52 protein-coding genes and 1 tRNA gene (1 of these 53 only partly in view) are annotated in these 55,583 nt (G+C 68.7%); 19 read left to right on the forward strand and 34 right to left on the reverse strand.

Annotated features, from left to right (window positions below; all coding sequences use genetic code 11):
* The first annotated feature begins 101 nt into the window (after positions 1–101).
* A complete protein-coding gene (locus tag ACLQ2O_RS36215) occupies positions 102–605 on the forward strand; it encodes a glycosyltransferase (protein WP_425841304.1) in 504 nt (167 codons plus the stop codon).
* A gap of 332 nt (positions 606–937) precedes the next feature.
* Here the strand turns inward: ACLQ2O_RS36215 and ACLQ2O_RS36220 are convergent, their stop codons facing one another.
* Positions 938–2,584 (reverse strand): ATP-binding cassette domain-containing protein, encoded by a 1,647-nt coding sequence (locus ACLQ2O_RS36220; protein WP_425841307.1) that lies wholly within the window; start codon positions 2,582–2,584, stop codon positions 938–940.
* A 968-nt stretch (positions 2,585–3,552) separates the two neighbouring features.
* On the opposite strand from ACLQ2O_RS36220, the gene ACLQ2O_RS36225 reads away from it, so the two are divergent.
* The gene (locus ACLQ2O_RS36225) at positions 3,553–3,870 is read left to right on the forward strand and encodes a WYL domain-containing protein (protein ID WP_425841828.1); all 318 of its coding nucleotides are present in this window, start codon (positions 3,553–3,555) and stop codon (positions 3,868–3,870) included.
* On the opposite strand, the gene ACLQ2O_RS36230 is transcribed toward ACLQ2O_RS36225, so the two are convergent.
* Positions 3,867–4,166 carry a helix-turn-helix domain-containing protein gene (locus ACLQ2O_RS36230; protein WP_425841310.1) on the reverse strand — a complete coding sequence of 100 codons (300 nt, stop codon included), beginning with the start codon at positions 4,164–4,166 and terminating at the stop codon, positions 3,867–3,869. The genes ACLQ2O_RS36225 and ACLQ2O_RS36230 overlap by 4 nt on opposite strands.
* A 66-nt stretch (positions 4,167–4,232) precedes the next feature.
* Here ACLQ2O_RS36230 and map point away from each other — a divergent pair, with 66 nt between their 5' ends.
* Positions 4,233–5,003, forward strand: a complete 771-nt coding sequence (map, locus tag ACLQ2O_RS36235) for a type I methionyl aminopeptidase (protein WP_425841313.1) — start codon at positions 4,233–4,235, stop codon at positions 5,001–5,003.
* Here the strand turns inward: map and ACLQ2O_RS36240 are convergent, their stop codons facing one another.
* The 3 genes from ACLQ2O_RS36240 to ACLQ2O_RS36250 are packed head-to-tail and all read right to left on the reverse strand — an operon-like array spanning position 5,004 to position 6,438.
* Positions 5,004–5,630, reverse strand: coding sequence for a dihydrofolate reductase family protein (locus ACLQ2O_RS36240; RefSeq protein ID WP_425841316.1), 627 nt, complete (start codon positions 5,628–5,630; stop codon positions 5,004–5,006). It lies immediately after the preceding gene.
* Positions 5,627–6,103 (reverse strand): SRPBCC domain-containing protein, encoded by a 477-nt coding sequence (locus ACLQ2O_RS36245; RefSeq protein ID WP_425841319.1) that lies wholly within the window; start codon positions 6,101–6,103, stop codon positions 5,627–5,629. The genes ACLQ2O_RS36240 and ACLQ2O_RS36245 overlap by 4 nt, the downstream gene beginning before the upstream one ends.
* Positions 6,100–6,438, reverse strand: coding sequence for an ArsR/SmtB family transcription factor (locus ACLQ2O_RS36250; protein ID WP_425841322.1), 339 nt, complete (start codon positions 6,436–6,438; stop codon positions 6,100–6,102). The genes ACLQ2O_RS36245 and ACLQ2O_RS36250 overlap by 4 nt, the downstream gene beginning before the upstream one ends.
* 200 nt (positions 6,439–6,638) lie before the next feature.
* Here ACLQ2O_RS36250 and ACLQ2O_RS36255 point away from each other — a divergent pair, with 200 nt between their 5' ends.
* Positions 6,639–7,616 carry a GlxA family transcriptional regulator gene (locus ACLQ2O_RS36255; protein WP_425841325.1) on the forward strand — a complete coding sequence of 326 codons (978 nt, stop codon included), beginning with the start codon at positions 6,639–6,641 and terminating at the stop codon, positions 7,614–7,616.
* Positions 7,617–7,694: 78 nt separating this feature from the next.
* Here the strand turns inward: ACLQ2O_RS36255 and ACLQ2O_RS36260 are convergent, their stop codons facing one another.
* From ACLQ2O_RS36260 to ACLQ2O_RS36280, 5 genes are all read right to left on the reverse strand, one after another.
* The gene (locus ACLQ2O_RS36260) at positions 7,695–7,922 is read right to left on the reverse strand and encodes a hypothetical protein (protein WP_425841328.1); all 228 of its coding nucleotides are present in this window, start codon (positions 7,920–7,922) and stop codon (positions 7,695–7,697) included.
* A 161-nt stretch (positions 7,923–8,083) separates the two neighbouring features.
* Positions 8,084–9,766 (reverse strand): energy-dependent translational throttle protein EttA, encoded by a 1,683-nt coding sequence (ettA, locus tag ACLQ2O_RS36265; protein ID WP_425841330.1) that lies wholly within the window; start codon positions 9,764–9,766, stop codon positions 8,084–8,086.
* A 52-nt stretch (positions 9,767–9,818) separates the two neighbouring features.
* Positions 9,819–10,496, reverse strand: a complete 678-nt coding sequence (locus ACLQ2O_RS36270) for a hypothetical protein (protein ID WP_425841332.1) — start codon at positions 10,494–10,496, stop codon at positions 9,819–9,821.
* A gap of 439 nt (positions 10,497–10,935) precedes the next feature.
* Positions 10,936–11,706, reverse strand: coding sequence for a DinB family protein (locus tag ACLQ2O_RS36275; RefSeq protein WP_425841335.1), 771 nt, complete (start codon positions 11,704–11,706; stop codon positions 10,936–10,938).
* Positions 11,707–11,746: 40 nt separating this feature from the next.
* The gene (locus tag ACLQ2O_RS36280) at positions 11,747–12,190 is read right to left on the reverse strand and encodes a single-stranded DNA-binding protein (RefSeq protein ID WP_425841338.1); all 444 of its coding nucleotides are present in this window, start codon (positions 12,188–12,190) and stop codon (positions 11,747–11,749) included.
* A gap of 173 nt (positions 12,191–12,363) precedes the next feature.
* On the opposite strand from ACLQ2O_RS36280, the gene ACLQ2O_RS36285 reads away from it, so the two are divergent.
* On the forward strand, positions 12,364–12,984 hold the full coding sequence (locus tag ACLQ2O_RS36285) for an SRPBCC family protein (RefSeq protein ID WP_425841341.1): 621 nt from the start codon (positions 12,364–12,366) through the stop codon (positions 12,982–12,984).
* A gap of 115 nt (positions 12,985–13,099) precedes the next feature.
* Here ACLQ2O_RS36285 and ACLQ2O_RS36290 read toward each other — a convergent pair whose 3' ends face one another.
* From ACLQ2O_RS36290 to ACLQ2O_RS36300, 3 genes are all read right to left on the reverse strand, one after another.
* Positions 13,100–14,779: a GTPase gene (locus tag ACLQ2O_RS36290; protein ID WP_425841344.1), complete on the reverse strand. Its 1,680-nt coding sequence runs from the start codon at positions 14,777–14,779 to the stop codon at positions 13,100–13,102.
* Entirely contained in the window at positions 14,776–17,559 is a 2,784-nt protein-coding gene (locus ACLQ2O_RS36295; RefSeq protein ID WP_425841347.1) for a dynamin family protein, read from the reverse strand. Before ACLQ2O_RS36295 ends, ACLQ2O_RS36290 begins: the two co-directional genes overlap by 4 nt.
* A 174-nt stretch (positions 17,560–17,733) precedes the next feature.
* Positions 17,734–19,383, reverse strand: a complete 1,650-nt coding sequence (locus ACLQ2O_RS36300) for a PrsW family intramembrane metalloprotease (protein WP_425841349.1) — start codon at positions 19,381–19,383, stop codon at positions 17,734–17,736.
* 191 nt (positions 19,384–19,574) lie between these two features.
* Here ACLQ2O_RS36300 and ACLQ2O_RS36305 point away from each other — a divergent pair.
* Together ACLQ2O_RS36305 and ACLQ2O_RS36310 are read left to right on the forward strand one after the other, a co-directional pair.
* A tRNA-Arg gene (locus tag ACLQ2O_RS36305) sits at positions 19,575–19,651 on the forward strand.
* A gap of 67 nt (positions 19,652–19,718) precedes the next feature.
* Positions 19,719–19,946 (forward strand): hypothetical protein, encoded by a 228-nt coding sequence (locus ACLQ2O_RS36310; protein ID WP_184793264.1) that lies wholly within the window; start codon positions 19,719–19,721, stop codon positions 19,944–19,946.
* Between the two features lie 109 nt (positions 19,947–20,055).
* Here the strand turns inward: ACLQ2O_RS36310 and ACLQ2O_RS36315 are convergent, their stop codons facing one another.
* The 3 genes from ACLQ2O_RS36315 to ACLQ2O_RS36325 are packed head-to-tail and all read right to left on the reverse strand — an operon-like array spanning position 20,056 to position 22,633.
* Positions 20,056–20,613: a dihydrofolate reductase family protein gene (locus tag ACLQ2O_RS36315; RefSeq protein ID WP_425841352.1), complete on the reverse strand. Its 558-nt coding sequence runs from the start codon at positions 20,611–20,613 to the stop codon at positions 20,056–20,058.
* Between the two features lie 55 nt (positions 20,614–20,668).
* The gene (locus tag ACLQ2O_RS36320; RefSeq protein ID WP_425841355.1) at positions 20,669–22,051 is read right to left on the reverse strand and encodes a hypothetical protein; all 1,383 of its coding nucleotides are present in this window, start codon (positions 22,049–22,051) and stop codon (positions 20,669–20,671) included.
* 60 nt (positions 22,052–22,111) lie between these two features.
* A complete protein-coding gene (locus ACLQ2O_RS36325) occupies positions 22,112–22,633 on the reverse strand; it encodes a hypothetical protein (RefSeq protein ID WP_425841358.1) in 522 nt (173 codons plus the stop codon).
* A gap of 296 nt (positions 22,634–22,929) precedes the next feature.
* Here ACLQ2O_RS36325 and ACLQ2O_RS36330 point away from each other — a divergent pair, with 296 nt between their 5' ends.
* The 4 genes from ACLQ2O_RS36330 to ACLQ2O_RS36345 all read left to right on the forward strand — a co-directional run bounded on the left by ACLQ2O_RS36330 (position 22,930) and on the right by ACLQ2O_RS36345 (position 26,495).
* A complete protein-coding gene (locus ACLQ2O_RS36330; protein WP_425841360.1) occupies positions 22,930–23,883 on the forward strand; it encodes a LysR family transcriptional regulator in 954 nt (317 codons plus the stop codon).
* A gap of 103 nt (positions 23,884–23,986) precedes the next feature.
* On the forward strand, positions 23,987–25,147 hold the full coding sequence (locus ACLQ2O_RS36335; RefSeq protein ID WP_425841363.1) for an NAD-dependent formate dehydrogenase: 1,161 nt from the start codon (positions 23,987–23,989) through the stop codon (positions 25,145–25,147).
* Positions 25,148–25,332: 185 nt separating this feature from the next.
* Complete coding sequence (locus ACLQ2O_RS36340; RefSeq protein WP_425841366.1) at positions 25,333–25,497, forward strand: hypothetical protein; 165 nt, start codon at positions 25,333–25,335, stop codon at positions 25,495–25,497.
* A 239-nt stretch (positions 25,498–25,736) separates the two neighbouring features.
* Positions 25,737–26,495 carry a GntR family transcriptional regulator gene (locus ACLQ2O_RS36345; protein WP_425841369.1) on the forward strand — a complete coding sequence of 253 codons (759 nt, stop codon included), beginning with the start codon at positions 25,737–25,739 and terminating at the stop codon, positions 26,493–26,495.
* Between the two features lie 59 nt (positions 26,496–26,554).
* Here ACLQ2O_RS36345 and ACLQ2O_RS36350 read toward each other — a convergent pair whose 3' ends face one another.
* From ACLQ2O_RS36350 to ACLQ2O_RS36375, 6 genes are all read right to left on the reverse strand, one after another.
* Complete coding sequence (locus ACLQ2O_RS36350; protein WP_425841372.1) at positions 26,555–27,535, reverse strand: TerC family protein; 981 nt, start codon at positions 27,533–27,535, stop codon at positions 26,555–26,557.
* Between the two features lie 132 nt (positions 27,536–27,667).
* On the reverse strand, positions 27,668–28,216 hold the full coding sequence (locus ACLQ2O_RS36355) for a hypothetical protein (protein ID WP_425841374.1): 549 nt from the start codon (positions 28,214–28,216) through the stop codon (positions 27,668–27,670).
* Between the two features lies 1 nt (position 28,217).
* Positions 28,218–29,717 (reverse strand): Nramp family divalent metal transporter, encoded by a 1,500-nt coding sequence (locus ACLQ2O_RS36360; RefSeq protein WP_425841377.1) that lies wholly within the window; start codon positions 29,715–29,717, stop codon positions 28,218–28,220.
* 117 nt (positions 29,718–29,834) lie between these two features.
* Positions 29,835–31,979, reverse strand: a complete 2,145-nt coding sequence (locus ACLQ2O_RS36365; protein ID WP_425841380.1) for an acetate--CoA ligase family protein — start codon at positions 31,977–31,979, stop codon at positions 29,835–29,837.
* A 34-nt stretch (positions 31,980–32,013) separates the two neighbouring features.
* Complete coding sequence (frc, locus tag ACLQ2O_RS36370; protein ID WP_425841383.1) at positions 32,014–33,240, reverse strand: formyl-CoA transferase; 1,227 nt, start codon at positions 33,238–33,240, stop codon at positions 32,014–32,016.
* Positions 33,241–33,301: 61 nt separating this feature from the next.
* Complete coding sequence (locus ACLQ2O_RS36375) at positions 33,302–35,038, reverse strand: thiamine pyrophosphate-binding protein (RefSeq protein WP_425841386.1); 1,737 nt, start codon at positions 35,036–35,038, stop codon at positions 33,302–33,304.
* A gap of 237 nt (positions 35,039–35,275) precedes the next feature.
* Here ACLQ2O_RS36375 and ACLQ2O_RS36380 point away from each other — a divergent pair, with 237 nt between their 5' ends.
* On the forward strand, positions 35,276–35,560 hold the full coding sequence (locus ACLQ2O_RS36380; RefSeq protein WP_425841389.1) for a hypothetical protein: 285 nt from the start codon (positions 35,276–35,278) through the stop codon (positions 35,558–35,560).
* Between the two features lie 47 nt (positions 35,561–35,607).
* Here ACLQ2O_RS36380 and ACLQ2O_RS36385 read toward each other — a convergent pair whose 3' ends face one another.
* The gene (locus ACLQ2O_RS36385) at positions 35,608–36,102 is read right to left on the reverse strand and encodes a hypothetical protein (RefSeq protein ID WP_425841392.1); all 495 of its coding nucleotides are present in this window, start codon (positions 36,100–36,102) and stop codon (positions 35,608–35,610) included.
* Positions 36,103–36,248: 146 nt separating this feature from the next.
* Positions 36,249–37,640, reverse strand: a complete 1,392-nt coding sequence (locus ACLQ2O_RS36390) for an OFA family MFS transporter (RefSeq protein WP_425841395.1) — start codon at positions 37,638–37,640, stop codon at positions 36,249–36,251.
* A gap of 154 nt (positions 37,641–37,794) precedes the next feature.
* Between ACLQ2O_RS36390 and sucC the strand changes: the two genes are divergently transcribed.
* From sucC to ACLQ2O_RS36405, 3 genes are read left to right on the forward strand one after another with little or no spacing between them, the layout of a single operon-like run.
* Positions 37,795–38,949, forward strand: coding sequence for an ADP-forming succinate--CoA ligase subunit beta (sucC, locus tag ACLQ2O_RS36395; protein WP_425841398.1), 1,155 nt, complete (start codon positions 37,795–37,797; stop codon positions 38,947–38,949).
* A gap of 15 nt (positions 38,950–38,964) precedes the next feature.
* A complete protein-coding gene (gene sucD / locus ACLQ2O_RS36400; protein ID WP_425841401.1) occupies positions 38,965–39,858 on the forward strand; it encodes a succinate--CoA ligase subunit alpha in 894 nt (297 codons plus the stop codon).
* 11 nt (positions 39,859–39,869) lie between these two features.
* Entirely contained in the window at positions 39,870–40,754 is an 885-nt protein-coding gene (locus tag ACLQ2O_RS36405; protein ID WP_425841404.1) for a 2-hydroxy-3-oxopropionate reductase, read from the forward strand.
* Between the two features lie 51 nt (positions 40,755–40,805).
* On the opposite strand, the gene ACLQ2O_RS36410 is transcribed toward ACLQ2O_RS36405, so the two are convergent.
* The 8 genes from ACLQ2O_RS36410 to ACLQ2O_RS36445 form a co-directional block, all read right to left on the reverse strand.
* Entirely contained in the window at positions 40,806–41,516 is a 711-nt protein-coding gene (locus ACLQ2O_RS36410; RefSeq protein ID WP_425841406.1) for a cation diffusion facilitator family transporter, read from the reverse strand.
* Positions 41,513–41,872: an ArsR/SmtB family transcription factor gene (locus ACLQ2O_RS36415; protein ID WP_425841409.1), complete on the reverse strand. Its 360-nt coding sequence runs from the start codon at positions 41,870–41,872 to the stop codon at positions 41,513–41,515. Before ACLQ2O_RS36415 ends, ACLQ2O_RS36410 begins: the two co-directional genes overlap by 4 nt.
* A gap of 30 nt (positions 41,873–41,902) precedes the next feature.
* Positions 41,903–42,727, reverse strand: coding sequence for a class I SAM-dependent methyltransferase (locus tag ACLQ2O_RS36420; protein ID WP_425841412.1), 825 nt, complete (start codon positions 42,725–42,727; stop codon positions 41,903–41,905).
* Between the two features lie 212 nt (positions 42,728–42,939).
* Positions 42,940–43,998, reverse strand: a complete 1,059-nt coding sequence (locus ACLQ2O_RS36425) for a 2-dehydropantoate 2-reductase (RefSeq protein WP_425841414.1) — start codon at positions 43,996–43,998, stop codon at positions 42,940–42,942.
* Positions 43,999–44,013: 15 nt separating this feature from the next.
* The gene (gene gcl / locus ACLQ2O_RS36430; RefSeq protein WP_425841417.1) at positions 44,014–45,789 is read right to left on the reverse strand and encodes a glyoxylate carboligase; all 1,776 of its coding nucleotides are present in this window, start codon (positions 45,787–45,789) and stop codon (positions 44,014–44,016) included.
* Positions 45,790–45,805: 16 nt separating this feature from the next.
* Positions 45,806–46,624: a hydroxypyruvate isomerase family protein gene (locus ACLQ2O_RS36435; RefSeq protein ID WP_425841419.1), complete on the reverse strand. Its 819-nt coding sequence runs from the start codon at positions 46,622–46,624 to the stop codon at positions 45,806–45,808.
* A 243-nt stretch (positions 46,625–46,867) separates the two neighbouring features.
* Entirely contained in the window at positions 46,868–50,125 is a 3,258-nt protein-coding gene (locus ACLQ2O_RS36440; protein ID WP_425841422.1) for a glycoside hydrolase family 97 catalytic domain-containing protein, read from the reverse strand.
* 77 nt (positions 50,126–50,202) lie between these two features.
* A complete protein-coding gene (locus ACLQ2O_RS36445) occupies positions 50,203–50,640 on the reverse strand; it encodes a MarR family winged helix-turn-helix transcriptional regulator (RefSeq protein ID WP_425841425.1) in 438 nt (145 codons plus the stop codon).
* A gap of 47 nt (positions 50,641–50,687) precedes the next feature.
* Here ACLQ2O_RS36445 and ACLQ2O_RS36450 point away from each other — a divergent pair, with 47 nt between their 5' ends.
* Positions 50,688–52,130, forward strand: a complete 1,443-nt coding sequence (locus ACLQ2O_RS36450) for an MFS transporter (protein ID WP_425841428.1) — start codon at positions 50,688–50,690, stop codon at positions 52,128–52,130.
* Between the two features lie 52 nt (positions 52,131–52,182).
* On the opposite strand, the gene ACLQ2O_RS36455 is transcribed toward ACLQ2O_RS36450, so the two are convergent.
* Positions 52,183–53,139 (reverse strand): GlxA family transcriptional regulator, encoded by a 957-nt coding sequence (locus tag ACLQ2O_RS36455; protein ID WP_425841431.1) that lies wholly within the window; start codon positions 53,137–53,139, stop codon positions 52,183–52,185.
* Positions 53,140–53,263: 124 nt separating this feature from the next.
* Between ACLQ2O_RS36455 and ACLQ2O_RS36460 the strand changes: the two genes are divergently transcribed.
* The gene (locus ACLQ2O_RS36460; protein ID WP_425841434.1) at positions 53,264–54,061 is read left to right on the forward strand and encodes an alpha/beta hydrolase; all 798 of its coding nucleotides are present in this window, start codon (positions 53,264–53,266) and stop codon (positions 54,059–54,061) included.
* A 269-nt stretch (positions 54,062–54,330) separates the two neighbouring features.
* The gene (locus ACLQ2O_RS36465) at positions 54,331–54,534 is read left to right on the forward strand and encodes a cold-shock protein (RefSeq protein WP_012919747.1); all 204 of its coding nucleotides are present in this window, start codon (positions 54,331–54,333) and stop codon (positions 54,532–54,534) included.
* A gap of 54 nt (positions 54,535–54,588) precedes the next feature.
* On the opposite strand, the gene ACLQ2O_RS36470 is transcribed toward ACLQ2O_RS36465, so the two are convergent.
* Positions 54,589–55,059, reverse strand: coding sequence for a GNAT family N-acetyltransferase (locus ACLQ2O_RS36470; protein WP_425841439.1), 471 nt, complete (start codon positions 55,057–55,059; stop codon positions 54,589–54,591).
* 59 nt (positions 55,060–55,118) lie between these two features.
* Between ACLQ2O_RS36470 and ACLQ2O_RS36475 the strand changes: the two genes are divergently transcribed.
* Positions 55,119–55,583: the 5' portion of a class I SAM-dependent methyltransferase gene (locus ACLQ2O_RS36475; protein WP_425841442.1), read on the forward strand. Its footprint extends 525 nt past the window's final position; the window shows 465 of its 990 coding nt (coding positions 1–465); its start codon is at positions 55,119–55,121; the stop codon falls past the right edge of the window.

Genomic DNA, 55,583 nt, shown 5'->3' on the forward strand with positions numbered 1-55,583 from the left:
GTCTTGCGCGGAGTTCTTTCCACTAGCCGCCGTACTGCGCCGAGTCTTCACCGCTGGCGGCCTCGGCGCGGAGTCCTGAGCCCCCGCCAGATAGCGGTATTGTGCACTATCCAGCGTGCACTCAGGGCGGACTTGCGACCTTTCTTCAGTCAGCGGACGTAGCAATCACGTTGACAACGAACCGGGACGAGAACTACGGCTTCTCTCAGATTGAAGCCAGCCTCGCTGGCCTGCCCGTCATCGCCACATCATGGGGAGGGAGTCGCGATATTGTAGTGGATGGTGTAACTGGATTCCTTATCGATGTGTTTACGGCCGGCTGGGGCCTCCATATTGATGAGCCAACTCTCAAAGATCCCATCCGACTCTTGGCCGCGGACAGCGACCTCCGTCGGTATGGGTGCAAACGCTCGAACCCGGGCCATAAACATGCTCGATTTTTCGACTGGCGTCGAGATATTGGAGGACCACTGTCGACAGGCATTGAGTACCACTCTGGGCGCCAATCTAGGTGCGCAACTGTCGGCATTTGGTCAGCTAGTCGACCGACGGGTCCCTCGCTGGCGACAGGGCACAAGGAGCACTGTTGCTGCTGCGATCGGTGAGGCCACATTTAGCTTTAAGCCTCAAGACGCGGACCTGCTGCGTGACTTCGCGATTGCGTACGGGGCACTCGATCGGTCCGCGCCGAAAAGCTGGACACCCGATTGCCGAGTCGTCGCCGAACGCATCTATCTTGACGACGAAGGTTCAGCTGTTCGCTTGGAAGACGCCGTGTGGGCACGTTGGATCTCGGTAGAGTCAGCTGAACTTGACCTTCTTCGAGTTCTTGCAGACCAGCCCGATAGATCACTCAGCCTTGACGTGATCGCTGCGATGGGCGCCGGCGACGTCGTGCGGTCTCTTATCTCACGCGGATTGGCGTACGTCACGGAACCTAGCTCGACGTGTTGGTTGCCATCTGGCTCCGAAAGAGCGCATTGAATCTGCCGCCCGCTGCGACCAGTTCGTCGAAGGTTCCCGACTCCACTATCGATCCCTTGTCGAACACATAGACCCGATCCATAGCTTGGAGTGTCCAGGCTCGATGGGAGACGACGATCGTGATCCGGTCCGCCCGAGTTTGATGAAGCCGCGCGAACACTTCATACTCCGCCTCTGCATCGATCGCTGATGTCGGCTCGTCAAGAATCCAGACGGGGGCGTTACGCGCATAGATCCTCGCTAGGGCCATCCGCTGCCACTGGCCACCGGAGATCCCAACTCCACCCTCCCACTGATCACCGAGCTGCGTATCGAGCCCGCTAGTCATGGACGCGACGACATCCGCCACCTGAGCCTTTTTCAGAGCGTCCGTAATATCGTCGTCAGACAGTGACCGTGCGGGCTGTCCCAACCCCACTGCGTCGCGTACTTGCAGCTCGAAGCGACCGAACTCCTGCGATAGCGCGCCGAACACGGCGAGGCGTTCAGCCTCGTCTAATTGAGCGGCATCCTGTCCATCGATGAATACGCCTCCCGAATCCAGATCGAGCGCTCCAATTAGGCAGTTCACTGCCGTCGTTTTTCCTGCACCATTGGGTCCCACCAGTGCTACCATCTCGCCGCGCCGCGCACTGAAGGATACGCCGTCGAGTGCTGGTGGCGATGTTTCATTGTATGAGAACCTGAGATCTACTACCTCAACCTTTTGGACGGTGGGCGCCTCCCTTTGTGGCGCCGGCGCGGGAGCATCTTTGAGCAACTGAAGATGTCGGCCGACCCTAGGCGACGCTTCGGCAATTGATCCGAGCGAGAATCCTGCAGAGCGGATTGCCCCAGCCCCGGCCAATGCAGCGACAACTCCTGCTGCTGCTCCTGCTGTTACTTGCTGCGTCACGAGGACAAGGAGCGCTGCGGCGATCAGAGCGCCAGTGACAACCCCGGCGAGGATTTGAGCCTTTAGTAAGGGTCGTAGGAGACGGCGCTCGAAATCGGCCACTCTGTGGTATTGGGCCGCCGTCCATGCGGCAACTCGTTGGCCTGCACCTAAGCTATTAAGTTCAGTTGCGCTACGCTGATGAGTAAGCAGTGTCTCCAGATAGCCAGCGCGTCTTGAAAGGGCTGCCAATGGCGCGTCCATCCGATCTTGGACCCGATTCAAATAGCTGGAGGCCATGTAGACAGGTAGGGCTGCCAGCAGGACAAGCAGGCCGGACAAGAGATTGAAAGTAAAGACGGCAACACAGACACCAATCGCGCCTATGATTCCCTGCAGTGCCAGCAGGAGATTCAAGAACAGGTAGCCAGTGTGCATTGGGATCGCATCTTTCACAGACTGCACCCGGTCGACGGTCTCAGGCTGGCGCAGCATCGATGGGGGCATCCCGGCAACTGCGTGCACCAAATCGCCGTGGAGGTTAGCTCGGGCTCGGCTGACGATTTGATAGCCAAGCGCACGGACAGCCTGCGACAGCGGTTCCGTCGCACCGACACATATTGCTACACTTATCATCCACGTTGTCAGGGCGCTGGAATCTCCGGTCGACACAGAGTCGACCAGACGAGCGATGAGGACCACCTGCAGACCCGGCAGCAGGCTCACTACCACAAGGAGCCCTAAGCTGCATATGGTCAACGCTACCGAACTTCGCCATGCGGTCCGAAATCCGAACAATGACGAGGTGAAGACATTCTGCGACGACGGCGTTGATTTCGTCCTCTGGGGCATGTGCCTGAGCGTACGGAGTGTGCCCATCAAACTCTCGTCAGCGAGCGGCTACGTCGACGACCGATCAAGCGCCCATCCGATTGGGCCACTCAGCCGGTCAAGAAGCTGTTACCCACCAGCCGGACATTGGTGAGCGGGACGCTCACCGGGTCACCAAGCCAATCCAGCGTGCGGTACGGGAGCTGGTTGACGCGGGGAAGTTTCTTCCCGAGGGCGAGGTGTTCCCGTTCGTGCGGGTGTACGACGGGGCACCGCGCGCTCAGGCTTCGGGAGGAAGCCGGCCGCCCCTTAATCGGATGCGTGCAGCAATCGAGTCCCTGCCGTGCACTGCGCTGGTGAATTGGGGTGGAGTCGAGACGCGTGGGAGGGCCGGAGTTGGTCGCCTTGATGCAGGTCGGTGAGGTTGCGGCGGTGACCGCTCATGAGCGCCAGGGCTCTGCTGACTGGCGCCCGTGTCGCCGGTCGAGTGGGGACGGCTGGAGCAATTGGTACCGCCGGTGTCAGAGCGGTGGCGCATCCCGTGCTTCCTGCTGTCTTGGTTGGGGTAGAGATCAGGCTCGTAAGTCTTGTGCTGGTTGCTGGTCGGCTCGGATGAGCAGGCGGAGCGGATCTTCTGGAAACAGGTCTGTCTGTAGTCGAGTTCAGCCGCATTCTGTGATGACTGATCTAGGTCGAGCAGGCTACTGGCTCCGAGCACAGGAACTCGCAACCGATCTCATCGACCAAGCCAGCCTCACTCGTCTACGACTGCTCGCTGAACCGGACGAGGGCCGCTAATCCCATGAACGGCATGTAAGCAGCGTACTCAATCTGGCCCCTGACAAGAGGCCGTTGTCGCGCCCATCCCGGACGACGTCGACCTGGACCGCGCCTGGCAGGAACGCAGTACGCGGTTCCGCACCGGCGGCGAGCAGGTCGCCGTACTGGCGCGTGTGAACCCGGTACGCCGCAAGGACCTGGTCGGCACCGCGCTCGCCGTACTGTCCGAGCAAGCCGAGGAGGACAGCTGGCTGCGTATAGAGGCAACGTTCCAGGACGAGCGGCACGCCGTGTGGGCGCTGTGGCAGCTCGCGACCAAGGCGGAGGTCCTGGAGCCGCAGTGGCTACGCACCGCCCTGCACGACCGGGCCGCCGCGCTCCTCACTCGCTACGCGCCTTAAGACGCCAGCCACTCCCGTGCGTTGCGGCCGGGACTGACCGGCTCGCCGCTCTCCGGCTGGTTGATCTCGGCCCAGACCACATCGAGCGACAGACCCAGTACGTCGGCGATCGCGGCGATCGTCGGGAAGGCCGGCGTTGCGACGCGGCCCGACTCGATCTTGCGCAGGGTCTCCGGTGAGACCCGCGCGTCGAGCGCGACCTCGAGCATCGAGCGCTCGCCCCGGGCCAGCCGCAGCAGGGCGCCGAGGCGCTGCCCGCGTTCGACCTCCGCGGGGGTGAGCGGCAACCTGACCATGAACCGATTCTAGTACCGGGATAATATGGCCGGGATAGTTATTGGAAGCACCCTGAAAGGCGCCGCATGATCGAGATCCTCAGCCCGACCGAACTGCCCCGCGCGCGGGAGACCGGCGCCCTGGTCGCGGAGATCCTGCAGACCATGAAGAGCCGCGCCACGGTCGGCACCAACCTGCTCGACATCGACGAGTGGACCAAGGCGATGATCCTCGAGGCCGGCGCGGAGTCCTGCTACGTCGACTACGCGCCGTCGTTCGGGCGCGGACCGTTCGGCCACTACATCTGTACGGGCGTCAACGACGCCGTCCTCCACGGCCTGCCGCACGACTACACGCTGGCCGACGGCGACCTGCTCAGCCTCGACCTCGCGGTCCTGAAGGGCGGCGTCGCCGCCGACTCCGCCATCAGCTTCGTCGTGGGCGAGTCGAAGCCCGCGGAGAGCGTCGCGCTGATCGACGCGACCGAGCGCGCCCTGGCAGCAGGCATCGCCGCCGCCGGCCCGGGCGCCCGCATCGGCGACCTCTCGCACGCGATCGGCAGGGTCCTCGGCGACGCCGGCTACGAGATCAACACCGAGTTCGGCGGCCACGGCATCGGCTCGACCATGCACCAGGACCCGCACATCTCGAACACCGGCCGCCCCGGCCGCGGTTACAAGCTGCGCCCCGGCCTCCTGCTCGCCCTCGAGCCCTGGATCATGGCCGACACCGCCGAACTCGTCACCGACGAGGACGGCTGGACCCTCCGCAGCGCCACCGGCTGCCGAACCGCGCACAGCGAACACACCATCGCCATCACCGACAACGGAGCGGAAATCCTCACCCTGCCGCGCTAGCTAGACGAAGGCACCAACACCTTCGTACTCACCCACCTCAGCCGTGCCCGTCGCGTCGTACTCGAGCAGCAGCAGGCCCGTCCCGGTCACCTCGTGCTTGGTCAGCTGAAGACCGACGGGCAGGCCAGGGTGATCCAGCAGCCGACGCCCAGATCCAACGACCGTCGGCGCAACCGCCAGGCGAAGCGTGTCCACCAGCCCAGCAGCCAGCAACGCGTTGCCCAGCCGGGCGCTGCCGTGGATCTGCAGCTCCCGGCCGGGCTCGGTCTTGAGCTTGGCCACGGACTCGACAGGATCGCCTTCGAGGATCGTCGTCGGGTCCCACGCGGCCTCGGGGAGCGTGCTGGTGACGACGTACTTCGGCAGCGCGTTCATTCGCACGGTGTACGGGTCGTCGGGGTCGGTGATCTGCGGCCAGTCGCGTGCGAAGGCCTCGTACGTCCGTCGCCCGAACAGCAGCCCGTCCGCGAGCTCGAGCCATTCCGACGTACGCCGTACGAACGTCTCGTCCAGGAACGGCACCAGCCACCCGCCCTGCGTGAACCCGTCACTCGGGTCCTCGCTCGGAGACCCAGGCCCCTGACTGACGCCGTCGAGCGTCACGAACTCGGTCAGGACCAGCTTCATCCCGCCGCCTCGCTCTCGGCGACCCCGGCGAGCTGCGCGGTGACCGAACCCCACCCGTCCGCGAACCCCAGCTCCTCGTGCAGCTTGCGCGACGCCGGATCCCCATGCCGTACGACGATCCGGTACGCCGTCCCGTCCGGGTGATCGGCCAGCGTGATCTCGGCCGTCATCGAGAGCGGCTCGGGACTCGTCGGGCGCCACGAGCTGTCGATCGTGTTCGTGAACACGATCCGCTCCAGCTCCTCGGCGACGATGAAGCTCGCGTCGAGGTGCGGCCCGAACGTCGCGCCGTCCTCGCTGATCCGGGTCACCAGGGCACCACCGGGCCGCACCTCGAGCCGGTCGACCTTGCACACGGCCGGAGCCGGCACCCACCACCGCTCGAAGCGGGACGGCTCGGTCCACGCACTCCAGACCACCGCCCGTGGCGCGCGGATCACCCGTTCCACCACCAGATCGAGCTCGGGATTCATTGCTCCTCCTCCATCAGATCGGCGACCAGGCTCTCCAGCCGGTCGGTGCGCTCTTCCCAGACCGCCCGTTGTTCCGCGAGCCAGTCGTCGACCAGCGCGAGTCGTTCGCGGTTCAGCACACAGGTCCGAACCCGCCCGGTCTTGACCGTCCGGATCAGGCCGTTCGACTCCAGCGTCCGGACGTGCTTCATGAACGACGGCAGCGTCATCGGAAACTCGCCGGCCAACTCCCCCACGCTGGTCGGGCCGCGCCCGAGCCGCCGGATCACGCTGCGCCGGGTCGGATCGGCGAGCGCGACGAACACTCCGTCCACCGCCTCCGAATACTGTGCCATGCGGCTAAGTATTGCTCATGCTTAGCTTCGAAGCAAACTATTTGAGCAGCTGGTCGACGAGCCAGCCGAACAGGACCAGCAGCACGAGCGCGACCACGGAGACGAGGACCTGGGCGAGGAGGATCAGCACGGACTCATCGTCGCGACGGCCGAGCACGCTCGACAGTGGCAAGAATGCCTGTGATCGATAGATTGTGGTCATGCACCGCATCGCCGTCGTTGCCGCTCACCAGGTGAAGAGCCTCGAACTCGCGATTCCCGGCCAGGTGTTCGGCACCGCGCACTCACGGGACAAGCCGGCCGGGGCGGTGTTCGGCAAGCCGCTGTACGAGATCGTCATCTGCGGGGAACGGCCCGACCTCGCCGTGGTCGGCCGCAGCGGCGCGGAACTGTTCCGGCTCACCGCGCCGTACGGTCTGGACGAGGTGTTGGCCGCCGACACGGTGATCGTGCCCGGGATGCGCACGGACCGGGAGCCGACGCTCGAGGTGCTCGCCATCCTTCGCGAGGCCCACGCACGCGGCGCGCGCATCGCCTCGATCTGCTGCGGCGCCTACCTGCTGGCCGCGGCAGGTCTGCTCGACGGACGCCGGGCGACAACGCACTGGACCTCCGCCGCGGACTTCGCGCGGCGGTTCCCGCAGGTCGAGGTCGATCCCACCGTGCTGTTCGTCGACGGAGGCGACGTACTCACCTCCGCGGGCGCGGCGACGGGCCTCGACCTGTGCATCCACATGGTGCGCAACGACTTCGGGGCCGCGGTGGCGGCCGAGGTCGCCCGCCACATCGTGATCGCGCCGCAGCGCGACGGCGGGCAGGCGCAGTTCATCGTCCACCAGGAGCCCGCCGCCGACAGCGGTTCACTCGAGCCGACGATGAGGTGGCTGCGCGACCACGTGGACCAGCCGCTCACGCTGCCCGACATCGCGCGGCAGGCGGCGATGAGCCCACGAACCCTCAACCGCCGCTTCCGCGAACAAACCGGCACGACACCACTCCAGTGGCTGCTCACCCAACGCGTTCGCCACGCCCAGGAACTCCTCGAAACCTCAGACCTGCCAGTCGAGGACATCGCGCGGCACTGCGGCTTCGGCACCGCCGTCAACCTCCGCCAGCACTTCACCCGCCGCCTGCGGATGTCACCCCAGGCCTACCGCCGCAGCTTCCAACTCCGCTGACCCGGCCAGAAGCCGGTCGCCCAGGTCCGCAGGCACGACAACGCGACCAGCCGACGCCGCCTGCTCGGTACGACGGCGTCAGCGGCAGTGATGGGATCGGAGAGGGAGCCAGTCGGGTTGGTGCTCCGTCATCGGGGACGCGGAGACGAAGCGCTGCCGGGACCCGTTCGCGTCCGGCCGCATGAACGCGATCCGGCCGTTGCACCCGGGAGCGGTGGCGACCGCTTCCGGCGGCGGCGAAGCCGTCAGCATCGCCGCCACCACCGCGGTCAGGGACACCACCGCACCAAGAACTCTGCCTTTCATCACTTCTCCACACCAAACAGCTGCCGGCCATCCCCTTCCTCCGACCATGCACCCGCCGTGCACCACGCGCCAGACCGAAGCCCGGACCTCGTGCTGTACAACGAAAAAGCCCCACCTTCCCGGTGCGGAAGGTGGGGCTTCGACGACGCGGCCGGTCTAGATCACTCGCGGGTGAGCTTGCGGTGGGTGACGCGGTGCGGGCGGGCCGCTTCGGCGCCGAGGCGTTCGATCTTGTTGGCCTCGTACGACGCGAAGTTGCCTTCGAACCAGAACCACGCGGACGGGTCCTCGTCGGTGCCTTCCCAGGCGAGGATGTGGGTGGCGACGCGGTCGAGGAACCACCGGTCGTGGGAGATCACCACGGCGCAGCCGGGGAACTCGAGCAGGGCGTCCTCGAGGGACTGCAGGGTCTCGACGTCCAGGTCGTTGGTGGGCTCGTCGAGCAGCAGCAGGTTGCCGCCCATCTTCAGGGTCAGCGCGAGGTTCAGCCGGTTGCGCTCACCGCCGGACAGGACGCCGGTCGGCTTCTGCTGGTCCGGGCCCTTGAACCCGAACGACGCGACGTACGCGCGGCTCGGCATCTCGAAGTTCGCGACCTTGATGTAGTCGAGCTCGTCCGACACCATCTGCCAGACCGTCTTCTTCGGGTCCAGACCGCCGCGCGACTGGTCGACGTACGAGATCCGCACGGTCTCGCCGAGCTTCAGCGACCCCTTGTCCGGGGTCTCCTCGCCGACGATCATCCGGAACAGCGTCGACTTGCCGACGCCGTTCGGGCCGACGACACCGACGATGCCGGCCCGCGGCAGCGAGAAGTCCAGCCCGTTGATCAGGACCCGATCGCCGAAGCCCTTCACCAGCTTGTTCGCCTCCAGCACGGTGCTGCCGAGGCGCGGACCCGCCGGGATGTTGATCTCGTCGATGTCCAGCTTCTTGGACCGCTCGGCCTCGGCCGCGAGCTCCTCGTACCGGGCCAGCCGGGACTTGCTCTTGGTCTGCCGGGCCTTCGCGTTCGACCGGACCCACTCGAGCTCGCGCTCCAGGATCTTCGCCCGCTTCGCGTCCTTCGCGCCCTCGACGACGAGCCGCTGCTGCTTGGTCTCCAGGTACTTGGAGTAGTTGCCCTCGTACCCGTAGGTCTTGCCGCGGTCCATTTCCAGGATCCACTCGGCGACGTTGTCCAGGAAGTACCGGTCGTGGGTGATCGCCAGGACGGCGCCCGGGTACTTCTGCAGGTGCTGCTCCAGCCAGAGCACCGACTCGGCGTCCAGGTGGTTGGTGGGCTCGTCGAGCAGCAGCAGGTCGGGCTGCTGCAGCAGGAGCTTGCACAGCGCGACCCGGCGGCGCTCACCACCGGACAGGGTGTCGACGATCGTGTCGGCCGGCGGGCAGCGCAGCGCGTCCATCGCCTGCTCCAGCTGAGCGTCGACGTCCCAGGCGTTGCGGTGGTCGAGCTCGGTCTGCAGGTCACCCATCTCGGCCAGCAGCGTGTCGTAGTCGGCGTCGGGATCGGCCAGTTCGGCGCTGATCTCGTTGAACCGGTCGAGCTTCTTCTTGGTGTCGCCGACACCTTCCTCGACGTTCTCCAAGACCGTCTTGCCCTCGGTCAGCGGCGGCTCCTGCAGCAGGATCCCCACCGTGGCGTCCTCGGCCAGCCGCGCCTCACCATTGGAGGCCTGGTCCAGTCCCGCCATGATCTTGAACAGCGAGGACTTGCCGGTGCCGTTCGGCCCGACCACGCCGATCTTCGCCCCGGTCAGGAAGTTCAGGGTGACGTCGTCGAGCACGACCTTGTCCCCGTGCGCCTTCCGGACACTACGAAGGGTGTAGATGAATTCCGCCATGCTCCAGAGCCTATGCGCTGCCCCCCGCCCGAACCCAACCGGCGCCCACCCGTCAGCCCTTGCCGTCCTCGGAGAGCCCGTTGTCCGGGGAGCCAGAAGGGGAAGAGGAAGGGGCGTGGGTAGAGGTCGAACCCGGAGCGGAGGTCGAGGTGGAGGTCGGCTCGGGGGCAGAGGCCGAGGCGGGCACATGAGCGGCGGCATCCCCCGCAGCAGCGTTCAACAGCTCGGCTGCTCGACGGCGGGCTGTTCTCAGCTGCACCACGAGAACCACCAGCGCCGCCACGACCACGAGACCTAAGACCGCGCTTCGACCACTGCCCGCCGTGAGGTTGATCACCGCCGAAGCCCCCACCAGCACCGCCGCCACCACCAGCAGTGTCTTCTGCCTCGACCCGCCCTTCACCCGGTACTCGGCGATCCGCAGCGTGGCAGCACGGATCTCCGGGTCAGCATCGATCTGTCCTTTCTGCGCGGCCCGATAGGCCTTCGCCTGCTGCCCAGGCGACAACCGATCGACTCCGACAGCCTTCAGCTCGCGCCGACGCATCGTCAGTCCCAGCACGACCGCCACCGCGACGACCACCCCTCCCAGCGCGCCGATCAGCAGAGCCTCCGGCCACGAGAGCTGCTCCTTGGTCAGTTTGAACCCGATCGAGTACCCGACGAAGACGACCAGCGCTAGCGATCCACCAACGATCCACCGGGGCGCGGCCAGCAGTTTCCAGAACATACGAACCCCGTACCCACCCCGACCCTCCATCGACCGCAACGGCACAGGAGCGCAGGAGCGCAGGAGCGCAGGGAGCGCAGGGAGCGGCAGCGCGGGAGCGCAGGGCGCGCAGGGCGCGCAGGGCGCGCAGCGTGCAGGGCGCGCGGGAGCGCGGGAGCGCGGCGGCCTAGGAGCGCGGCGGCGCAGGAGCACGGGAGCACGGAGCACGGAGCACGGAGCACGGAGCACGGAGCACGGGAGCGCCGGAGCGCGGAGCGCAGGCCGCAGGCCGCAGGCCGCAGGGCGCAGGAGCGCGGGGCGCGGGGCGCGGGGCGCGGGGCGCGGGGCGCGGGGCATGATGCTCTCCTCCGCGCGCCCTGCCCACCAGCGCCAACCGCTCCGAGAACGCGAGGCCGCCAAGCCGCCGGGCGCACGACGTGATCCTCCGCCCATCCTGCGCCTACCGGGCCGAGAGCGCGTCCAGGTCTCGTTCGGCGTACAGGCGGTGGGACCACTCCTCGTTGAGGATTGCCTGCAGGCACCGGCGGACGGGGAAGCTCTCGGGCTCCGGATAGCCAGGCTCCAGGACCGGGGTGGTCGAGGCGGCCAACTGCTCGTCGGTCAGGTCGGCGAACGCCTGCCGTACGACGGCCTGCCGCTCGCGCCGGGCCACGAGGATCTCGTCGAGCGGCGGACGGGCATCCCGATCGCGTGGCACAGGAGGAGAATCCGGCATCTCGTCGTGTGGCAGGTCGAGCGGGTGCCAGGGCGTGGGATCACCGAGAACAGCACGGCCGACCCACGCGTCCGTGGCGAACACCAAATGCCGCAGCGTCTCCACGAACGACCACTCGCCATCCACCCGCTCGTGCAACCGCTCAGCCGGCACCGTGCGAGCCCGGTCGACAGTCCCCTCCCACAAGCGCTCGAGAGCGACCCACGCTTCCCGGTAACCGTCGGCGTCCACCGGCCGCATCTTGACCCGATCAGGGTGCCGCCGATCAAGCTCCGCCTCCACCAGCGGTACGACGTCCACCCCGTTGATCCGCAGGTTCTCGATCTGGGCGTCGATCTCCACGTTCACCAGCGCGGCACCGCGAATCGTGACGCCACTCAGGTCGACCAACTGGAACCGCGCCCCGGACAGGTCGACATCGTGGAAGCTCGCGCCGGTCAGGTAGACGTCCTCGAACCGGGCACCGGTCAGGTTCTGCTTGACGAATTCGTTCACCCGCTCACCCTGCCTCGGCCGTTCCCGAACAGTCCACTTCTCAGGCGGCCTCCTCGGCACTGAACGGGTTCGCTTCGACCGGGAGGTCGTCGAACGGCGACGACTGAGATCCGAGCGCCTGGGGCAACTGTTTGCGGAAGGTCGTCGTACCGCGGGAGAGGTCGTGGCCGACCGAGAAGGCTTCGATCAGCGTGCGGGAGCGGGGTTCGCCGTTCTCGGTCCACTCGCTGGTCTTGAGGCGGCCGTAGACCACGACGGGGTCGCCGCGGTTGATCGAGTCGGCGACGTTCTGCGCCAGTGAACGCCAGCAGTCGACGGTGAACCAGGTCGTCGGGCGGTCGACCCACGTGTTCTGGCCCTTGTCGAAGCTCCGGGGTGTCGAACCGATCCGGAACGTCGCCACCGTCGCCCCGCCCTCCAGCTTCTTCAGCTCGACCTCACTGCCGACCCAGCCCGTCAGGGTCAGGTACGCGTCATTGCTCATGATTCCTCCGATCACGGATGTGCTGTCACCAGAGAAGATGCCGCGACACAGCCCGGTCCGAAGAACGAACCACAACACTGTGGACAACCCCAAAGCCTTAGCCTTGACTTATATAAGCGAGCCCCGGCATTCTGGAGCCCGGCAAGTACTTCACGAGAGGCGGCAGCACACCGATGGACATCCTGGAACACATCACCGCGGTCCAGCGCGAGGTCAGCCGGACCGGCGAGACGGCGACGGTGCGGATGCGCCGCACCTACCAGGGCACGCCCGCGGAGGTCTGGGACGCGCTGACCGACCCGGCGCGGATGGCTCGCTGGTTCTCCCCCGTCACCGGCGAGCTGAAGGTCGGCGGCAGCTTCGAGATCCAGGGCAACGCGGGCGGCGAGATCCTGGAGTGCGAGCCGCCGAAGCGCTACAAGGTCACCTTCGGCGGACCGACCAGCCTGCTCGAGGTCCGGCTGACGCCCGGGACCGGTGACACCACCGAGTTCGAGCTCGAGCACTCGATGGAAGGACCGCCCGCTCCCGGCGGCGCCGGCGCCCTGTACGTCGGCCCGGGCTGGGACGGCGCCCTCGCCGGCCTCGCGCTCTACCTGGACGGCGACCTCCCCGAGGATGCCGACCCGGTCGAGATGGCCAACTCCCCCGAGGTGGTCCAGTACAACGAGGCCTGCATCAAGGCCTGGATCGAGGTGGTCCGCACGTCCGGCACCACCACCGACAAGGACCTCGACGAGGCGATCGCGATCGCGATGGCCCAGTACGTCCCCGAGGACCCGCCGCAGCAGTAGCCCCCGAACCACAACCGGGACCTTGAACAACAAAGCGGGACTGTGAACAGGTCATAGCCTGTTCACAGTCCCGCTTTCGTGTTCAAGGTCCCAGCAGTACGACGACCCGCCGGCGTCAGCGTCGCGCGACGGCCAGCTTGTCGCGGCAGATCGTGTAGGCGTCCAGCTCGGTCCGGGCCGGGTCGACAACGTGGCTGTCGGCAACCTTCTCCAGCTCCGACCGCAGCGCCCGTGCCACCAGCCGGGCCCGCCGGTTCGCGCCGTTCGTGGCGAACAGCCGGCAGGCCAGCGACACCAGCACCCCGATCACCACGCCACCGATCAGCATCAGCGTCGCCACCGGGATCCCGTTCCACCGCGGCAACGGCGGGTCCTCCAGCTGCAGGTACCCGAACACAGCCATCACGGCCAGCCACACCGCACCGCCCAGCGCCACCAGGAACAGCACCCACTGCAGGAACCGCGCCGCGCCCCACCAACCCGGCGACGACGACGCACCGAGGTCGGTCCGCGCGACAGCCTGGTCGAGCTCGTCTCCCAGTGTCTCCTCGCGCTTGCGTACGGCGGTCCGCACCGAGTCCGCCCACGGCCGCGACAGTCCGTCGGCCGCCTTGTTCGTGATCGTCCGTACGGCGGTGTCCATCCGGGCCCGCTGCACGGGTGTTGCCGCAGGCAACGATGACCGGGCGATCGACACCTCGTTGGACGCGGACTTACGGGCCGCCTTGCCCTGTTGGCGTTCGCCGCCGTCCAGGTGCAGCCGCCGCAGCGGGTCGGGCCGGAACCGGCCGAGCCACTTGGTCACCGGCCACCCGGTCGCCGCGCGGGCGCGCTGCAGGTACGAACGTCGTACGGCATCAACGACAACCGGTACGCCGGAAGCATCCGACAGCGCGTCGACCAGCTCGGTGACGTCGGACTTGGCGATCTCCGGCGTCTTCGCCGTACCGCACTGGCCGGCCATCCGGTCCGCGACGCGGTCGACGTCGGCCGCCAGGCGCTCGCGCGCGGCGCGCTTGTTGCTGACCCGCTTGACCAGCAGGCCGCGCATCTCGGCCAGACCGTCGCCGCTGACCGCCGACGTACCGACGACGGTCGGGTTCTTCAGCCCGTCGGACTTCAGCAGCCGGTCCAGGTCGGTGAGGCAGCTCTTGCGCTGCTCCTCGGTGAGCTTGTCGATGTGGTTCAGCGCGAACACCATCACCGACGAGTGCGACGCGAACGGCTTGATGTAGCGGTTGTGCAGCGCGGCGTCGGCGTACTTCTGCGGGTCGACGACCCAGATCAGCAGGTCCACCAGCTCGACCAGCCGGTCGACGATCAGCCGGTGCTCGACCTCGGTCGAGTCGTGGTCGGGCAGGTCGAGCAGGACCAGTCCGTCCAGGTCCTCCGACTGTGCCTCCTCCAGCGAGCTGCGGTGCTGCACCTGGTGGCGGCGCGGGATGCCCAGCCAGTTCAGCACTTCACCGGCGGGCTCCTCACCCCACACACAGGCCAGCGGCATCGAGCTGGTCGGCCGCCGCGTACCGATCGCGGCCAGGTCGAGGCCGGTCAGCGCGTTGAACAGCGACGACTTGCCGGAGCCGGTCGCACCGGCCAGCGCGACCACCGTCAGGTCGCCGGACATCCGCAGCCGTTGCCCGGCCCGGTCGACGATCTGCTCGGCCTCGCTGAGCACCACCCGGTCGAGGCGGCCCTTGCCGGCCGCGGCCGCGTCCTCCAGCGCCTCGATCTTGGTCAGGACATCGGAAGAGCCGCGCACCAGGCCCTTGACCGTATCCACGATTCCCGTCACGTGCAGTCCTCCACCGCGCGCGCGGCCTCGGTCAGTTGCCTGGGTGCTTCGGGATCGACCGGATGCTGGTCGAGCACAGCCAGGTAGCGGGCGAATTCGGCATCCATCAACGCATGAACCCTATCGTCGAGGTCCTGGCGGGCCTTCGCGGCCAGGGTCCGCACCGCCTGGTCGCCGAACACCGCCTCCAGCAGCTTCTGCCCGACCACGGCGGTCCCCGCCCCGACACCGACCTCGGCGCCGGTGATGCCCGCCGTACTGGCGAAGATCACGATCATCAGCGACAGGCCGAGACCGTTCACGCCGTACGCCAGGATGCGGGCCGTCGACCGCTTGTCCGCGCCTTCCTGGCGGACCAGGTCGAGCACGAAGCCCTGCCACTCGCGGACCGCGCGCCCGGCAGCGACCGGGAAGTCCTTCGACATCCGGCCCAGATCACGCTCACCGGCGGCGAGCAGCTGCCGTCCGGCCGCCGTCGACTGCCACGACTCCTCGGCCCGCTCGGCCGCGGCCTCCGCGTGCTCACGCAGCAACGACTCCAGCCCGGACTCGACGGCGTCGTTGAGGTCGCGGGTCGGCGGCGGCTTGCCGACGATCGACGTCCGGACCTTGTCGCGCAGGCGTCCGACGTTGGTCTGCAGGCCCTTCAGCAGCTCGCCGGTCCCGACGAACTCCTGCCAGCGCGCGAGCACCTCGCCGCGCAGCATCGTGCCGTCCTGGGTCGCCTTAGCGATGTCCTTCACGGCTCGCTCGTACGCCGTCTCGGCGTTCGCGCGCAGCTCGACGAACGTGTCGGCCTGGTCCCGGACCGCCTTGGAGAAGGCCGGCGTCTTCTTCGTCATCGCGGTGACCGCGCCCTGCAGCGTCCGCCGTACGACGGCCGAACGGGCCTCCGCGTCGGCGGCCAGGTCGATCAGCCAGTCCTTGATCGAGGCAACCGTCTCCGTCGGCAGCATGCCGCGGTCGTCGACGGTCGTCTCCTTGATGCTGAACAGCGGCGAGTCGCCGAGCCCGCGCTCGAGCAGCATCTGGGCCAGGTGACCGGTGATGTCGTCGATGGTGTCGGCCGGGGCGCGGTCCAGGACGACGGCGACCGCCGTGCTGCGGTCCGAGGCGCTCTGCAGGAACTCCCACGGCACGGCGTCGGCGTACCGGGCGGCGGTCGTGACGAACAGCCAGAGGTCCGCGGCCGCGAGCAGCTGCGTCGCGAGGTCACGGTTGGCCTCGACGACGGAGTCGATGTCCGGGGCGTCCAGTACGGCGAGGCCGCGCGGAATGGTGTCGGCGGCAACCAAACGGATCTGGCCGGGGTCCTCCATGCCGCCCGGGCTGTCGCCGCTCGAACGCGCCATGCCCGGAAGGACCCGGTCACCGGCGAACCATTCGGCGTCGGCCGGGTTGTGAATCAGCACCGGGGACCTGGTGGTCGGGCGCAGCACGCCGGGCTCGCTGACCACTTGGCCGATCAGGCTGTTGACGAGCGTCGACTTACCGGCGCCGGTCGATCCGCCGACCACCGCGAGCACCGGCGCCTCGAGCTGCACGAGGCGCGGGAGCACGTAGTCGTCGAGCTGGTCGAGCATCGCCTTCCGCTGCTGGCGGGCCTCGTCGGCGCCGACGACGTCCAACGGAAGCTTGCTCTCGGCAAGCGCCCCGCGCAGCTTCATCAGCGCGGTGATCAACGCCATGGCCGCCTGCTGCTCGGCAGCCTTCGCGGCCAGCTCCTCCGCCGAAAGCACAACCTCCGGCTCGGCCTCGGCTTCCGGCTCCGGCTCAACTTCCGCCTCGGGCTCGGGCTCGGGCTCGGCTTCGTCGTCGGCTTCGGCCTCCGCTTCGGGCGCAGCCTCGGCTTCCGGCTCCGGCTCTGCGGCAGCTTCGGGCTCAGGTTCCGGCTCGGGCTCGGGCTCGGGCTCGGGCTCGGGCGAAGCAACCTCGTCCTTGGAATCGACGGCTACGTCGTCCTCGGAATCAACGGTCTCGTCCTCGGCGTCGTCTTCCGAAGAGTCGGACGTCTCGTCGTCGGCGACAACTTCAGCAGCCGCCTCGGACGGCTCGGTGGCCTCGACCTTCGGCTCTTCCGTGGATTCATCCTCAGCCGATACATCTGGCTTCTCGTCCACAGCCGGTGCAGCTTCATCGCCCACAGGCTCGTCCGCGACAGGAGCAGGCTCTTCCGTTGCCTGCTCTTCCTTCTCCTCCTCGGCGACGGCCTTCTCGGGCTTCTCCTCCGGTACGTCGGCAGCGACGGCCTGCGGGTCGACCATGCGCTCGGACTCCGGCACCTCGCCGCCCTTGGGCAGGCCGATGATGATCTCGCCGTACTCCAGCGGGAAACCATCCGGAGACTCTTCCGGCTCGTACGTGACCCCTACGGCCGGCTCGGACTGATCCGCTGCTGGCGGTTCCGCCTTGTCGTCGGCAACAGCCTCGACGGACTCGCCCTCGTCGGCCGGCTCCGCCTCGGACTTGCCGGTCGGCTCGGACCCTGCCTCGTCGGCCTTCTCAGGCTCAGCCTCGTCGGCCTTCTCAGGCTCAGCCTCGGCGGTCTTCTCAGGCTCAGCCTCGGCGGTCGGCTCAGGCTCGTCCGGCTTCGCCTCGGCCGCGGGCTCAGGCGTCGACTCAACAGGCGTCGCCTCGACCGCAGGCGTCGCCTCAGCAGCCGGAGCTGCCTCGGCAGCCGTCGGCTCGGCCACGACCGTCGCCTCAGGCTCGGCGGACTCAGTCTTCCGCCGCCGGCGGCGCCAGAAGCCCTTGCCCTTGGCACCGGTGTCGGTCGTCATCCGGGCAGGCTCCGCCTGGTCCGGAACCTGCGGCTCATCCGAGCGCTCCGAACCCTCACCAGCTGCTGACCTGGTGTCAGCCACGGTGTCCGTCCACGAGCACAGAGTGCCCGGTCGGACAGCGCAGAAGCAAAGTCATCTTCATCCCGTGTGGCGGCGTGGACGGGGGGCAAGTCACTGCGACGGTGGATAGGGACCGTATCCTCCCGGCGGTCCCGGGTTTCCAGTGGGTCCCGGTGGGTAACCGGGCCGGCCCGCTGGGTAGCCGGGTTGCCCCGGCGGATACCCGTTCCGGCCGTCCGGATAACCACCCGGCTGATGTCCTCCAGGGACCCCCGGACCACCGCCCTGCTCCGGTCCCCGGGGCGCTTCCTGCGACCGGCCGGGCTCTCCCTGGTACGGCGCACCGTTCTGCTGCGCCCCACCCTGGTAGCCCTGCTGCTGAGGCCCGCCCTGGTACGCCGGCCCGGCCTGCTGCGGCTCTCCGCCGTACGCCGGTCCACCGCCGTACGCGGGCCCACCCTGCTGCGGCCCACTGCTGTACGGAGGCACCCCCGGCCCAGCCGGCGCGAACTGCGGCACCGCGGTGGCAAAGGCAGGCATCGGTGGGAACGGAACAGAAGGCCTCCGCGCCCGCAGCTCGTCCAGCAGCTTCTTCTCGCCGTCGAGCGCGTCCGCGCCGATCACCTGCCGGACGATCTTGTCGCGCAGGTACGCGAGCTCGGTCGCCGTGTGCTGGAACGCCTTCGCTGCCGCCTCGGCCTGCGGGCCGTACCGCTTCGCGTTCTGGCGCAGGGCCTTGCGGCCGCGCAGCGTCGCGATCAGCGGAACGTCCTGGCCGTTCAGCCAGCCGAAGCGCACGTAGTCGTACAGCCGGGACGCGATCATCTGTCCCTCGCGGGACCGCATCACCAGCGCGAACACCACCATCGCGACGAACAGCGGCGCCATCAGGAACAGGTAGACGGTCAGGAAACCACTGCCGCCGGCCCAGCTCGCGCCGCCGTTCCACAGCCCGTGCAGCAGCACGGCGGTCAGGTACCCGACGACGGGCGCGAGGAAGCGGACCGCCGTACTTCGGTGCCGGACCGCGATGCCGATGCCGATCGCCGTACAAGAGGTGAAGAGTGGATGCGCGAACGGTGTGATCAGGCCGCGCAGCACGAACAGCCCGATCACGCCCTTGACGCCGGCCGCGTTGCCGCCCTCCTCGGACAGTTGGTCGAAGATCCGGCCGAAGTAGAGGATGTTCTCGGTGAAGGCGAACCCGATGCCGACCATGCCGGCGTACACGAGCCCGTCGATGATGCCGTCGAACTCCTTCTTCCGGATCAGCGCCAGCAGCAGGATCACCGCGCCCTTGGCGAACTCCTCGACCGGCGGCGCGACGAAGACCGCGGCCCGGTTGCCGCCGCTGGTCGTCTCGTGCAGCAGGTCCGCGGCGCGGGTGTTGATGAAGATCGCGGCCAGGGTCGCGATGAACGCGCCCCAGCAGAGTGCGAACACAAGGTACTTGAGTGGCTCCGGTTCGTAGCGGTCCAGCCACAGGTACAGCGGGATGATGATCACGATCGGGACGAAAGCCAGTCCCATCCCCCAGGCGAAGCCGGTCGAGCCGACCGACTTGGCCACGATGCCGAAGATCAGCAGCCCGGCGATCGCGAACAGCACCGCGATCACGATGCCGATCAGCAGGCTCCGGTTCCGCCGCTGCCCCGGGACCGGGTGCGGTCCCAGCGTGTTCGGCTGCGGGTACGACGCACCGGCCGGACCGGTCGCCACCGGTTGCGGCGCGTCGGCGGGGCCTCCTGAGGGGTAACTCATGCCCGCAGCCTAGTTGGAGTCCCGTCAGCACGGCAGAACCGGCCACTGGGCGTTACCGGGATGGAACGACCGCGCTGTAGTTCTCCACAGCCTGTTCCCGTACGGCGTACGCCCTGTGACGCCGCACCGGTGAACCCACGAGCGTGATCGGCCCCTGATCTGAGACACTCTTCCCCGTGCCATCGGCACGTGCGCCCGTAGCTCAGCTGGATAGAGCGTCGGACTTCTAATCCGTTGGTCGCAGGTTCGAATCCTGCCGGGCGCGCCACCTCACTCCCGTGACGACAAGCCTGCCCGAGACGCGGAGGCCGGGATGGGCGCATACTTGAGTTCTGATGGAGCCTTCTCGCGCGACGACGCGTCGTCACCTGTCCACGAGTCCCTTCAAGCCGAGGGAACCCAAGCCGATCAAGACCTTCGAGGAGGGCGACCGGGTCTCCCACGACAAGGAGGGGATGGGCCGGATCAGCGCTGTCGAGGGTACGCACGCGGTGGTGGTCGACCTGGGCGGCGGCAAGCTGCTCCGGGTGCTCGCCCCCTTCGACAAGCTGCACGTCCTCTGACTCGTTCCACCGGCTGACCGCCCACCGGCCGACCGGCCTTCCGCGTGAAGGCCGGCGCCGAGGTCCTCCACGCCTTCGAGCGGACCTCGGCTAGCTCTTCTTCGGTACGCTAGGCCACCTTCTTCGGTACGAAGTGCAGCGCGGTGATGCCGCACTCGAAGCCGATCGCCTCGACCAGGTCCAGCGGCTGCGCGCCGACCGGGAACACCGGCAGCCCCGCGCCGATCGCCGTCGGGTTGACGAACAGATGGATGTCGTCGACCAGGCGCTCCGCGATCAGCCCGGTGACCAGCGTGCTGCCGCCGTACGCGATCAGGTCGCCACCGGGCTGGGACTTGAGTTCCGTGACGGCCTCGACCAGGTCGTTCGCGACCACGGCGTTGTCCCACGGCGACTCGGCCAGGCTGCGGCTGACGACCACCTTCGGCGTGTTGTTCATCCAGTCGATCGATGCCTCGCCCTCGTGCTCCGGGCGTGCCGCCCAGGTGGGGATGAAGCCCTCGGCAAGTTTGCGGCCGAGCACGATCGTGTCGACGGGCTTGGTGAGCGCGTCGAGGTATGCGCTCAGGTCGTCGGTCCACGGGAACCGCATCCAGTCCATCTCGTGGTTCGGGCCGGCCATGTAGCCGTCGGCGGTGGTCTGGACCTGAAGCTTGAGCTTGCGCATCGGAGTCGCCTTTCGAGCGGTTCGGGGTGATGTCGAGAAGCATCGCCCGGACCGCTTACGACTTCTTTACGGCCACCCCGGAAGCGACCGAAAGGCGCGCGAGCGCCTCCCGCCGGACGCGCGGCGGGTCCAGGTCGGCGGCCCGGAGATGGGCGTAGGCCAGTGCAAGGCTGTGGAACCTGTACCGCTGCCCAGTCGACTCCAGCAGGTGATCCCGACGCAGCTCCTCCAGAGCTGAGCCCGCGGAGTCCACCTGCAGATCGCCCAGCGCCGCAGCGTCGTACGGACCGAAGTCCGGGCCAGGGTGCAGAGCCAGCAGGCGGAGCAGGCGCTGCAGCTGGTCCGGCAGCCGCCGGTACGACAGGTCGAGCGCCAGCGTCACCTCGGTGTCGAGCCGGAGGTCGCCGTGCCGCTCGTCGAGGCGGTCCGCGTGATCGGTCAGCGTCCAGCCCGCCATGGTCCGCATGTGACCGGCCACCAGACCCAGTGCCAGCGGCAGGTGACCGCACCGCCGAGCGATGCGCTCGACAGCGTCCCGGTCCGAGCCGACCTCAACACCTGGGACGGCCAGCGCCAGGTACTCGGCCGCTTCCGCCGTACTGAAGCTGTCGACCGTCAGAGAGCGCCCGAGGTCCAGGTCGCGTCTGCTGGTCACCAGCGTCCGGCTGCTGGGGACAGCTGGCAGCAGGTGCTCGACCTGGGACTCGTCGGCTGCGTTGTCGAGGATCACCAGCGTGCTGCGCTCTTGGAGCAGCGACCGGTAGAGGGCAGCCCGTTCGACGAGTCCGTGCGGCACTTTGTGCCCCGGTACGCCGAGCAGCCGAAGGAAGCCATCCAGTACGGCGCCAGGCTCGGCCGGTGGCTGGCTCTCGTCCGCGTGGAAGCCTCGCAGGTTCACGAACAGCACCCGCTCGACCGTCCCCCGCAGCAGGTGCCCGGTCCGCGTCGCCAGCTGGCTCTTGCCGACCCCGGCCATCCCCACGATCGCCACCGGCTCCGGACTGGTCAGCAGGTTCGCCAGCCGCTCCAGCTCCGCCGTACGGCCGGTGAACTCGGCCAGCTGCCCCGGGAGCTCCTCCTGGACCCGGACCTGCGCCCCGGCCTCGACCTCACCGGTGATCACCCGCAGCGACTGCCGCCAGTGCGCCATCGCGCCGGGGTCCGGGTGCAGGGCGCGGACGATCGCCGCGACCAGCTCGGTGTTCACCCGCCGGCGTCCCTGCCGGAAGCAGTCGGCGACCGTCGTACGGCGGGCCAGCTCCCCGGCAGGCTTCCCCTCCGCCTGCCAGGCAGCGTTGATCCGCGTCATGATCACCTCGTACGACGGGTCACCGGCCCACACCTTCAGCGCCCGCAACAGCTCGACCAGCTCCGCGAGCGTCCCCGCCTCCCCCGGATCCGGGGGCGCCCCCACGCCACGCAACCGCTCCGCACGCATGGCAACCTCCCCGCACAGGACTGGTCAGCAGCGGTTGGACGCACCCCGTCCCCAGAAAGTTCAGGAGAGGAAGTGCTTCGCCAACGCCGGAGCGAGGATCTCCGGCGGTACGTCGTGGAAGCTGCCCTCGAGCCCGAGCAGCGTGCTGTTCGGCAGAGCGTCAGCGGCCGCGGCAGCGGCTCGCTGGAGCCACTCCGGGCTGGCCGTGCTGTGCAGCGCAAGCGTCGGCTGGAAGACAGTCGCCAACAGGTCCTTCGGCACCTCGCCGCGCAGCTGCAGCGCGTCGTACACCAGCGTCGGAGCAAGCGCCTCCAGCCCCGCCCAGAACGGCGCGGACTTCATCTCGTCGACCTGCTCCTGCGGCTGCCCGACCGCCTCCACCATGAACAGCTCCGCGGCGCCCCCTGGATTGCCGGCCGCCACGAACTCCTGCAACCGCTCGAGATACCGGTCCGGGACCGGCGGCGCACCCTCGACGCGGAACGGCGGCTCCATGATCGACAGCTTGTCGAACGCCGATCCGGCCACCGCCGCCCGCAGCAGCACCATCACCCGCGACGAGTCCGCCGCCGCGTACGTCACACCGGTCGCGGCCCGGACAGCCTCCAGGTCCTCGACCTCCCGTTCGACCGCGTACCGCGGCTGGTCCCCCGAGTCCCCACGCCCTCGCCGGTCGTAGGTGCGTCGCCTGACTTGATGCCTGTGCCAACGCGTCGAACGGCATCCCGCCAGGAAGACAACTTACAAGATGTGATCCAGGTCACACTACCCATGATTCACCAAGCTTCCTCGGCCTTCCAGCCCGGTTCATCAGCGTGTAATACTGGATTATGTATACAGGCGATCGGTATTCCGTCCGGCCGGAACGAGGCTGATCCATGTTGCTCCGTCAGCTCGAGTACCTGGTCGCCCTCGCCCGCGAACGCCACTTCGCCCGGGCCGCCGACGCGTGCTACGTCTCCCAGCCGTCGCTGTCGGCCGCCATCCGCAAGCTCGAGCAGGAGCTCGACGTACCGATCGTCCGCCGCGGCCGCCGCTTCGAGGGCCTCACTCCTGAAGGCGAACGCGTCCTGCTCTGGGCCCAGCGCATCCTGGCCGAACGCGACGCCCTGCGCCACGAGCTGTCGGTGATGCGCGGCGGCCTGACCGGCACGCTGCGACTCGGCGCGATCCCGACCGCGATGCCGGTCGTCTCCCTGCTGACCACACCGTTCTGCGAGCGGCACGACCAGGCCCGGGTGACGCTGGAGTCGCTGTCGTCGCGCGACATCACCCAGAAGCTGGCCGGGTTCGAGCTGGACGTCGCGATGACCTACCTCGACGACGACACCCTCGGCAGCGTGCGGAAGACACCCCTGTACGAGGAGCGCTACCTGCTGCTCACTCCGCAGGAAGGCAAACTCGCCGGCCTGCCGGTCGCGTCCTGGGCGCAGGTCGCCGAGCAGCCGCTGTGCCTGCTGTCGCCGCAGATGCGCAACCGCCGGATCATGAACGGCTACTTCACCGACGACGGCGTCAGCGCCGAGCCCGCGATCGAGAGCGACACCGTCTCCGGCCTCTACAGCCACCTGCACGGCAACCACTGGTCGACCGTGATCTCGCACGCCTGGCTGCACATGTTCGGCGTACCGGACGGGATGCGCGTCGTACCGCTGAAGAGCCCGGCGCACGGACCGCGAGTCGGACTAGTGATCGCCGCCCGCAGCCCCGAGCCCGTGCTCGCCCGGGCGCTGCTCGACGTCGCGCGACAGGCCGGCGTCCACACCGCACTGGACGAACTGCTGGACGTGCACCTGATGGGATCCGGCTATTCGTCGGAGCTGGCCGGATAGCCGCTCGCTATCCCGACATAGCGAGCAAGTCTTGGACCTGGCAGCACCGCCACCGCCAGGCTGAAGGGGACGGAAATCCCTTCAGAACAAGGAGTTGCTCACCATGGCGAAGGTCCTCTGCGTGCTGTACGACGACCCGACCGACGGCTACCCGACGTCGTACGCGCGCGACGACGTACCGGTCATCGATTCCTACCCGGGCGGCCAGACCGCGCCCTCCCCGAAGGCGATCGACTTCCAGCCGGGCGCACTGCTCGGCAGCGTCTCCGGTGAGCTCGGCCTGCGGAACTTCCTGGAGAGCCAGGGCCACACGCTGGTCGTCACCTCCTCGAAGGAGGGCGACGACTCGGTTCTGGACCGCGAGCTGCCCGACACCGACATCGTCATCTCGCAGCCGTTCTGGCCGGCCTACCTGACCGCCGAGCGGATCGCGAAGGCACCGAACCTGAAGCTCGCGATCACCGCCGGCATCGGCTCCGACCACGTCGACCTGGACGCCGCGATCAAGGCCGGCGTGACCGTTGCCGAGGTCACCTACTCCAACAGCATCAGCGTCGCCGAGCACGTGGTGATGATGACGCTCGGCCTGGTCCGCAACTACATCCCGTCGTACCAGGTCGTCGTCGATGGCGGCTGGAACATCGCCGACTGCGTCGCGCGCTCGTACGACGTCGAGGGCATGCACGTCGGCACCGTCGCGGCCGGCCGGATCGGGCTCGCCGTGCTGCGCCGGCTGGCACCGTTCGGCATGTTGCTGCACTACACCGACCGGCACCGCCTCCCGGAGTCGGTCGAGCGCGAGCTCAACCTGACCTTCCACCCGGACGCGGCGAGCATGGTGCCGCACTGCGACGTGGTCACGATCAACGCGCCGCTGCACCCGGAGACCGAGGGCCTGTTCGACGACAAGCTGCTCTCGACGATGAAGCGCGGCACCTACCTGATCAACACCGCCCGCGCGAAGATCGTCGACCGCGACGCCGTCGTACGGGCTCTGGAGAGCGGTCAGCTCGCCGGGTACGCCGGAGACGTCTGGTACCCGCAGCCGGCGCCGGCCGACCACCCGTGGCGGACCATGCCCCACCACGGCATGACGCCGCACATCTCCGGCTCGTCGCTGTCGGCGCAAACCCGGTACGCCGCCGGCACGCGCGAGATCCTCGAGTCGTGGTTCGCGCAGTCGCCGATCCGCGACGAGTACCTGATCGTCGACGGCGGCCGGCTGGCCGGAGCCGGCGCGCACTCCTACTCGGCGAAGTCGTGACACTACCCAGCGGCAGCGATTCCGGCGCCTGGTGAGCGAGGTCACCCGGGCGGGATCACCACCGTCCCGCCTGGGTACCGGGCTTGTAACCGGGATCACGTGAGACGTGGGCATAACCCGTCGGTACGCCTGGTTGAATGTATGCAGTAGGCAGTATTAGGAAGAACAAGAGTGGAGAGGAAGAAATGATTTTCACCCGTAGGTTCGGCGCTCTCGCGGCTCGCCGGCAGTTTCCGGACTCCCCGGAGCTGCAGCGGGAACTGAACCTCGACGTCGAGCTCGACCGGACCGAACAGACCCGGCGCGACGACGAGGCCCAGCAGCCCGTGCGTGAGACGACGGCGGCCTGACCGACATCCCGAATCGGTGCTCCGGACACGGATGACCGGCACTGGCCGGCACCTGGAACCGGACCGCGGCGGCGGACTCCCCGCGGGACACGATCCATGGACCCGGAGCACCGGGAGCAAGGCGGACAGCGCCTGACTCGAACAACAGAAACCTGCCGGCTCAACGAAGAGCGTGGCAACAGCCCTGGCACTTGGTAGACTGTCTACCAAGTGCCATTACGTTTTTTGGGAAGGACCTCATGACGACCATCAGCGCGGGCCCGGATTCCTCCGCCGACTCCCCCGGCGTACGGCACGTCAAGCGGCCGACACCGCTGCGCGAGTCGGTCTACGAGGCCCTCACCGAGATGATCATCGACGGCACGCTCGAGCGCGGCCGGCACCTGGTCGAGGTCGAGCTGGCCGGCATGCTCGGCGTCTCCCGCCAGCCCGTCCGCGAGGCTCTCCAGCGGCTCAACAACGAGGGCTGGGTGGACCTGCGCCCGGGCTTCGGCGCGATGGTGCACGTGCCCGCCGAGGACGAGGTCGACCAGCTGCTCGCGGCCCGCGCGGCGCTGGAGTCCGAGTCCGCGCGACTGGCCGCCCGGCACGCCTCCAAGGAGGCCGTCGCGCAGCTCCGCGAGCTCTGCAAGGTCGGCACCGCCTTCCAGGAGTCCGGCGACATCGACGGCGCGGTCCGCACCAACGGCGAGCTGCACGCGATGATCACCGCGATGTCCGGCAACCGCTTCCTGGTCGACTTCGCCGGCCAGGTCGACCGCCGCGTCCGCTGGTACTACACGCCGGTCGCGCCCGTCCGCGGCGCCGCGTCGTGGCGCGAGCACGCCCGCCTCGTGAAGGCCATCAGCGAGGCCGACGAGGACAAGGCCGCCCAGATCATGCGCGAGCACACCGAACACACCCGTACGGCGTACCACGAGCTCCAGAACGGCCAGGCTCCCCCGGCCCCGGCCCCGGAGAAGAAGCCGGCCACTCGCAGACGTCGTACGACGGACTGAACTACGTGAAGAAGATGGCTGGTGGAGCACCGCTCCACCAGCCATCTTCTGGTTGGTTCTCACTCGACTCCGGCGACCTCTTCCTCTTTCGCCTTGGCTTTGTCGTCCCGGGACGACTTGACCAAGCTCAGCACCGCCGTGATCACCAGCGTCCCGAGGATGATCGACAGCGACACCACGATCGGGATCTCCGGCGCCCACGAGACCCCGCTGTGGTGCAGCGCCTCGAGAATCAGCTTCACGCCGATGAAGCCCAGCACCACCGACAGCCCGTACGACAGGTAGACCAGCCGGTCCAGCAGCCCGCCGATCAGGAAGAACAGCTGCCGCAAGCCCATCAGCGCGAAGGCGTTCGCCGTGAAGACGAGGTAGGGCTCCTGCGTCAGACCGAAGATCGCCGGGATCGAGTCCAGCGCGAACAGCAGGTCCGTGGTGCCGATCGCGATCATCACGATCAGCATCGGCGTCGCGAACCGCTTGCCGTCGATCCGCGTGGTCAGCTTCGCCTCGTGGTACGTCTCGGTGGTCGGTATCACCTTGCGCACCTTCGCGAGCACGACGTTCTCCTTGAACTCGTCCCCGTCGTCGTGCGAGGTCGCGAGCTTCCACGCGGTGTAGAGCAGGAACGCGCCGAAGATGTAGAAGACCCAGTTGAAGTGCGAGATCGCCTCCGCGCCGACGGCGATGAAGATCCCGCGCATCACCAGCGCCAGCGCGACCCCGACCAGCAGCACCTTCTGCTGGTACTGCCGGGGCACCGCGAACTTGCCCATGATGATGATGAAGACGAACAGGTTGTCGACCGACAGCGAGTACTCGGTCAGCCAGCCGGCGAAGAACTCCCCGCCGGACTCACCGCCGGCGGCGATCGTCAGGCCGACGCCGAACAGCAGCGCGATGCCGACGTAGAACGACACCCACAGGGTCGCCTCACGCAGGGACGGTTCGTGCGGCTTCCTGGCGACGATCAGGAAGTCCAGCACCAGCAGGGCCAGCAGGGCGGCGATGGTGATGATCCACGCCGACAGCGAAACGGTCATCGAGTTTCCTCCACGGTGCTCGAGCACACCCGTCCAGAGCAGGAGCGGGTACGCCGCCGCCCGCGGCTGGCAGGGCAGTCGCGGGCGGCGTGTGATGCGGGAACAGGGTGGGACACCCTGGGCGGGGGCTGGTTACACGTGCGCCTTCCTCTTCTTCCGGTTCCGGGCGGCGGACTGCTTGCGGGCCTCCATGGACTCGGCCAGGTGCACGTACTGCTCGACCGTGCGCTGGGCGTACGGGTTGTGCTCCATGATGCGCGGCCACCAGTGCCGGCCGACCTGCTCGTGCATCCAGAGGAACCCGATCGCGAACCCCATGCTGAGCAGCGCCCGGAAGGCCAGGAACTGCAGCGGCTGGTCGGGCAGGCCCGGCGTACCCGTGACCGCCCACTCGGTGGTGATGGCATGCACCATCAACGCCAGCGGGAACCCGACCACCCAGTACGCCGCGGCCGGGGCGAACACCCCGGCCGGCGCCTTGCCGAGCCCGACCAGTGCGGAGTAGCCGATGCCGAAGGCGACGAGCGGCACTGCCAGGCCGAGCCCGGTGACGACGGCCCAGCCGAGCGGCTGGCCGGCGAAGCCGCCCAGCAGCGCGGCGATCAGGCCGGCCGCGATCCCGACCACGGAGGCCGGGAGCGTGAACTCCAGGAGCTGATGGATCTTCGTCTCGGTGTTCATGTCAGTCCAGGACCACGCCGAAGCGGATCAGGGAGTAGAACAGCATCCCGAGGTAGAAGATCGCACCGAACCCGATGATCGCGTTGCGCAGCGGCCCGGGCCGGATCGGTTTGGGCAGCAGCTTGTTGTTCACCAGGAGCAACACGATGCAGTACGCGCCCATCGCGAACGTGGACAAGAAGGCGAGCACGTCGAGGATCGAGGCTGGTCCGTCGGCCGGACCGAACAGCAGGATCAGGATGCCGAACACGATGACGCCCCACAGGAACCCGAAGTAGATCCTCGACATCGAGAACCGCTTGGCACCGGGGATGAAGTAGTACGTCATGTCGGCCTGACCACGGCTGAACGAGTCGAACAGACCCAGTGTCGCGTTGAGACCGATCAGCGCGATGAAGCCGAAGAACAGCGAGCCCAGGAACGGACTGCCGGCCGAGGCGAACGCGTCGGACATCGCCTTCAGCGCGGCCTCGCGGTCACCGCCCTCGATCAGCCCGGCCACGTTCGGGTTCTCCCGGGCCGCGGACAGCGCGAGCACGGTGAACGAGATCGTGACCAGCATCGTGATGCCCCAGAAGAGCAGCAGAGCGTCGAAGGTGACCCACTTGCGCCACCCCTTCCACTTCTTCATCTCCTCGGGGTTCTCGGTGTCGAACATGAAGCCGCGCGACGGCATCGCCTCGGCCTCACCCTTGGCCCGCAGACCACGGATCTTCGGGATGTGCGCGCCCATACCGGCACCGGAGTCGCGCAGCTGCAGGGTGTACCACATCTGCTGCATGCCGGACGGGCCGGCGAAGGCGATCGAACCGACCACGACCGGGAACCAGGCCGCGGTCAGGGCCTTGTCGGGGAAGTAGCCGAACGCGAACATGCCCTGGATGGTCTCGGCCAGGTCGCTCCACTGCCCGACGATCGCGGCGATCACCGACGTACCGACGACCAGCAGGCCGATCAGGAAGCCGAGCAGCTTCTCCAGGAAGTTGTAGATCACCGACAGCAGGCTGAACAGCACACCCACGAAGACCAGGGCCACGCAGGCTGTCGCCTGCCAGGGTATGCCGCTCACCTCTTCGAACGCCGAGGCTCCGGCCGACAGGTGGCCCGGCCACATGTAGATCAGGATCGCCGCGACGTAGAAGAACCACATCATCGGTTTGAAGATCCGGGCCGCGCCGAAGAAGATCGACTCTCCGGTGGCCATCGCGTACCGGGCCATCTCCAGCAGCACGAACGCCTGCAGGGTGACACCGACCAGGAACAGCCACCGGATGTCCGGACCGAACACCAGGACGAGCCGGGGCCACATGTAGGACTCACCCATGCCGACGCCCAGCGCGACCAGGAAGACGGTCGGACCGAGGATGTGCATCGAGGGCGGCGCCGGCGGCAGCGGCCGGATCGGCATCGGCTCGAGCCTGCCCGCGCGCCAGACCCGCTCGGTGGCCGCGGACGCGGCCGGCTCTTCGGGTACTTCTGAGGTCTTGCTTGTGACGTCCAAGGCGGACTCCTTATATCGACGCCAGCTTGACGAGACTTTTCGCTCCCCCGTGCACTTCCCCCCGGTCCAAACGCATCACCGGCTTTCTCTGTGCGGAACCTAGTTCTGTTGTGGGTGTCAGGAACCGAGCGGGCCCGCGTTCCGGGCCCACCGGTACTTGGCGCCGAGCACCTGGACGGGCGTCTCGGTGGTGTAGGGGTAGGCGACCACGCCGTGCTCGAACAGGTACTGGCTGGCCTCCTCGACCTCGACGTCGCCGGACAGCGACGCGACCACGGGCTTGTCGATGCCCTTGGCCCGGTACTCCTCGACCACCTCGGCGACGAGCTTCGCGAACACCATCGGCGGGGTGACGATGGTGTGCCAGTAGCCCAGGATCAGGGCGTGGATCCGGTCGTCCTGCAGGCCCAGCGCGACCGTGTTCCGGTACGTCGCCGGCGGCTCGCCGCCGGTGATGTCGACCGGGTTGCCGGAGGCACCGAACGGCGGGATGAACTTCTTGAACGCCGCGTCCAGGTCGTCGGGCATCGCCATCAGCTGCAGCCCGTTGTCGACGCAGGCGTCCGAGAGCAGGACGCCCGAGCCGCCGGCGCCGGTGATGATGACGACGTTCTCGCCCTTGGGCGTCGGCAGCAGCGGGATGCCCCGGGCGTACTGGAGCATCTCGTTCAGGCCCGGGGCGCGGACGACGCCGCTCTGGCGCAGGATGTCGTCGTACACCTTGTCGTTGCCGGCCAGCGCGCCCGTGTGCGAGCTCGCCGCCCGGGCGCCCATGTCGGTGCGGCCGGCCTTCAGCACGATCACCGGCTTCTTCTTCGACACCCGCGCCGCGGTCTCGGCGAAGGCCCGGCCGTCCTTGAGGTCTTCCAGGTGCATGGCGATCAGGTTGGTGTTGTCGTCGGTCTCGAAGAAGGTCAGGAGGTCATCCTCGTCGATGTCGGCCTTGTTGCCTACTCCAACGATCGCGGAGACGCCCATCCGGCTCGACCGGCTGAACCCGAGGATCGCCATCCCGATGCCGCCCGACTGCGACGACAGCGCCACGCTGCCCTTCACGTCGTACGGCGTGCAGAACGTCGCGCAGAGGTTCTCCGGCAGGTAGTAGTAGCCGTAGATGTTCGGCCCGAGGATCCGGACGCCGTGCTTCTTCGCGATCGCGACGACCTCGTCCTGCAGCTCCTGCTCACCGGTCTCGGCGAACCCGGACGGGATCAGGATCGCGCCCGCCACGCCCTTCTGGCCGCACTGCTCGAGCGCACCGCCGACGAACTTGGCCGGTACGGCGAACACCGCGACGTCGACGTCGCCCGGGATGTCGGTGATGCTCGGGAACGCCTTCAGCCCGAGCACCTCGCCACCCTTGGGGTTGACCGGGTAGATGTCGCCCTTGTACCCGCCGTTGACCAGGTTCTTCATCACCGAGTTGCCGATCTTGCCGTCCTCGTTCGAGGCGCCGATCACGGCGATCGCCCGGGGCTTCATGATCCGGGTCATCGCGGTCAGGATCTGTTCCTGGGTGTAGCGCTCCACCGGCTTGCCGGCCTCGGCGTCGACGATGATCCGGAAGTCCACCGCGGTGGCGCCGTCCGGCCCGGCCAGCACCGGGTTCAGGTCGACCTCGGCGAACTGCGGGAAGTCCTCGACCAGGTCGGACAGCTTGGTGATGATCTGGGCGATCGCCTCCTTGTCCACCGGCTTGGCGCCACGCACGCCGTTCAGCATCTCGTGCGCGCCGATGCCCTCGATCATCGAGCGGGCCTCGTCGGGCGAGGTCGGCGCGAGCCGGAAGGTGACGTCCTTGAGCACCTCGACCAGGACACCGCCGAGGCCGAAGGCGACGATCTTGCCGAACGTCTGGTCGGTGACCGCGCCGACGATGACCTCCTGCACGTCACCGCCGGTGACCAGCATCTTCTGCACCTGCACGCCGGTGATCGACGCGCTCGCGTCGTACGCCGTGGCGTTGGCGACGATCTTGTCGTACGCCGTCTTGGCCGCCTCGGCGCTGTCGACGCCGACCACCACGCCGCCCGCCTCGGTCTTGTGCAGGATGTCGGGCGAGACGATCTTCAGGACAACGGGGAACCCGATCTCGGCCGCGAGGCCCGCGGCGCCCTCGGCAGTCGTGGCCAGCCCCTCTCCCGGGGTCGGGATGCCGTACGCGTCCGCGACCAGCTTGGCCTCGGGTGCGCTCAGCGAGGTGCGGCCTTCCGCCAGAGCCTGGTCGAGGATGGACTGGACTGCTGCCTTGTCATAGGTCATGCCTGAAGCTCCCTAAGCGTGGTTGTGTGGCGGTTCAGACGACGCCGGCGGCCTTGAGCTCTTCCAGCTCGGCGGTGTCGATGCCGAGGCCGCCGTAGATCACGGAGTTGTGTTCGCCGAGGCCGGGTGAGGTCTCCACCTGGACCGGCGAGTCGGACAGCTTGATCGGGCAGCCGACGGTCTTGAACGCGCCCCGGGCCGGGTGCTTGACCTCGACCACGGCGCCGAGCTCGGCCAGCGTCTCGTCCTCGATCAGTTCCTTGGTGGACAGGATCGGGCCGCACGGCACGTTCAGCGCGTTCAGCTTCTCCATCACCTCGAACTTGGTGTGCTGCTCGGTCCACTGCTCGATCAGCGCGAACATCTTGTCGAGCTTGTCGAGCCGGGCCGCGGGCGTGGACCAGTCGGGGTCGTCGGCCAGCTCGGGCTTGCCGATCAAGGTCGCGATCGGGGCCCAGCCGGGCGGCTGGACGATCACGTAGATGTAGTCGTTCGGGCCGCCGGGCGCGGTCTTGACCGCCCAGCCGGGCTGGCCGCCGCCGGAGGCGTTGCCCGAGCGCGGCACCTCGTCGCCGAAGTTCTCGTTCGGGAACTCCTTCAGCGGGCCGTGCGTGAGCCGCTGCTGGTCGCGCAGCTTCACCCGGGTGAGGTTCAGCACGGCCTCCTGCATCGCCACGCTGACCCGCTGGCCCTTGCCGGTGGTGGTGCGCTGGAAGAGCGCGGCCAGGATGCCGGCGACCAGGTGGATGCCCGTGCCGGAGTCACCGATCTGAGCTCCGGTGGCCAGCGGCGGGCCGTCCTCGAACCCGGTCGTGCTCATCGCGCCGCCCATCGCCTGGGCGACCACCTCGTAGGCCTTGAAGTCCTCGTACTTGCCCGGGCCGAAGCCCTTGATCGAGGCGAAGATGAGTTCGGGGTTGATCAGCTGCAGGCGCTCCCAGGTGAAGCCCATCCGGTCGATCGCGCCGGGGGCGAAGTTCTCCACCAGGACGTCGGAGTTCTTCACCAGGTCGGTGAAGATCTCCTTGCCGCGCTCGGACTTCATGTTCAAGGTGATGCTGCGCTTGTTGCAGTTCAGCATCGTGAAGTAGAGGCTGTCGACGTCGGGCAGGTCGCGCAGCTGCTGGCGGGTGATGTCACCGGTCGGCGCTTCGAGCTTGACCACGTCGGCGCCGAGCCAGGCGAGAATCTGGGTGCAGGACGGTCCCGACTGCACGTGGGTCATGTCGAGTACGCGGACACCTTCAAGGGCCTTACCCATAGTGGTCCTCCAGTACTGGGTGGCGGTCCGCACGGGGGACGGACCGCACACCTGTGGATCGCTACTTGTACATGGTCTGGTTCATGGTTCCGGGCGCGTACGCGTCCGGGTCGACCCACACGTTGATCAGCGACGGCAGCCCCGACTCACGGGCCCGCTGCATGGCCGGCCCGATGTCCTTGGGGTCACGGACCTCTTCGCCGTAGCCGCCGAGCATCTTGGCGAACTCGTCGTACTTGACGTCGCCGAGGGTGTTGCCGATCCGGCCGCGGTCGTGGCCGTACTTGGCTTCCTGGCCGTAGCGGATCTGGTTCATCGAGGAGTTGTTGCCGACCACCCCGACGAACGGGAGCTTGAACCGGACCAGCGTCTCGAAGTCCCAGCCGGTCAACGAGAAGGCACCGTCACCGAACAGCGCGACGACCTCCTTGTCCGGGCGGGCGTACTTGGCCGCCATCACGAACGGGATGCCGACACCGATGGTGCCCAGCGGTCCCGGGTCCATCCAGTGGCCGGGCGACTTGGGCTGGACGACGCCGCCGGAGAAGGTGACGATGTCGCCGCCGTCGCCGATGTAGATCGAGTCCTCGGTAAGGAACTCGTTGATCTCGTGGGCCAGCCGCAGCGGGTGGATCGGGTTGGCGTCCGACAGCTGCTTGGGCAGCCGCTTCTGGTACGCCGCGTCCTCCTCGGCCCGCAGCTCGTTGAACCACGCCTTGCGGTCGCCGGCCTTCTGCACCCGGCCCGAGGAGGCCTGGGTGACGGCGGCCAGGATCGCGCCCGGGTCGCCGACCAGGCCGAGGTCGATGTCGCGGTTCTTGCCGACCGTGCGGTAGTCCATGTCGATCTGTACGACGGTCGCGCCCTTCGGCAGCCGGCGGCCGTAGCCCATCCGGAAGTCGAACGGCGTCCCAACGATCAGGATCAGGTCGGCGTTGTTGAAGCCGTAGCGCCGCGACAGGTGGAAGTGGTGCGGGTCGCCCGGCGGCAGGGTGCCGCGGGCCGAGCCGTTCATGAAGGCCGGCACGTTGTTCTTGCGGACGAACTCGATCGCCGCGTCGCTGCCGCGCGAGGTCCAGACCTGGGTGCCGAGCAGCACGACCGGCTTCTCGGCCCGGGCCAGCAGGTCGGCCAGCGCCTCGACCGCGGCCGGGTCACCGATCGACTTGGTGGAGCCGCGGTAGCGGCCGGCCTCCGGGACGGTCGCGGACTCCACCGGTACGGAGTTGTCCAGGATGTCGCGGGGGATCTCCAGGAACGACGGGCCGGGGGCGCCGTTGTAGCACTCACGGAAGGCCATCGACACCATGTCGGCGACCCGCGCGGTGTGCGGCACGGTGGCCGCGAACTTGGTGATCGGGGTCATCATGTCGACGTGCGGCAGGTCCTGCAGGGACCCCATCTTGTGCTGGTTCAGCGCGCCCTGGCCGCCGATCAGCAGCATCGGGCTCTCCGCGCGGAAGGCGTTCGCCACGCCGGTGACGGCGTCCGTCGTACCGGGGCCCGCGGTCACCACGGCGCACCCGGGCTTGCCGGTCATCCGCGCGTAGCCGTCGGCCGCGTGGGCCGCGACCTGCTCGTGCCGGACGTCGACGACGGCGATGCCCTCGTCCACGCAGCCGTCGTAGATGTCGATGATGTGACCGCCGCAGAGGGTGAAGATCACATCGATCCCCTCGGCCTTGAGGGCCTTGGCCACCAGGTGCCCGCCCGAGATCATGGCGGTCTTCGGCTCCGGGTCGGTCGGGTTCGCGACCGCGTTCGATTCGGACACTGTTTGGGCCATCTGTGCAGTCATCTCCTCGTGGAAGGGTCCGGTCTCTGCCCGGCTGGGATCGGGCCACACTGCCTGGAACTCGTTCAGCTATAGGTCAGTAGATTGCATACCGTATGGTGTAGTCGTAGTCATATCGCACCGCTGAACCCGTTGTCCAGGCCTCGGCACCCAGCAGAAATTGCCTAAGACGACTGTATGCAGTATCCCGTATGCTTGTACAGACCGACCGGGCGGACCACCGCGATCAGGGGAGCTGCGATGAGCATTCACGACGAACTCGACCGGACCCGTCAGGCGCTGCAGGCCCTCGAGCAGGCCGTCGCCGGACTGCGCAGCCGGCTCGGCCCGCACCTCGACGTCCTGCGCCTGATGGACGACCTCGCCCGCTGCACGGCCGACCTGCGCCGGCTCGAGGAGCAGGTCCGCGCGCCGCAGCGCCATGAGCTGATGGTCATCCCCGACGACGACCGCGACCACGGCCTGTGGGGCGCCGGCGACGTCGACCACGAAGGCCTCGGCGCCCCGGGCCGCAGAGCGCCGTAGCGGACTCCCGCCGGCGCCAGGCGCCGGCGTACAGGATCGGGACGGGGTCAGGCCAGCGCCAGGCATTGGCGCAGCAGACGCTTGAGCCGAACGTCGTGGTCGCCGCCTCGCGCGGCGACCACGACCGCTTCCGCGGCGTGCTCGGTCGCGACGACGGTCCGGTAGAACGGCTCACTGAGCTTCAGCCGGTCCAACATGGGCAGCCACCACCGCGCCGGCCCGCCGGGCGGAGCTCCCGACCGGCCGGCCAGCAGGTAGCTCGCTGTCTCCTGGGCGTTCAGCAGCCGCGAGCGTTCGTCCGCGGCCACCTCCCCCGGCGCGGCGAGCGCCGTCGACACGCACAGCGCGACCAGTCGCGCGGACAGGTCGAAGCCCGGCCGTGCGGTGTCGAGAAACAAAGGTGCTAGAGGCAACAAAGCCTGCCGGCCGCGCGGACCGCAGTGGTCGTGCACGGCCCGCGCGACCGACCCGAGGACCGGATGCACGCAAGTCGGCCGGTCCGTCCAGGGCTCCCTGGCGAGCTTGGACACGAGCTCCAGCACGCAAGGCTCAGCAGGTCGCACCCACGCGTACTCGGCCCCCTCCCCTCCCCAACCGGGGGAATGGGGAGGGGAGGTGGGCGGCTCGCCCCCGGCGTCACGCGGCTGCGCCGCGGCCGAGTGCACTCCTCCACCCGCGTCCGGCCGGCTCACTCGCCCGGCCTGATCGCGCCGGCTACCGGGGTACCCAAGTGGGAGCTCACCGACAGCGCGGGGCGTCCGGGTTGCTTCAGGTAGCGGACGATCACCGCGGTGACCACCCCGAGCAGGCCGGCCGCGAGGAAGACCGGGCGGTAGCCGACGGCGGCCACCAGGCCCGCGGCGACTCCGACCCCGACCAGGCCGCCGACGGCCTTGGCGCTGTACAGGATCGACTGGTTCTGCAGCAGGCTGTTCTCGCCGAAGAACTCCAGCACGAGGTTCGCCATGATCGCGTAGAAGGCGCCGCCACCGAGGCCGGCGAACATCGCGCACAGCACGAACACGACGCCCATGCCCGCCTCCCCCGCCAGCACCAGACCGACGTGAGTGAAGCCTTCGACCATCAGTACGGCGGCCAGCACCCGCCGGCGACCGAACCTGTCCGACAGCGTGCCGGCGAAGGACCGGCCGAGACCGTTGACCGCGGCAAGCATTCCGGCGGCGATCCCGGCGACCGCGACCCCGAGCTGCGCCTCGGTCGCGTAGCTGACGACGAACGCGATGCCGAACAGCGACAGCGCCGTACTGATCGCCAGCGTCAGCCACATCAGCGGGAGCGCGCCGGTCCTCATCGCCTCGGCCGGGCGGTAGTAGCGCACGGCGGGCAGGTTGTTCGGGATGCTGCGGTTGAGGCTGCGGTCGACGGCCCAGGCCTGGGCGTCGATGTCGGCCGGCCACCAGTGCTGCGGCGGGTCCTTGAGCAGACCGCCGGCGGTCATCACGATCAGCAGGGCGACGACCGCGGTGATGTCGAAGACGTAGCGCTGACCACCGGTCGTGTCGAAGATCGTCAGCAGCGCGATGCTCGGCACCGCGCCGACGGCGAACCCACCCGTGACGAAACCTATCGTCGAGGTGCGCCGGTCGGGGAACCAGCGTGCCGCTGTCGTGATGCACGCGGAGTAGACCAGCCCGGCCCCGGCGCCGCCGACAACGGCGTACCCGAGCAGCGCACCGACGTAGCTGCCCACGTGCGCCAGCGTCACCAGGCCGACCGCGGCCAGGAACCCACCCAGGACGACGAGCTGGGTCGGCGTCACCCGGCGTACCCGCTGGAGCCAGGCGGCGGGAACGGCGACGAGCGCCTGGAAGGCGACGAAGACGGCCAGCAGCCACATCGTCTGGACCGTTCCCCAGGCGCGGCCCGCGTCGAGGCCGAGTGCGGCCGAGCCGAAGGAGTACTGCAGCGGGCTGATCGCCGCCATGCAGGTCCAGGCCGCCCACAGCTGCCACCGGCGGGAGTGCCCGGTCAGTTCACGTGCGTCTTCGCCGATGCGGTACCGGCGGCCGTACACGTCCCGAACGTCCCGGGGAGGCGTACTGGTGGTCGCGTCATTCATGATCGCCTCCTGACTACTGCATACCGTATGGAACTTTGGTACTCCTCTCCGCTACCACTTGTCCAGACCCCAGGGCTCTTGTGTGTGAACTTGCATACAGCATACAGTCGCCATATTGACCTGTGAGGTGCTGTGTGAGGAGAGGACTGCCCCCGTGGACCTGATGGAGTACCAAGCCAAAGAACTCTTCGCCCGGCACGCCGTGCCGGTCACCCTCGGCCGGGTGGTCGAGGACGCCGCCGACGCGGCCGCAGCGGCCGAGGCGCTCGGCGGGCGGGTGGTGGTGAAGGCCCAGGTGAAGGCCGGCGGCCGCGGCAAGGCCGGTGGCGTCAAGCTCGCCGCCGACCCGGCCGAGGCGACCGCCCGCGCCCAGGACATCCTCGGGATGGACATCAAGGGCCACGTCGTACGGCGGGTGCTGCTCGCGCCGGCGGCCGACATCGCCGACGAGTACTACCTCTCGTTCCTGGTCGACCGGGCCAACCGCGGCTACCTGTGCATCGCGAGCACCGAGGGCGGTGTCGAGATCGAGGAGGTCGCGCACACCAACCCCGACGCGATCGCGAAGATCTCGATCGACCCGGCGGTCGGCGTCGACGACGCGAAGGCCGCCGAGATCGTCGCCGCGGCCGGCTTCCCGGACGGCGCCGCCGAGGTGGTCAAGAGCCTGTGGACGGTGTTCATCGCCGAGGACGCCTCACTGGTCGAGGTGAACCCGCTGGTCAAGCTCGGCGACGGCCGGCTGGAGGCGCTGGACGGCAAGGTCACGCTGGACGAGAACGCGGCGTACCGGCACGCCGACCACGCCGCCTTCGAGGACAAGGCCGCGGCCGACCCGCTCGAGGCCGCCGCGCAGGACAAGGGCCTGAACTACGTCAAGCTCGACGGCGAGGTCGGGATCATCGGCAACGGCGCGGGCCTGGTGATGTCCACGCTCGACGTCGTCGCGTACGCCGGTGAGGCGCACGGCGGCGTGAAGCCGGCCAACTTCCTCGACATCGGCGGCGGTGCGTCGGCCGAGGTGATGGCCAACGGGCTGGGGATCATCCTCGGCGACGCCCAGGTGAAGAGCGTGTTCGTGAACGTGTTCGGCGGGATCACCGCGTGCGACGCGGTCTCCAACGGCATCGTGCAGGCGCTCGAACTGCTCGGGCCCGCGGCGAACAAGCCGCTCGTCGTCCGGCTGGACGGCAACAACGTGGACGAGGGCCGCAAGATCCTCGCCAAGGCGAACCACCCGCTGGTGACGGTGGTGGACACCATGGACGGTGCCGCGGACCGCGCCGCCGAGCTGGCCGCGCAGGCCTGAGAGGAGCTGGACGAGATGGCGATCTTCCTGACCGAGCAGAGCAAGGTCATCGTGCAGGGCATGACCGGCGCCGAGGGGCAGAAGCACACCTCCCGGATGCTTGCCGCCGGCACCAACATCGTCGGCGGCGTGACGCCGGGCAAGGGCGGCCAGTCGGTCGACTTCGCCAAGCGGTCGATCCCGGTCTACGGGTCCTGCGCCGACGCGGTGAAGTCGACCGGTGCGGACACCTCCGTGGTGTTCGTGCCGCCGCGGTTCGTCAAGGGCGCGGTGATCGAGGCGATCGACGCCGGCCTGGGCCTGGTCGTGGTGATCACCGAAGGCGTCCCGGTGCACGACACCGCCGCGTTCTTCGCGCACGCCGAGGCCAACGGGACCCGGATCATCGGCCCGAACTCCCCCGGCCTGATCAGCCCCGGCCGCGCGAACGCCGGGATCATCCCGGCCGACATCGCCGGCCCGGGCCGGATCGGGCTGGTGTCGAAGTCGGGCACGCTGACGTACCAGATGATGTACGAGCTGCGGGAGTACGGCTTCACGACCGCGATCGGCATCGGCGGCGACCCGATCATCGGCACCACCCACATCGACGCGCTGCGGGCCTTCCAGGACGACCCCGACACCGAGGCGATCGTGATGATCGGCGAGATCGGCGGCGACGCGGAGGAGCGGGCGGCGGCGTTCATCGCCGAGTACGTGACCAAGCCCGTCGTCGGCTACGTGGCCGGCTTCACCGCGCCCGAGGGCAAGACGATGGGCCACGCGGGCGCGATCGTGTCCGGCTCGTCCGGTACGGCGGCCGCCAAGCAGGAGGCGCTCGAGGCCGTCGGGGTCAAGGTCGGCAAGACGCCGTCCGAGACCGCCCGGCTGATGCGGGCCGCGCTCGAGCAGAGCCTGAACCCCGTCTGAGAGGTGGACTGATGGCGAAGAAGATCGGATTCATCGGCCTCGGGATCATGGGGTCGCACATGGCGGCCAACCTGGTCCGGGCCGGCTACGACGTCACCGGGTACGACGTCGTACCGGCGTCGGTCGAGAAGCTGCTGCAGGCCGGCGGCAAGCCCGCGCCGACGATCGCCGAGGCGGTCGCGGGAGCGGAGGTCGTGATCACCATGCTGCCGGACTCGCCGCAGGTGGCCGAGGTCGTGCTCGGGCCGGGCGGCGTGCTGGAGTCGGCTCCGTCGGGCCTGCTGCTGATCGACATGTCGTCGATCGCGCCGGAGACCTCGCTGGAGGTCGCCCGGGTCGGCGCGGAGAGCGGCGTACGGGTCCTGGACGCGCCGGTCAGCGGTGGCGAGCAGGGCGCGATCAAGGCGTCGCTGTCGATCATGGTCGGCGGTGACGAGGAGGTGTTCGCCGAAGCGCGGCCGATCTTCGAGGACCTCGGCCGGACGATCGTGCACGTCGGCGGTCACGGCGCCGGCCAGACGGTGAAGGCCGCGAACCAGCTGATGGTGGCCGGCATCATCTCGCTGGTCAGCGAGGCGATCGTGCTGCTGGAGGCGTCCGGCGTCGACGGCGAGCGCGGCCTCGAGGTGCTGGCCGGCGGACTGGCCGGGAACCGCATCCTCGACCTCAAGGCGTCGTCGATGCTCGGCCGGGAGTTCGCGCCCGGCTTCCGGATCGACCTGCATCACAAGGACATGGGCATCGCGCTGTCCGCCGCCCGTGCGGCCGGGGTCGCGCTGCCGGTGACCGGTCTGGTCGCCCAACTGGTTTCCGCGGCCCGCGCCATGGGTCACGGATCTCTCGACCACTCAGCACTGCTGAAGGTGGTCGAGGAACTGTCAGGACGGAACACCTGACACGAACCGCCGGCGAGGGTCGCCAGCTCCTCGCCGGCGGTTCTCCGTCGTTCAGCAGCAGCCGTCGGTGCACGTGCCTTGCGCGCAGGTGCAGCCGGCGGCTGCCGCCGTCCCGCCCGCGATCGGCGCGCAGCAGCCCTTGCCCTTCCAGGCCTCGATCCCTTCGCGGAGTGCGACGGCGGCGATGACCAGTCCCGCGATCGGGTCGGCCCAGCTCCAGCCGAGCGTCGCGTTCAGCACCAGGCCGACCAGCAGCACCGCGGACAGGTACGTGCACAGCAGCGTTTGGGTGCTGTCGGCAACGACCGCGGTGGATCCGAGCGCCTTGCCGGTACGGCGCTGGGCCCAGGACAGGAACGGCATCACGATCAGCGACGCGACCGCCAGGCCGATGCCGACCGGGGACGCCTCGGGCGTCGTACCGGTGATCAGGGCGCGGACCGACTCGAACCCGACGTACGCCGCCAGCGCGAAGAACGAGAACGCCAGCAGCCGGAGCGCCTGCCGCTCGCGGGTCTCCGGGAGCCGGTGCCGGAACTGCCACAGGATGATCAGCCCGCTGGACACCTCCACCACCGAGTCCAGCCCGAAGCCGACCAGCGCGACCGACCCCGCGACCAGGCCGGCACTGATCGCGACGACCGCCTCGACGACGTTGTAGGTCACGGATGCGCCGGCCAGCAACTGAGCCCGGCGCCCTAGTCGACGACGTTCTTCGGGATCCGCGACCCACGTGCTGAGTTGCAGCGGCTGCTGGCTCATTCCCGAGCCTCGATCCCGTACACCGGGCACAGCACGACGGCGTCCCCGGTCAGCCCGAGCAGCTTCTCCGCCGCCGACAGCAGCTCCATCGTCGCCTCCGGATGCGTGAGGCTGAACAACGAGGCCCGCCCCTGCGGCCGGGACTCCACGAGCCCGCAGTCCTTCAGACAGGCAAGGTGCTTCGACACCGTCGACTGGGCCAGGCCCAGGTGCTCGGTCAGCTCGACGACCCGGTGCTCCCCCACCGCCAGGTGCCGCACGATCGCCAGTCGCGACCCGTCGCTGAACCCGTTGAACAAGCAGGCCGCGGCACCCAGCGCTGTCGTCTCATCGACCTTCAGCTCTATCATCGCCATCTGGCGATGTTAGCACCCTCAAGGCCACAGTCACTGTGGGGTGGCTGTGCGTTCGTAGAGGTCTTCGCCCGGGGAGACGATCAGGACCAGGGAGCCGTCGAAGTGTTCCTGGGTGCGGAGGTGGCCGTACTCGGCGTCCCACGTCCCGTCCGCCAGGTCGCGGGTGAGGTGCTCGGTGAAGCGGGCGTGGACCTCGGGCGGGACGAAGCTCCAGGCGGAGTTGGCCTTGCGGGCGCCGGGATCCAGCAGGCGTTCCGGACGCCCGTAGTACGCCTCGCCGAAGCCGTCGGTGCAGTCCAGCGGAATCGGTACGGCGAACGACTGGCCTCCGCCCAGGGCGGCCGCGATCTTGTCGACGGGCGGGTAACGCCGGGCCTCGGTGTCGATCGCCTCCGGCGCGTACTCGTGCAACCAGTAGCGGCTCAGCAAGGTCGGATCACACGTCAGTACGGCGACCGGCCCGCGCGTCACCCGGCGTACCTCGGTCAGGCCGGCCGCGAGGTCGTGCCACTGGTGCACGGTGAACGTCGCCATCGCGCCGTCGAAGGTGTCGTCGGCGAACGGCAGGTCCTCGGCCGTCGCGTCGATCGCCTCGACCAGGCCCGCCGGGCGTTGGGCACGCATCTGCGCGGACGGCTCGACCGCGACCAGGTCCCCGTCGGTCGGCTCGTACGAACCGGCGCCGGCGCCGACGTTCAGGATCTTCCGGGCCGGCCCGAGCGCGTCCCGGATCGCAGCGGCGATCCGCGGCTCGGGACGGCGGTAGGCGGTGTAGTCGACGCCGATCCGTCCGTAGTCGGCGTCCCCTGCGCTGCCGTCCGGTGCCCGGCCGGGGGTCTGGTGATCAAGCCTCATGCTCGCTCCTTCGCGACGTGAGATTCCAGCTTGACCCTACGGCAGGACCACAGATACCAGTGGGCTACTCAGGAGACCACTGGTCTTACTGGTCGGGCACAGCACTGCGCCCGAAAGACCTCGCGGAGTCCTTCGGGCGCAGCGGGTAGGAAAGGTGGGCCCAGAATGTGCAGAGCGGGCTGTCGGCAGGGCTCGCCTCCGGACCCGCCTGGTCAGGGGGTGGGCGCCGGAGCGACCGCGGCCGGTGCCACCAGGCCGGGCGGGCGGCCCGACGTCGGCGCGTGCGCGACCTTCCCGGTCGACGTACCGACCTTGCTGGACAGGAGATCGGCGACGGCGTGCACCGCGCGCAACGTGGGTGCCTTGGTGCCGGTCAGGTCGGCCAGCTCCACCACCGCGGCGAGGATCACGTCGAGCTCGAGCGGCTTGTCCTTCTCCAGGTCCTGCAGCATCGACGTCTTGTGCTCGCCGACCCGCTCGGCGCCGTCGATCCGCTTCTCGACCGAGATCTCGGGGGCGCTGCCGACCGCGCGGGCGATCTCGAGGGTCTCCTCCATCATCAGCTTGACCATCGCGCGGGTGCCCTGGTGGGTGGCGATCTCGACCATCGTCGCCCGGGCCAGCGCGCTGATCGGGTTGAACGCCGCGTTGCCGAGCAGCTTGATCCAGATGTCGTTGCGGACGTCGTCCTCGACCGGGCACTTCAGCCCGCCCGCGACCATCGCCTCGCTGAACTCCAGGCACCGGTCGCTCTGCCCACCGACCGGTTCACCGATCGAGAACCGGGTGCCCTCCAGATGCCGTACGACGCCCGGCCCGTCCAGCTCGGTCGAGCAGTAGACGACGCAGCCGATCGCGCGTTCGAGCTGGATGACCCGGGTCACCTCACCACCCGGGTCAACCGACTCGATCCGGTGCCCTTCGTACGGGCCCGGCAGCCCGTGGAAGTACCACCACGGGATGCCGTTCTGGGCCGCGATCACCGCGGTCTTGTCGTGCAGCAACGGTTCCAGCAGCGCACCGCTGGACGCGTAGGAGTTGGCCTTCAGCCCGAGGAAGACGAAATCGACCGGACCGATCTCTTTCGGGTCGTCGGTGGCCGGTGTCCGGGCCAGCCAGTCGCCCCGCGGACTGTGAACCTGGACACCGTTCTTCCGGATCGCGTCGAGATGGGCGCCACGAGCAACGAGATGGACCTCGGTCCCACCCCGGTGCAGGGCCGCGCCGACGTACGCACCGATCGCTCCGGCGCCGAGAACTGCGACTCTCATCGTGTCCCTCCTTCTTCAGTCTCGGAGCCCGGAAGCGGTCGGGATCGGGTTGACCACGCCGTCCAGCTCGTCGAACTCGACCACGTTGTCCAGCTCGGTGCCCATGGCAACGTTCGTGACGCGTTCCAGGATCACCTCGACGACGACCGGCACCTCGTACTCGACCATCAGCTTCTTGGCCTCCTCCAGCGCCGGCAGGATCCCGTCGGGCTCGAACACCCGCAACGCCTTGCAGCCCAGGCCTTCGGCCACCTTGACGTGGTCGACGCCGTACCCGCCGAGCTCGGGGGTGTTGATGTTGTCGAACGAGAGCTGGACGCAGAAGTCCATGTCCAGCCCGCGCTGGGCCTGCCGGATCAGCCCGAGGTAGGCGTTGTTCACCACCACGTGGATGTAGGGGATCTTGAACTGCGCGCCGACCGCGAGCTCCTCGATCAGGAACTGGAAGTCGTAGTCGCCCGACAGCGCCACGACCGTGGCCTCGGGATCGGCGACCGCGACGCCGAGCGCGGCCGGTCCGGTCCAGCCGAGCGGGCCTGCCTGGCCGGCGTTGATCCAGTGCCGGGGCCGGTAGACGTGCAGCATCTGGGCGGCCTGGATCTGCGACAGCCCGATCGTGGAGACGTACCGGACGTCGGGTCCGAAGGCATTGTTCATCTCCTGGTAGACCCGTTGCGGCTTCACCGGCACGCTGTCGAAGTCGGTACGCCGTACCAGCGTGCGCTTGCGTTCGCGACACTCGGCGGCCCACGCGGAGCGGTCCGGCAACGGACCCTGCGCCATCCGGGTGCGGGTGACGTGGATCAGCGTCTCCAGCGCCGCCTTCGCGTCCGACACGATGCCGAGGTCGGGCGCGAAGACCCGGCCGATCTGGGTCGGCTCGACGTCGATGTGGACGAACTTGCGCTCACCCCGGTAGACGTCCAGCCCACCCGTGTGCCGGTTCGCCCAACGGTTGCCGATGCCAACGACCAGGTCCGAGGCGAGCAGCGTCCGGTTGCCGTACCGGTGCGCGGTCTGCAGACCGACCATGCCGGCCATCAGCCGGTGGTCGTCCGGGATCGTGCCCCAGCCCATCAGCGTCGGCACCACCGGTACGCCGTTCAGCTCGGCGAACTCGACCAGCAGGTCGGCCGCGTCGGCGTTCACGATGCCACCACCGGCCACGATCAGGGGATGCTCGGCCTCCGCCAGCAGGTCGAGCACCTTCTCCGCCTGGGCGACGCTGGCGCGCGGCGTCGCGATCGGCAGCGGGACGTACAGGTCGGGATCGAAGTCGATCTCGGTCAGCTGCACGTCGAGCGGCAGGTCGATCAGCACCGGGCCGGGACGCCCGCCACGCATCTCCTGGAACGCCTTCTGGAAGGTGCCCGGGACCTGGGCGGCCTCCAGCACGGTGACCGCCATCTTGGTCACCGTCTGCGCGATGGACGGTACGTCGATCGCCTGGAAGTCCTCCTTGTGCAGCTTGGCCACCGGCGCCTGCCCGGTGATGCACAGAATCGGGATCGAGTCGGCCGAGGCGGCGTACAGGCCGGTGATCATGTCGGTGCCGGCCGGGCCCGAGGTCCCGACGCAGACCCCGATGTTGCCGGCCTTGGCGCGGGTGTAGCCCTCGGCCATGTGCGAGGCGCCCTCGACGTGCCGGGCGAGCACGTGTTTCAGCTCGCCCTGGGCCCGGACGGCGGCGTAGAACGGGTTGATGGCGGCGCCAGGAAGGCCGAACAGGTGGGAGACGCCCTCGCGCCGGAGGATCTCCACCGCCGCGCGGGCGGCAGTCATTCGAGGCATGGCAGCTCCTTGTCGGTCAGGACGATTCGCGGTCGATCAGCCAGCCGAAGCTGTCGGCGGTCGGGCCGGAAGGCTTGTACTCCAAGCCGATCCAGCCGTCGTAGCCGGCGTCGGCGAGTTCGCCGAGGTGCTGGCCGATCGGGATCGTGCCGGTCCCGGGCTGGTTGCGCCCGGGTGCGTCCGCGATCTGTACGTGCGCGATCCGGTCGGCGTACGTCGTGATCGCCTTGCTCACGTCGTCCCCGTTGACGGTCAGGTGGTATAGATCGGCCAGCAGCCCGATGCTCGTGACACCGGACTCGGCGACCACGCGGTCGATCACCGCGATCGCGTCGGCCGCGGTCAGCAGCGGGTAGCGCTCGGCGCCACTGACCGGTTCGACCAGGACGACGCCACCGAAGGAACCGGCCGCGGTGGCGGCCAGCGCGAGGTTCTCGGCGGCCAGTTCGTCCTGGGCCTGGGGTGCGAATCCCTCGACCCGGTTGCCGTACAGCGCGTTGAACGCACGGCAGCCGAGGCGTTCCCCGATCCCCAGCGTGACCGCGAGGTTGTCGCGGAACTCCAGCGATCGTTGCGGCCAGGACACCAGGCCGCGGTCACCACCCGGCATGTCACCGGCGGCGAAGTTCAGTCCGGTCAGCTGGACGTCCGCCTCGAGCACGGCGCGTTCGAACGCGTCGACCTCGGCGTCACCCGGCAGCGCGGAGTCGAACGGCCACCAGAACTCGACGGCCTCGAAGCCGGCGGATCGGGCGGCCGCAGGGCGTTGCAGCAAAGGCAGTTCGGTGAACAGGAGCGAGCAGTTCACGGCGAACTTGGGCACAGCAGTCTCCATGGTCCCGCCTTTCGGAGGGGCTCGGTATACCGCATACAGTAGGCCGACCCCACAGGGCGGTCAAGGCATGACCAACGTCACATTTGCGATGCCGCGATAGGCCTTGCCTACCAAGCAATCCGGAAAGCGCTCGCCCGTCCGGGTGGTTGGATCGGCCCGAGTGCGGCCGCCCCGGCTGCGGCTATATCTGGTCAGCGGCTCCCGACCAGTACGACGTACGCCGGGCAGCAGGTCGGCTGGACCTCACCGGCGGATGACGCCGGGATCGGCCTCCAGCGTGATCGAGTCCAGGTTGACGTTGCCGTTGTCGTTCGGGCCGTAAGTGAACGTCAGCGGCGTGGACGGGTCGAGCGGCAGGGCGGCCTCGCGGCTCGACCAGGTGTCCCAGTTCGCCAGCGTGGGCAGCGAGAGCTGGACCGAGCGCGTCCCGCCGGCCAGCGTCATCGTCTGGGTCGTGCCGATGGCGTTGGCGTAGCGCAGGCTGACTGTGTAGAGACCGGCCGCGGCAACCGGCGCGACGACCCGTACGCCGCTGTCCTTGGTCTTCAAGCAGGCCACGAAGCCGGTCCCGGTGTACCCCGTGTGGTCCGTACGGCGGCAAGCGCCGCTGACCAACTCCGCGGACTCCGCCTCGACCGTACGAGGCCCGGTGGCGAACACTCCCGCGGCGGTCAGCAGCTCGGCAGCGACCGCGGGATCGATCGGGCCGGCCTCGACCAGAGCTGTGAACCGGGTGACGGCAGACTGCATCCCCGCCTGGTCGTCGGCGACCGCCGCGGTGATCGCACCCTTCAGCTCGGCGAAGAGACGCGGATCCACGGCGGCCTGCCGCACCTTCAGCGCCAAGGAGAACAGTCCCTGCGGCTCACCGAGCCGAGTGGTCAGCAGGTCGTCGATGGCAGTCCTGGCCGGCGTACTCACCTCGGCGACCGGAAGGCTGTAGAGCGTCAGCCGCGCATCCTGCAACGCCAGCAATCGACCGGTCACGTCACCGCGAAGGAGCTGGCTCTCCGCTTTCACGAGCGGAAGCTCCAGCCGCACCATCGCGGACGTCGTCAGCTTTCCGGACAGCCTCAGTGCGGGAACGAGTTTGAGCAGCGATCGCGGCTGCGCCACCCGGACCGTCCGGCTGCGCTGCCCGCCAGGTGCACCCACCGCGACCAGGAAGTCCCGGTCAGGCACCTCGGAGGCGGGCACGGTCCACTCGACCGTTCGGGTTCCACGGCCGGCGACCCGGACGCCGCGCGGCTGGCCGCTGGCTCGACCGTCGACGAACACCTGGGCCTGGAAGTCAGCGACGGTGCTGCCGGAGTTGCCGATCGGGACCTTCACGCTGAGCTGCTGGGTCGTCGGATCGAGCACGGCCGTCGGGGTTCCGTACGATGCCCGCGGCCCGGCGCACCAGGAAAGAGTGCGGAGATCGGTGGCGGTCGCGGGCCGGAGCTTGACCGCTTGGCCCCCCGCTCCGGCGAGCGCCATGGACAACCGGGTCGACGAGTTGACCAGTGTCCGGGTGATCTCGACGGGCAGCGGATCGCCCTTCCAGCTCGTCTCCTGGGCGTCGGCGTAGATCTCCGCGACGAACGTGCCCCGCGGCAGGAACGACAGCGGTGTCTGCAGCACGCGATCGTTCTCGTCGGTGATCGCGCCGACGTACCAGGTGGAACCGCTGCGCCGCGCCGTCGTGGTGTAGTCACCGATGACGCTGTCCAGGACCCGGGTCTCGTCCCAGCTGGCCGGAAGGCCCTTCAGGAAGGCGAATCCGGGGTGGGCGGCGTAGTTCTCGGGAGTGTCCGCGAGCATCTGCAGCGGGCTGAAGAACGTCGGGTACAGCGCGAGCTGCGCCGCCGACGTGGTCTGCACCCGGGTCCCGAGCCGGGCCGGGTCCCAGGTCACGTTCAGTACGCCGGGCGTGTAGTCGGCGGGACCGCCCATGAAGCGGGTGAAGGGCAGGATCGTCGCCTGGGCAGGAGGGTTGCCCTGGGCACCCATGTAGTTCTGCTGCTCCATGCCGGCGACGCCTTCGCCGGTCATCATGTTCGGGTAGGTGCGGCCGAGGCCGGTCGGCTTGATCGCCTCGTGGGCGTCGACGGTGATCTTGTGCCGGGCTGCCGCGTCGACCACGCGCTGGTAGTGCCGGACGGCCTCCTGGTCGTAGTGGCTGCGGTTCACCCCGCCGAGCAGGAACTTGGTGGCGTAGCCGGTCTTGATCGCGTGGATGCCGAGCTCTTCGTACTTACTGAAGATCTTCTCCAGGTTGGCGTCGTAGTAGTCGACGTCGCCGCGGGTCTCGTTGTGCGCGATGTAGCCGACGCCGTTCGCCGCGGCGTACCGCAGGACCTCGGGAAGGTCGAAGTCGGCCTGCGGGGTGAGGAAGTCCTGACCGGCCCACTGGCCGCCGGCGTTGGTGTTCCAGCCCTCGGCCAGGACGAACTTGGCGCCCGCCTCCTTGGCCAGGTCGATGTACTGCTTGACCCGGGCGGTGGTCGCGCCGTGCTTCGGCCCGGCGGTCCAGGTGGTGTCGCGCCGCTGCAGCTCCCACCAGACACCGACGTACGTCGCGGGCTTGATCCAGGACGTGTCGTTGCAGAGCTTGCACGGGTCGTTGAGGTTCTCGATCAGGTGCGACTCCCCCAGGTCGCCGACGCGCTGCCCCACGGTCAGCGTGCGCCACGGCGTGGAGAACTCGCCCGCCAGCTTGGCCTTGGTGCCGTCGGGCAGGGAGATCAGGTCGCTGGCGAACGTCCCGGGCCGGCCGGGCACGGCCTTCAGCGTCATGCTCGGGTAGTCGATCAGCGCGGCCTCGTGCACGACCACGAACGAGTCGGCGGCCGGCGAGGCGGTGATCGGGGTCTGCGCCGTCGCGACGCCGGACAGCGGCAGGTCGCGGTAGTGCTTCTCGTCGGCGTTCCAGTCCGTGCCCGCGGCGATCGACCAGCTCCGCGCCACGGGATCGAGGGCGAACTCGGTCCGCTCGGCCGTGACCGTGTAGTCGTCCAGGCCGGGCTGGCCCGGGAAGTGGTAGCGGAAACCGACGCCGTCGTCGAAGACCCGGAAGACCAGGTCGAGCTTGAAACCGGTCGCGTCCTGGACGGCGTGCACGGTGAGCTCGCGCGCGTGGTTCCGGACCTGGCTCGAGGTGCCCCAGACGGGCTTCCAGGTCTCGTCGACCGTACGGCGTTCGACCGACTCGATCGTCATGCCCTGCGTGAGGCTCGGCCGGCCGGCGAGGTCCAGCCCGAGTCCGGAGGCGCCGACCAGGACCTTGTTGCGGCTCCGCACGCTGTAGGCGAGCCGGCCGTCCTCGCTGCCGATGGCGAGCCGCAGCTTCCCGTCCGGCGAGGTGACGGTCTCGGTGTGCTGTCCGCTGACCTCCGCGAGACCGCCGGGAGGCGGCGGCGTGGCCTGCGCCGGTGTCACCACCGCTCCGGCGGCGATGACAGCCAGCGCCATCGCGAGCAGTCCGGTCCGTCTTGTCCGCTGGGAGCCCTCACGGTTCATGCACGCCTCATCTGTCCAGGGGTTACAACGTTGTACAGGTTCCCTGTCCAGGCGGCTGGTGTCTAGCCCTCCGGCCGTCAGCCGTGCGTGGATCGCAGCGCGAGGGCTAGCTCCTCCAGAGCGGGCAGCGCGTCGATGATCGTGCGGGCGGAGTCGTCCGGGAGCTGGTCGAGGCACTTGCCGATCGCCTCGGTGCGCAGCAGCTTGATGCGCTCCTGGAGCTCGCGGCCCTGGGCGGTCGCCTCGACCTGGATGGCGCGCAGGTCGGCCGGGTTCGGGTCGCGCTGGATCAGGCCGAGCTCGGTCAGCCGGCCGATCACGCGGGAGACCATCGTCGGGTTCAGGCCCTCCAGCTGGGCCAGTTCGGTCAGGCCGAGCGGCCCGCGGAACGCGATCAGGCCGAGCACCGACGCCTGGGTCGGCGTCAGGCCCTCGTCGGTGGCCGTGGCGTTGAGCTCCCGCGCGAGCCGCGAGATCACGCCGCGCAACTTGTTCAACGTCTCGGTGTCGGACATCTCTACCCCTTTATTGCCTGCTGGCAAGCAATGTACTCTGACTGCTGATGGAACCCCAGAGTCTCCCAGCCGATACCGGCCCATCCAGCGATGGGCCGACCACAGTTGCCGACACGGCCGCGCTCGGCGGTGACGAGCCGTCGCCGAAGCGGTGGATCGTCTTCCCGATCGTCTCGATCGCGCTGCTGATGGCCTCGATCGACCAGACCATCGTCGCCACCGCGCTGATCGCGATCCAGCGCGACCTCGGCGCGCAGCTGAACTGGTCCGGCTGGACGATCACCATCTACGCGCTCGGCCAGATCCTGGTGATGCCGGTCGCCGGGAGGCTCGGTGACCAGTTCGGCCGGAAGAAGATCTTCCTGCTCGCCGCCGTCCTGTTCACGGTCGCCTCGCTGGCCTGCAGCCTGGCCGACAACATCTACCTGCTGGTCGTGTTCCGCGCGTTCCAGGCGATCGGCGGCGGTGCGTTCATGCCGACCGCGACCGGGATCGTCGCCGAGCAGTTCGGCCGCGACCGGGACCGCGCGGTCGGCATGTTCACCTCGATCTTCCCGATCGGCGGCATCCTCGGCCCGATCATCGGCGGCGTGATCGTCACCTACTGGTCGTGGCGGGAGATCTTCCTGGTCAACGTCCCGGCCGGCGTTCTCCTGATCCTGCTGGCGTGGAAGTTCGTCCCGCACAGCGCGCCGAAGAAGGCAGCCCGGATCGACCTGGTCGGAGCAGCCCTGCTCGCGCTGACGATCCTGCTCGGCATGTACGGCGTCAGCTCGCTCGGCAGCGGCGGCGCTTCGCCGTCCGATCCGCTGTTCATCGCCAGCGAGGTGCTCGCGCTGCTGTTCGGTTTCCTGTTCGTCCGGCACGCCAACCGCGCCGCCGACCCGTTCATTCCGGTCCGCCTGCTGCGCGGCCGCGGCTTCGGCGTGATGAACGCGATCAACCTCCTGTACGGCGCCGCCGTGCTCGGCTTCGGCGCCCTGGTCCCCCTGTACGCCGAGGCCCGCTACGGGATCCAGCCGCTGCAGGCCGGAACGTTGCTCACGGCAAGGGCCGTCGGGATGATCTGTGTCGCCGGGCTGGCCGTGTTCGCGTTGCGCCGTACCGGTTACCGGGCACCGATGATCGGCGGGTTCCTGCTGGTCGCGGGCGGGATGACGATCATGTCGCTGGCGCCGCACGGCCTCACGCCGTACGCGTGGCTGGCCGCGGCCGCCGCCGTGACAGGCATCGGAATGGGTCTGTCGATCCCGGCGTCGAACAACGCGTCGCTGCAGCTCGCGCCCGACCAGATCTCCGCGATCGCCGGGCTGCGCGGGATGTTCCGGCAGTCGGGCGGGATCATCGCGGTCTCGGTCACCACGGCGATCCTGTCGCACGCGGCGACGCCGGGGATCGCGCAGGCGCACAGCTTCATCGTGTTCGCGGCGGTGCTGGTGCTGATCATCCCGTTCGCGTTCATGGTGCCGGACCACCGCGGCTCCTGGTAGCTAGGGTGTGTCTCCCGATTCGCGCAGTAGGCGAGAATCGGGAGACACACCCTTAGCCGGCCGCCAGCTTGAAGGTCGCCCGGTAGGCGCCCGGGCTGGTCCCGCTGCTCAGCAGGAAGTGCCGGCGCAACGACTCGGTCGAGCCGAAGCCGGCGGCGTACGCGATCTGCGTGACGGTCAGGTCCGACTCCTCCAGCAGCTCGCGCGCCCTCTCGACCCGGCGCATCACCACCCAGTCGAGCAGCGATTGCCCGGTCTCCGCCTTGAACCGGCGCGCCAGCGTCCGCGTGCTCATGTGCGCGTGGTCGGCGACGTACTGCAGGGACAGCGGCTCGTCGAGATGCTCCAGCATCCACGCCAGGACGGGCGCGAGCCCACCGGTCAGCGGTTTCTCGATGATCTTCGTGTACTGCGCCTGGCCGCCGGCGCGGTGCGGCGGGCTGACCAGCAGCCGGGACATGTCGTTCGCGTACGACTGGCCGTGGTCGGAGCGCAGCACGTGCAGGCACAGGTCGGCCGCCGCGAGCATGCCGCCCGAGGTGAGCACCTGGCCGTCGTCGACGTACAGCTCGTGCTCGGCCAGCTCCACCCGCGGGAACTCGGCGCGGAAGTCGTCGGCCAGCGCCCAGTGCGTCGTGACGCGGTGCCCGTCCAGGACCCCGGCGTACCCGAGCACGAACGCGCCCGCGCAGAGCGAGATCAGCCGGGCGCCGTCACCGGCCGCCGTCGCGATCGCCTCCAGCGTCTCCGCGTCCCGCGCCGCCAGCGGGTCGTCGACCCCGGGGACGATGACGGTGTCCGCGGTGGCCAGCTCGGCCATCGGCAGCAGCTCGCCGAACGTCGGTACGCCGGCGCGGCCGCACAGCACCACGTCGTACGGGGACTCCGGCTCGGGACGGATCCGGTCGAACATCGTCGGCCGCCGCCCGAACGCCTGCACGGCGACGGCGAGGTCGAGCGCCATCGTGCCCCCGAGCACCGCGATCGCGACCCGGTGCCTGTCCGCCATCTCGGCCCCCTTGATCCGGTGTCCTGATCTGGGGCAAGTATGGCCTGGATCGGGGCGTGCGCGAGGGGCCTGTGGACGAAGACTCGAGTCATCAGCCCGCAGCACTTCTCAGGAGGACAGACAGATGAAACCCGACACGATCGTCCTGGTCCACGGCTTCTGGGTCACACCGCGCAGCTGGGAGCACTGGATCTCCCACTACGAGGGCCTCGGCTACACGGTGATCGCCCCGGCGTACCCGGGCTACGAGGTCGAGGTGGAGGCGCTGAACGCCGACTCGACGCCGATCCGCGACATCACCGTCCCGGAGATCATCGCCCACTACGAGAAGGTCATCGGCGCGCTGGACACCCCGCCGATCCTGATCGGCCACTCCGCCGGCGGCGCGTTCGTGCAGATCCTGCTCGACCACGGGTACGGCGCGGCCGGCGTCGCGATCAACTCCGCGCCGACCGAGGGCGTCCGGGTGATCCCGCCGAACCAGGTGAAGGCGACCTTCCCGGTACTGAACAACCCGGCGAACCGCAAGAAGGCGATCGGCTACACCCACGAGCAGTGGCACTACGCGTTCACGAACACCTTCTCCGAGGAGGAGTCGCGGCGGTTGTACGAGCGGTACCACGTCCCGGCCTCCGGCCGGATCCTGTGGGACAGCGTGCTGGCCAACTTCAAGCCCGGCAAGCAGGCCACCTGGGTCGACTACGCCAACGACCGGCGCGCTCCCCTGCTGCTGATGTCGGGCGGCGCCGACAACCTGATGCCGCCGGCCATCCAGCGCTCGAACTTCAAGCACTACAAGTCCGGCAAAACTGTAACGGAACTGAAGGTCTACCCCGGCCGCGCGCACCTGATGCCGGCCGAGACCGGGTGGGAAACCATCGCCGACGACGCGCTGGCCTGGGCCGTCGACCACGCCCGCTGAGCCGGGTGCCGGGCCTGCGCCGTCCGGGGGACTCGTTGATCCCCCGGACACGGCGGCGGCACCCTCTGTACTCGCAGTGATTTCGTGCTACCGTTTCCGTCGGTTGCAGTTTTGCAGTTCCACGTTCGTTCTTGAAACGCCCGCGGAGGTTGTGATCCGCAGGGCGTTTTTCTCATTTCCGGGCCACGGTCCGGGTGGGAGGGCTCGTTCGGCAACCCAGGTGCCGGCAACCGTCGGACCTGATACCCGCCCCACCAAAGGAGCAGATCATGGCTAGCGGAACAGTGAAGTGGTTCAACGGCGAAAAGGGCTTCGGCTTCATCTCGCAGGACGGCGGCGGCGCCGACGTGTTCGTGCACTACTCGGCGATCGCGACGGACGGCTTCCGGACCCTCGATGAGAACCAGAAGGTCGAGTTCGACCTGGCCCAGGGCCCGAAGGGCCCGCAGGCGGAGAACGTCCGCCCGGTCTGAACCCAACGCGCGTAACAGGCTCGCTCCGTTCGTCGGAGCGGGCCTGTTCCGTTTTCAGCTACTCCAGAGCTCTTCTCCGTCGTCCACTTGATCAGTTCGACTGAGCCCGGCGGCCTCGGCCACAGCCTGCGACGCCGCATGCTCCGGGTGCACGTGCGCGACGACCTTTCGGTCGTCACCCAACCACTGCACCAACCCCACCGCTGCCTCTCTGGCAATCCCCTGCCGGTGCCACTCCTTCCCAACTACCCAGGCGACCTCTGCCACGTCAGTAACCGTCGCCTGCACGTAGCCGACCAGCACGCCGTCCAGGCTGATCACCCAGTTCAGCCAGTACTCGCCCGGCCGCCCCGGCCCCGCCGTTTGTCGTTGGAAGCGCTCCGTCAGCCGCTCCACCGATGGCGGCTCACCCCCGGTGAACCTGTAGAGCTCCGGCGCCGCGAGCACCCCCGCCATCTCCACGGCGTACTCGACCACCAACGGCACCAACTCCAGCCGCGCGGTCGAGAACCTCGTCGCGATCATCCGCACACCGTACGACGACGTGACCCAGGGCGACCCGCGTGATCCGCGACACTGGCGGCATGACCGAGATCGACTGGGCCGCTCACGCCGAGCACCTGCGCAAGTCCGCCACCGACGAAGCCGGGTGGAACGCCCTGGTCGCCGCCGAGCTGGTCCGCCCCACCGACCGCCTGATCGTCGACGTCGGCTGCGGAGGCGGCGGCATGGCGAAGGCCCTCGCAACCGCCGTACCGGAAGCCACAGTCGTCGCCCTCGACGCCGACGAGGAAGTCCTCCGCCAGGCCCGCGAACACACCGGCGGTCTGGTCCGCTGCGAGCTCGTCTCGATGGACGATGGCCCCGAACCACTGCGCGCCGCCATCGGCGCCCCAGCTGACCTGATCTGGGCGTCAGCGTCGGTGCACCACGCCGCAGACCAACAGGCCTCCGTCTCGGCCCTGGCGTTGCTCCTCGCGCCCGGCGGTCGCCTTGCCCTCGCCGAGGGCGGTCTCCCAACGCGCATGCTCCCGTGGGACCTCGGCCTC

The organism is Kribbella sp. DT2 (genome assembly GCF_049844575.1).
In the GTDB taxonomy this organism is placed as follows: Bacteria; Actinomycetota; Actinomycetes; order Propionibacteriales; family Kribbellaceae; genus Kribbella.

Bases quoted from the DNA above. Each gene is read 5' to 3' on its own strand.
- ACLQ2O_RS36470 (WP_425841439.1), bottom strand. From the start codon at position 55,059: ATGATCGCGACGAGGTTCTCGACCGCGCGGCTGGAGTTGGTGCCGTTG.
- ACLQ2O_RS36345 (WP_425841369.1), top strand. From the start codon at position 25,737: ATGACGACCATCAGCGCGGGCCCGGATTCCTCCGCCGACTCCCCCGGC.
- ACLQ2O_RS36450 (WP_425841428.1), top strand. From the start codon at position 50,688: ATGGAACCCCAGAGTCTCCCAGCCGATACCGGCCCATCCAGCGATGGG.
- ACLQ2O_RS36315 (WP_425841352.1), bottom strand. From the start codon at position 20,613: ATGCGCAAGCTCAAGCTTCAGGTCCAGACCACCGCCGACGGCTACATG.
- ACLQ2O_RS36295 (WP_425841347.1), bottom strand. From the start codon at position 17,559: ATGACGACCGACACCGGTGCCAAGGGCAAGGGCTTCTGGCGCCGCCGG.
- ACLQ2O_RS36465 (WP_012919747.1), top strand. From the start codon at position 54,331: ATGGCTAGCGGAACAGTGAAGTGGTTCAACGGCGAAAAGGGCTTCGGC.
- map (WP_425841313.1), top strand. From the start codon at position 4,233: ATGATCGAGATCCTCAGCCCGACCGAACTGCCCCGCGCGCGGGAGACC.
- ACLQ2O_RS36365 (WP_425841380.1), bottom strand. From the start codon at position 31,979: ATGACCTATGACAAGGCAGCAGTCCAGTCCATCCTCGACCAGGCTCTG.
- ACLQ2O_RS36330 (WP_425841360.1), top strand. From the start codon at position 22,930: ATGTTGCTCCGTCAGCTCGAGTACCTGGTCGCCCTCGCCCGCGAACGC.
- ACLQ2O_RS36435 (WP_425841419.1), bottom strand. From the start codon at position 46,624: ATGGAGACTGCTGTGCCCAAGTTCGCCGTGAACTGCTCGCTCCTGTTC.
- ACLQ2O_RS36240 (WP_425841316.1), bottom strand. From the start codon at position 5,630: ATGAAGCTGGTCCTGACCGAGTTCGTGACGCTCGACGGCGTCAGTCAG.
- ACLQ2O_RS36425 (WP_425841414.1), bottom strand. From the start codon at position 43,998: ATGAGAGTCGCAGTTCTCGGCGCCGGAGCGATCGGTGCGTACGTCGGC.
- ACLQ2O_RS36440 (WP_425841422.1), bottom strand. From the start codon at position 50,125: ATGAACCGTGAGGGCTCCCAGCGGACAAGACGGACCGGACTGCTCGCG.
- ACLQ2O_RS36380 (WP_425841389.1), top strand. From the start codon at position 35,276: ATGAGCATTCACGACGAACTCGACCGGACCCGTCAGGCGCTGCAGGCC.
- ACLQ2O_RS36390 (WP_425841395.1), bottom strand. From the start codon at position 37,640: ATGAATGACGCGACCACCAGTACGCCTCCCCGGGACGTTCGGGACGTG.
- ACLQ2O_RS36310 (WP_184793264.1), top strand. From the start codon at position 19,719: ATGGAGCCTTCTCGCGCGACGACGCGTCGTCACCTGTCCACGAGTCCC.
- ACLQ2O_RS36445 (WP_425841425.1), bottom strand. From the start codon at position 50,640: ATGTCCGACACCGAGACGTTGAACAAGTTGCGCGGCGTGATCTCGCGG.
- ACLQ2O_RS36280 (WP_425841338.1), bottom strand. From the start codon at position 12,190: ATGAGCAATGACGCGTACCTGACCCTGACGGGCTGGGTCGGCAGTGAG.
- ACLQ2O_RS36340 (WP_425841366.1), top strand. From the start codon at position 25,333: ATGATTTTCACCCGTAGGTTCGGCGCTCTCGCGGCTCGCCGGCAGTTT.
- ACLQ2O_RS36420 (WP_425841412.1), bottom strand. From the start codon at position 42,727: ATGAGGCTTGATCACCAGACCCCCGGCCGGGCACCGGACGGCAGCGCA.
- ACLQ2O_RS36375 (WP_425841386.1), bottom strand. From the start codon at position 35,038: ATGACTGCACAGATGGCCCAAACAGTGTCCGAATCGAACGCGGTCGCG.
- sucD (WP_425841401.1), top strand. From the start codon at position 38,965: ATGGCGATCTTCCTGACCGAGCAGAGCAAGGTCATCGTGCAGGGCATG.
- ACLQ2O_RS36410 (WP_425841406.1), bottom strand. From the start codon at position 41,516: ATGAGCCAGCAGCCGCTGCAACTCAGCACGTGGGTCGCGGATCCCGAA.
- ACLQ2O_RS36260 (WP_425841328.1), bottom strand. From the start codon at position 7,922: ATGAAAGGCAGAGTTCTTGGTGCGGTGGTGTCCCTGACCGCGGTGGTG.
- ACLQ2O_RS36270 (WP_425841332.1), bottom strand. From the start codon at position 10,496: ATGTTCTGGAAACTGCTGGCCGCGCCCCGGTGGATCGTTGGTGGATCG.
- ACLQ2O_RS36455 (WP_425841431.1), bottom strand. From the start codon at position 53,139: ATGGCGGACAGGCACCGGGTCGCGATCGCGGTGCTCGGGGGCACGATG.
- gcl (WP_425841417.1), bottom strand. From the start codon at position 45,789: ATGCCTCGAATGACTGCCGCCCGCGCGGCGGTGGAGATCCTCCGGCGC.
- ACLQ2O_RS36285 (WP_425841341.1), top strand. From the start codon at position 12,364: ATGGACATCCTGGAACACATCACCGCGGTCCAGCGCGAGGTCAGCCGG.
- frc (WP_425841383.1), bottom strand. From the start codon at position 33,240: ATGGGTAAGGCCCTTGAAGGTGTCCGCGTACTCGACATGACCCACGTG.
- ACLQ2O_RS36350 (WP_425841372.1), bottom strand. From the start codon at position 27,535: ATGACCGTTTCGCTGTCGGCGTGGATCATCACCATCGCCGCCCTGCTG.
- ACLQ2O_RS36335 (WP_425841363.1), top strand. From the start codon at position 23,987: ATGGCGAAGGTCCTCTGCGTGCTGTACGACGACCCGACCGACGGCTAC.
- ACLQ2O_RS36355 (WP_425841374.1), bottom strand. From the start codon at position 28,216: ATGAACACCGAGACGAAGATCCATCAGCTCCTGGAGTTCACGCTCCCG.
- ettA (WP_425841330.1), bottom strand. From the start codon at position 9,766: ATGGCGGAATTCATCTACACCCTTCGTAGTGTCCGGAAGGCGCACGGG.
- ACLQ2O_RS36245 (WP_425841319.1), bottom strand. From the start codon at position 6,103: ATGAATCCCGAGCTCGATCTGGTGGTGGAACGGGTGATCCGCGCGCCA.
- ACLQ2O_RS36320 (WP_425841355.1), bottom strand. From the start codon at position 22,051: ATGCGTGCGGAGCGGTTGCGTGGCGTGGGGGCGCCCCCGGATCCGGGG.
- ACLQ2O_RS36405 (WP_425841404.1), top strand. From the start codon at position 39,870: ATGGCGAAGAAGATCGGATTCATCGGCCTCGGGATCATGGGGTCGCAC.
- ACLQ2O_RS36300 (WP_425841349.1), bottom strand. From the start codon at position 19,383: ATGAGTTACCCCTCAGGAGGCCCCGCCGACGCGCCGCAACCGGTGGCG.
- ACLQ2O_RS36230 (WP_425841310.1), bottom strand. From the start codon at position 4,166: ATGGTCAGGTTGCCGCTCACCCCCGCGGAGGTCGAACGCGGGCAGCGC.
- ACLQ2O_RS36250 (WP_425841322.1), bottom strand. From the start codon at position 6,438: ATGGCACAGTATTCGGAGGCGGTGGACGGAGTGTTCGTCGCGCTCGCC.
- ACLQ2O_RS36415 (WP_425841409.1), bottom strand. From the start codon at position 41,872: ATGGCGATGATAGAGCTGAAGGTCGATGAGACGACAGCGCTGGGTGCC.
- ACLQ2O_RS36255 (WP_425841325.1), top strand. From the start codon at position 6,639: ATGCACCGCATCGCCGTCGTTGCCGCTCACCAGGTGAAGAGCCTCGAA.
- ACLQ2O_RS36460 (WP_425841434.1), top strand. From the start codon at position 53,264: ATGAAACCCGACACGATCGTCCTGGTCCACGGCTTCTGGGTCACACCG.